The following is a 55,499-nucleotide window of genomic DNA, read 5'->3' as shown; positions in this document are numbered from 1 at the left end:
CCGGCTAATGGTCAGAAAACTGGGGTTCAGCCTGGAAGACGAAGCGGCTGTGGTGTTCTGCGGTTCCAAAAAGAGTCTGGCGTCCGGGCTTCCAATGGCGAAGGTGCTTTTCTCCGGGCATCCGGGCTTTGGCATGATCGTGTTACCGATCATGTGCTACAACCAGATTCAGGTCATCGTCGGGGCCATGCTGGCCCGGAGATACAAGGTGCGTATAGAGGAGGCGTCAGCCACCGCCCATGCCGCCAAAAAAACTGGCCAGGATAACTAGACCGACGATCCAGCCAATGACGGCCGGCCAGAAGTTCACCATCTGGGGCGGCTGGTCCTGCTCTGCATCTGATGAGTGGTACTCGTCGGCCATGTCCTGTTCAGGCAGGTTTCTCGGATCCGGCTCCGGGTTGGCATCCCGGACACTGAGCCACTCAAACCAGTCGCCCAGGAAATGAGCCACCGGTTGCGGGAAACCGCCGTTCTCTGCCATGGGGCGCAACTGGGGTTCCAACTGCCGGGCAATTTCCCGGCGGATTGGCATATGGTCAGCCGGCGGTTCACAGAGAATGGCCTTCCAGATGCCGACATCCTTCTGGCGCTGGCTGTCATTCAACAGGGCCTTCACCTGTATCACCACTTCGCGGACCACCTGGGCGTCCTGAGCGTCCAGCTCCTCCTGGCGGACGGCCTGCCCTTGGGATTCGGGTCCGGAGGCCTGCGTTTCCTGCACCGACGTCGCCGGGACTTCTCCAGTGGCTTCCCGGTACGCCCGTTCAAGATCCCTTGCCTCTTCTTCAGAGGCAAACTTCATCTGGCCTTCATAGGCCTGACGAATCCGATCCCGGTCATTGGTGGGTTCAATGCCCAGAATGTCCCAGCAGGTCATAAAACGGCAACTCCAGCTCAGTAAATATGTATCGTTTGTGGAGACAAATAACTCCGTGTCACTTAGGATGACCGGTAAAGTCAGCAACGCACTGCCGTTAAAGTATAAAACGACAGACACGATCAATACGAATTACATCCATGACAACACAGCCTCGCCCTAAAGACCAACCGGCTTCCCGACTGCTGCCTGTTCTGATTGCCGGGGCTCTAGCATCCGTCACTTCCAGCCCTGCAACGGCCGAAATCGATGCTCCCGAATTTGACGCCAGTATCGTCGGTTTCGATGAACCGGTGCCGGAGGTTCTGACCACCACCCGCCTGAGACAGCCGAAAACCCGCGTGCCCGGCAGCACCACGGTGATTGATGGCAGCATGATCCGGGATCTGGGCATCAAGAACCTGTACGAGGTTTTCCGACTGGTACCGGGCATGACCGTCAATTTCGTCGGCAGCCACCAGCCGGTGGTGACCTATCACGGCACCAGTCATTACGAACAGCGGCGCATGCAGGTTCTGGTGGACGGCCGTACCGCACACCGTGCCACGCTTTCGGACATGGACTGGGAGAGCATGCCGGTCCCTCTGGAGATGATTGAGCGGATTGAAGTCGCCCGCGGCCCCAATTCCGCCGCTTATGGCATCAATGCGTTTCTCGGAACCATCAACATCATTACCCGGGATCCCGCCGATACCGACGGTGGTGAAGTCTATGTCAGCCGGGGATCCCGGGGCTATCAGCGTACCTTTGGCGCCGTGGGCAATTCCGGAGACACGCTGGACTGGCGCGTGACCATGGAAAACCGCCGGTTTGATGGTTTCGACACCAAGCGGGACGGGACGGAGTTCCGTGATGGCCATAACCTGAACTTCTTTACCTGGGACTCAAGAACCGACCTCGGTACCGAGGCCAACCTGGAGCTCCGTGCCGGACTGGTGGACGGCACCAACCGTCAGGACGGGGATAAAAATGGTGAATTGTGGCCTGTTGAGCATCCAGACCTCGAACTGCGGGACTACTATCTCCAAAGCCGACTGAACTACCATTTGTCACCAGACCACTTCTTTCACGTTCAGGTCGCGGTTGAGAACTTCAGGCGCGAGCAGCAGTACCGGATTGCGGCGGGCAATTCGGCTGCCAACTGCCTGAAAGCAGGTGACGCGCTTTTCGATCCGGGCGCCGGGTGTTTTATCAGCGCCGACCCACTGGACGATCAACCTGCGATCTACACGGATCTCAATGGTGACTATGAAGACACTCGCCTGGAACTTGAAGTTCAGGACACGCTGGTGCTCAGCGAAGACCTGAAACTGGTGTCTGGCGCCGGTTTCAGGAAGGATACCCTGCGCTCGGAAACCTATTTCAATGGCCGGGTCGACAACTACCAGTCACGGTATTTCGGCAATCTGGAATACAGCCCGGTTAACTGGCTCACGTTCAACGCCGGAGGCAACTGGGAACGCTCCAGCACCACCGGTGAGAGCTATTTCTCCCCGCGGGTTGCCAGCAATTTCATCATTAACGACCGCCAGGCTGTCCGCTTTGTCTATTCCGAAGCCGTCCGGACACCGGACCCGTTTGAACAGGACCCGGATTACGGCTATACACTGCGTAACGTCACTCCGGATGTTCATTCAACACTGGAGGGATACCGGGTAACCATGGCGGATATTAACCCGGACCTCTCCCAGACCACCCTGGGAGAAGATCTGGACGAGGAAAACATCCGCTCCTATGAGATCAGCTACTTTGGCCAATTCCAGATCTCCGATGCGCTGCTTCATCTGGAGGTCCGGGGTTTCCGGGATGAATTGAGGGACATGATCGGCGGTGTTATCCAGCTTCAGAACTGGACCCTGGATAACAATCTGGCGGCTGATCAACAGGGTTTCGAGCTTGAAGCGGCGCTGGAGTACCCGGCAACGACCTTGCGGGCCAGCTATGCTTATCTTGATCAGGACACATGGTATACCGGTGCGCCAATACTTGATGAAAACGGCAATGTGGACACCGGGGCGCAAAGAGAACGGGCGGACTTGCTGGAGCGAATGTCAGTGACCCACTCCGGCAGCCTGGCGGTGATCCGGCAACTGCCCTGGGATGTCACGGTTTCTTCGGCTTTTTACTGGGCCGACCAGTTCATGAGGCTGGATGAGCAGTTCGAACGGATAGACGCCCGCATCAGCAAGCAGTTTTTCGGGCCCAGTTACAGCGCGGAACTGGCGTTCACCCTGCAGCACTATCTCAACAGGAATCCGGAACTGGGCCGTGATGACAACATTGATCACCACAACCAGTTCTTTATGGAAGCGGCACTGCGGTTTTGACATCCAGGCCAGCCACTGCCTCAAACGGAGCGTAAGACCAGGAAGGTATGACAGCGATCCCACACTTTGCCGCCCAACGGCGCTTTGCACACGGCTATGCCTTGTCGCTGGCCGCACTCTGTGCCCTGCTGTTTCTGATTGGGTTCCCGGCGGCCGGTTACGGACAGCCTGCCGACACCCGGGAGGTGTTTGTCGCCGGTTCCGGAAACGATGCACTGGATCAGTATGTGATTCGCCTGATTGAGGAACGGGTCCGGGAAACGCTGGTGCTTCGGCCCCTGTCTGACTGGCATAGCCCCTCTTCCCACAATGTGCCCGTGATTGCGATAGGCCCCGCTGCAGTCACTCGTGCGCAGAACCTTGATCCCCCTCCACCGGTTCTGGCGTTACTGGTAAAGAAGTCCTCAGTGGAAGACTACCCGGGGCGCCCGGGTAGTCAGCTCAGCGCTGTCTATCAGGAAGTCCCGCTGATCCGTCAGGCGTTAACCGGTAAAGCCATTCTGCCCCAGGCCACGCGGATCGCGCTGCTGGCCAGCACAGAATCCTCCGACCTTTACCAGCCGCTGCTTGGCCAGTTGGAAGCTTTCGGCCTGGAAGCACGGATTTTCGTTGCGGATACCAATGATCAGCTTATTCCGGCATTGAACCGGGCTCTGAGCTATGGCGACTTTCTCCTGGCGGGTCCGGATGATGCAATCTATAACCCCCGCAATATCAAACACATTCTTCTGACCGCCTATCGTCGCAACAAAATTCTGATCGGACCCAATCAGATCTATGTCAAAGCCGGGGCCCTGGCCTCCAGCTATCCTCCGATGGACACGATGGCGGATCAGGCCAGCCGGCATCTTGAACAGTTTCTGGCAACCGGGCACTTCCCGCCCTCTGACTACCCCATCGAATACCGGGTGGAAGTCAATGAGCAGGTTGCCCGATCCCTGAATATTCCGCTTCCAGACCCTGAACAGATTGCCAGCACCATCAACCGGATGCTGGAGGAAAATGCCGGGGAGATGTCCGAATGAATCCCGTCACCCGAAAGACGGACCTGCGTTTGTCGACCTGGCTCCTCATGCTTGGGGCCCTGCCCTCTGTGGTAATGTTCATCACACTGATGGTGTTCTTTACCTCTGCCCGGCTGCAGGATGCCCGGGATAATCTGGAGAGCAGCAGCCAACTGCTCGCCGACAGCCTGGCACCGGTACTTGAATACGCCGTGGTTTCCGGTAATACCGGTGCCCTTGAGCAGATTCTGGAAAAGTCCCTGTATCGCAGCGACGCCACCTGGATACGGGTCACGGATGTCACCGGCGACGAAGTGGGAGCCATCAGTCGGGACTCAACGCCAAGGCAGTCACGGCGGAGCGGTTTCAACATCTATTCAGCTGAAATTCTGCAGGAACCGCTGAAGTTTCCCGCTGACGGAGCGCTTTTCAACAGTCAGTGGACCGCAGGTGACAGTGCACTTCGGGTCGGCACGGTGGAAGTGGGTGTCGACTCAGGAGTGCTAACGAGCCGCCGTGCGGAGATTCTCTGGTCCTCTCTGATCGTGGGCGGTGTGGTGCTGGTGTTCGCCGTTATACTGGTGCAACACTTTCTGGGTAATACCCTGAACCCGGTCAGGCAACTGAGTACGCGGGTTACCAGGCTGATTCAGGGGGATTACCGGGAACAGCCTGCGTATCAGAGCACTGCCCGGGAGATCCGGGAGATCCAGGAGCAACTGAATGAGCTGGCAGGGCATCTGCATCGGACCGAATCAGACCGGGAACGCACCCTCAGACTATCCGAAACAGCCCGGGAGAAGGCCGAAAACGCCAGTGAGGCCAAGTCCGAGTTTCTGACCGTAATCAGCGATGAGCTGCGCACGCCCCTGCAGGGGGTCTATGGCATCCTCGAGCTGGTTTCAAGGGAACCTCTGACTAAGCGACAGCGGGATTATCTGGGGACCGCCCGGCAATCCACAGAAGACCTTCTTACGGTCATTTCCGATATTGTTGAGTATGCGGGCGTCGACGGGATTGCCTCCGGCATCAAGCCCCAGGCTTTTGACCTGCGTAGCCTTCTGGATAACTGTACGGCCTCCTTCCGTCTGGCCGCCGAACACAAGGAAATGGCGCTGGAGATCCTGTTTGCAGGCAACTGGCCGCAACCGGCAATGGTACAGGGGGATCCGGCAAGGTTGCGTCAGGTTTTTGCGGGATTTCTCAACAATGCCCTGAGCTTCAGCAATCAGGGTGTGATCCGGATCAGAGCTCACCTGATTGCAGTCGATGACGAGCAGGTCCACCTGACTTGCAGCATTGATGGAACCAGTATCGGACCGGGCGCCGATGGGCCGGTCCGCTCCAATGCTCTTAGCCTTTCTGTGTTGCAGCATCTGGTGGAGCTGATGGGCGGCTATGTTCAGGTCGGAGGCGACGGTGCACCGGAAGCACACGTCCGCTTTGAACTGACTTTCCTGCGGGCCGATGGAACCAGCAACGCCCCCGATCACGACGAATGACCCGGGGCGCCACCGGACTGGGCCTGGCTACAGGCCGGTTAGCGAGCGGCCTCACGCATGGTGACGAATTCCTCTGCTGAAGTGGGATGAATGCCCAGGGTGGCATCGAACTGGGCTTTGGTGGCGCCAGCTTTGATCGCCACTGCCAGGCCCTGGGTGATTTCACCGGCTTCCGGGCCAACCATGTGGGCCCCCAGTACGCGGTCGGTGTCATCATCCACCACCAATTTCATCAGGGATCGCTCATCCCGCCCCGGCAGGGTGTACTTCATTGGACGGAAATCGGTCCGGTAAATACGCAGGCGATACCCTCTCTCGCTGGCCTCCTGTTCGGTGAGCCCCACCGTGCCGATATCCGGATTGCAGAAAACCGCGGTTGGAATCGCTTCGTAATCCATCTCACCCAGACCATCGCCAAACAGCCGGCGGGAAAGCACCATCCCCTGAGCCAGCGCGACCGGCGTCAACTGCGGTGTGCCGATCACATCGCCCAACGCGTAAATGGAGGGAACTGCCGTCTGGAAGTGGTCGTCAACCTGGACATGACCGGAGGCCGTCAATGCCACCCCCAGCTCAGTCAGACCCAGGCCATCAATGAGTGGTCGCCGCCCGGTGGCCGCCATCACCAGCCCGGTTTCCAGGGCTTCACCATTGCTAAGGGATAACTGGTAACCCGCATCCGTTGCCTCAACGGCATCAATGGTGACATTGAACCGAAGATCCACCCCTTTCTTGCGCATTTCCTCCGCGACAAACTGGCGGACATCATCATCAAACCCCCGCAGAAACAGATCCCCCCGGTACAGCAGCGTTGTTTCAACACCCAGCCCTGACAGAATGCCCGCAAACTCCACGGCAATATAGCCCCCACCCCAGATGACCGCGTGCCGCGGGAGCTGGGGCAGATAGAACATCTCATTGGAGCTCAGCAGGTGCTCCCGTCCGGGAATGTCCGGGATTGACGGCCAACTGCCCGTGACCACAGCAATGCGTTCCGCTGAGTATTGCTTGTCACCCACCACAACCGTATTGGCATCGGCCATGGCAGCGGTTCCCTGGATGATTTCAACACCGGCGTTGCTCAGGAGGCGACCATAGATCCCGTTCAGCCGTTCAATCTCGGCATTTTTGTTGGCAACCAGGGTCGGCCAGTCAAAGCTCGCCTGGTCGACCGGTAACTGCCAGCCATAACCTGCTGCATCCTCTAGCTCATCCCTGATGTGAGAGCCATAGACAAACAGCTTTTTGGGCACGCACCCAACGTTCACGCAGGTTCCACCAAGATGCCGGGACTCCACCACCGCAACACGAGCCCCGCGCTGGGCAGACATCCGGGCCAGGCGCACGCCGCCAGACCCGGCCCCGATGACAATCAGGTCAAAATCATAGCTTTCAGACACAGTTACTCCCCGTTGAAATACAAAACCGTCTGGTTTATCGGTCCGGACTGGGCAATTGGCTCAGAGGGCAAGGGTCAGCCTTGCTGTCACGGTACCAGGAACATCTCCCCGATCCAGCCCGGCCTGATCCACAATCACCCCGTGATCCTTGGCCAGTCGTTCCAGCCACACGGCAAGCTCCGAGAAAGCCGCTGGCTCCAGCCAGAGTCGCACGCCCTGTTCACCGCTGGGCTCAAAACGTTGCAGCTCAAGGCCCTCTTCATCGGCCAACTGGGTCACCAGAGCAATCAAGGCCCGGCGGTCGGTTGGTTTGTCACCTCTACCTGATGCGGCGAGCGTTTGAAGCTGTGGCTGGCTGGCCTGCATCCAGGCGGCCAATTCTCCGGCATTATCATGGCTGGCCCGGGCGGACTGATAGAATCCGGAGGCCGGCTGCCAGACCACAAAATACAATACTGCCAGGAGCAATGCGACCATCAGCAACGATAGCGCCCTTCGATCTCTTGCCGGCAGTTGATCAAACCGGGCAATCAGTTTGCCCAGGCCGGACCGGTCCCTGATTCGAGGCCACATTGGCTCAATCTCCCGACACGGTAAGCCGGCCACGGGTGCCGGCAGGTTCGTTGACCACGGAATCGATATCCGCCTGTAACCCTACTTCCGCCAGGCTATCGCGCAAACGGCTCAGTGGATCGTAACTGTTTGCATGCATATCCACGACCAGTTGCCCCTGGTTACGATTGAAATTGATGGCGTTGACGGTCACCGGTTGCGCCCCGGGCAACTGCTGGTATTGGTCAGCGGTGTAAGACAGCAGCTTCAGAAAATCCATCCCCGAGGCGCCTGCACCAGCCACTCTCAACTGACCCTGTACGACCCGGCGGACGTTCCCGGGATGGGTCCGGGTGTCATTCGGGAAAACCTGGTGGTATATCGCCATGGCACGTTGCTCCAGGCGGTCTGCCTGCTTCTGGTGATAGACTCCCATTCCCAGGTTCAGACCAACCTGAAGGATGAACCAGAGGCCACATACGGCAACCAGAGGGCGCCAGGAGTTCAGGAGCTGGTTGTTGGAGGCCGGGGAAAACACCCCCTGACAGAGGTTAATGGGGTCAGACAGATGCTGATAGTCCGACCAGGCCAGAAAATGCAGAACCGAATGCTCCAGGGTCTGCGTTTCCACCAGAAAACGGTCATCCACTTCCCGGAAGGCGCGGGCAATCTCCTGGCTGGCCCGCGTCGTTTTCATGGGGGTATGGATACGTATCGGAATGCTGGTTTCCACCGTTTCGGTCGAGGTGATCGACATGGTGTGGGCAAAAGCGGGAAGCGTGTCCGCATTCACAGCCACCCATTCTCCCCGTTCGTTCAGCATCAGGGTCACCTCACCATCCAGACACACCGTCCAGCCACCCGTCGTCAGCGGCAACAGGCTCGCATCCGGGTAAACGGCTTCCAGCCGCCCGTGCTGCCAGCCCTCAAACAGGGACAACCAGTAAGCCATCCGTTCACGATCAATGACCGCAACCGGGTACCCCTGTGAGGTTCGGCTCCCAAGGGCGAAATGCAGGCTTTCAACGTCCTGGGAGAGCTGATCCTCAATGGCGTAGGGCACCGCCTGCCGAACCAGTCGATTCTGCCTGGCCGGGATATCAGCGATACAGAACAGAGCCTCTTCAGCCGGAATCAACCCGACCAGAACCATACTGTCCAGCCCTTTTTCGGACAGGGACCGCTCAATCGCTTGCCGGGTCTGTTGCTGGCCACTGTCCTGACTGTGACCGGAGGCGTCCTGAAGTAACCAGTCGTACCGGCAGGATTCAGCATCACTGGCATGATCATCAGTTCCCGGCCGAAGATACAGTCGGTACGGCATGGCATTATCCCTCTGAAAAGGTATACGGTTCCCTGGTCATCCGGCGTCTTTGGGAAATGTCCCGGTGAAGGGTCTGCACTTCCCCCTCCCCATTTCTGAACACCGTGCTGACCATGGTCACCTCCTGGCCAGCGTAGGTAATGCGAGATACAACCTCAAAATAGCTCGAATTGACCGTGAGCCCCTGCCGGGCCAGGCCAATGCCCTCAACCAAGGGCTGCGCCAGGAAATCGCTCACACTGTTATAGACCTGCTGTTCCCGGTGTTCCACCAGCAATAAGGCCTGGCGCTCGGTCAGCTCTTCTGCCAATGACTGCAATACCGGTAACGGCGCCATATTGACGTTAATCCCGGCTCCCCCCCGTGGCAGGGCTGAGACGTTCGGCCGCAGTGAATGGTAGGCCTGCTCTGTCATGCCCGGCATGAGCCGCAGCTCACTGACCGACACAAACGGCTGATTGGCGCTCAGGTAGGGCGGATCCAGTGTCCGATAGCTACTGTCTTCGCCACCCCCGGCCCCGGTCATGTCCCCGTCGGCATCAATCCAGTCAATCAGCGCGTCCACCGATACAGTGGTAATGTCCTGAATACGGAAAAGCCGCTGAAGTTGCTCCCGCACCCGTTCATTGACCTGCCCGGTTGGGCCGACCAGATCGTTCAGATTGATCCGCCCGCCCAGATCCTCTATCTGGATCTCAACCAGGCCATCGATGTCCATCGGCAGTATCAACGCGTATCGGGCCCAGAACTCATCCGGGCTGTCGACCAGGCTGCCTGCCTCCTGGTCATCCTGGTAGTCCCGGTACAGCAGACTGCGGGCAAAGGTCTCGGCTCCGGTGGCAATGGTGTAGCCCTGCTGCTGTGCCAGATAATGACTTGCCCGGAATACCCGCAGGCTCTGCTGACTGATCATGCCCGTGGCCAAAACCACCACAAGGGCCATGGCCAGCAGCACCATGATCAGGGCCACGCCGCGCTGTTTACCATAGCGCCCCGGCATCAGGACTGCCCTCCATCCGCCAGTGCGTCACCAACCGGGCCATCCGGGTTATCTCCAGCACTGTCGGCAGGCTCGTAATCCGGAAGGACAAACAGTCGTTCAAGGGCACCGAACTGTTGATGCTCAAGGACGATTTCAACAGCCCTGGGCAGAGGGACCATCGTGCCCGGGGCGCCCGTCGCCTGGGCCATGTCTGCCACCGGCCATTGGCCGTGCCACTGCCCCTGATGGTCCATGAACCGCAACCGAAAAGCCTTAATATCGCCAAGCAGGCGGACGTCCTGAAGGCTTTCCTGTGATACCCGATCCAGCACTGGCCACGAAAACCGATGAATGTCACCGTCCCGGTACTGCCAGCCCACACGCTGCAGTCGACTGCGCCTGAGGCCCAGCGGGTTGCGCCAGCCCTGTCGGGTCACCTGCAGTGCTGCGCCCGGGCCAGCGAAGACCAGTGCCGGTTCGTAGCCGCCATCCGGTGTTCTGACCGGCCGGTTAATCGCCTGAGTCAGGTCCCGTTCGAGCAACACTATGGCCCGCTGAAGTTGTCCAAAGTCGCTCGCCAGTGCATCAACCCGGTCACGGGCCTGAATCACGCTGCTGGTTACCTGCCATACCGCAAGGCCAATAATGGCGGTAATCGAAATGGCCACCAGCACTTCCAGCAGGGTAAAGCCCTGTTGTGGCTTGTCGGCGGCCCTGACACCGCAAACGGATATCACCGCCCATTCCCCAGGAACGCAGAGACATTCAGCACCGGGTGCGACTGGGCGCGGTCAGCGGAATAGCGCCCGACCGTGACTTCGACCCGCCTCATACCGGCCTCGGACGTTGCCGAGATTTCAGTTTCCAGACGCCAGTCCGCGCCCCCGTATGATAGGTCTCTGGACGTTTCCGAGACCTCGGGAAGGTTGTCCTGAAGCCGAAATCGGTTGATTTCGTTATCGGCGATCCAGCCCGCCAGGGTTTTGTCCCTGATGCGTTCATAGCCGGTAATGTAGTTTCCGGCCACACGGGCCGCCGCCGTTGCCACCAATCCGAACACGAGCACCGCGACCATCACTTCCAGCAGGGTGAATCCATGGCTGCCCTTCATGATCCCTCCCCACCCGGGCGCACCAGAGTCATGGGCTGGAAGCCGTCAGAGGCAATGACATACCGGGCGACATCATCAGCATTGCCCTGCAGCTCGAGGCGGAAGGGCGTGGTTTCACCACTGGAGAAAAATACGATGTCCGGCTGGGGTGTGCCGGCATCATCCGACAGCCGAGGGGGCACGCTATCGGTGGTTTGCCGTATTGTCGTTGCCGGGGGCAGGCTGCGTTCCCGGTAGATCCGATCAGCCGCGACCCGCCACTGGCTCTGGAACTCGTCATAGACCAGAAACCGATAGTGTCGTCCGTCGACCTCAAGCCCCATCTCCTGGTTGTCCAATACCGCCTGTTCCGAAGCAGCCTGCATCAGGCCAAACAGCTCCGACACCGATACCTGCAATGCCTGCCGACGGGAACTGCCAACCTGATTGGCCACCAGAAGGGACGCCACCAGACCCATCAGCAGAACAACAACCAGAATCTCAACCAGTGTGAAGCCTTGAGCCGTTCCCTGTTCAGGCTCCGATATCATGGACACTGATGTCTGCCGCATCGCCCTCGCCGCCTTCCTGTCCGTCAGCGCCGTAGGAGTAGAGATCATAGGGCTGTTCCGCTCCCGGGCTCACATACTGGTACTGGTTGCCCCAGGGATCTTCCGGAACCGCTTTCATATAGCCTTCCGGGTTCCAGTTATTCGCTTCCGGGGAACCGCCGGGCCGGTTGACCAATGCCTCCAGTCCCTGCTGGGTGGAGGGGTAGTGGCTGTTGTCCAGGCGATACAGATCCAGCGCGTTGGCGATATTGCTGAGCTGGGTCTCAGCCACGGTCACTCGGGCCTGATCGCTGCGCCCCATGATATTGGGGGCCACAATGGCCACCAGCAGCCCGAGAATGACCATTACCACCATGATCTCGATAAGGGTGAACCCCCGATGCGCCCTGGCGCCATCATTCACTGTTATTGTCATCATCGCCTCCCTTCTAAGATCGGCGCCAATCCGGCACCATCGCTGTGGTTAACCCACCAAATTGCTGACATTCAGTATGGGCAGCATCACGGCCAGTACGATCACCAGAACCACGCCCCCCATCACCAGCAGCATCAGGGGCTCAAACAGGCTGACCATGGTCGCGATCCGGGCCTGAAGCGTGGCTTCCTGCATTTTTGCGGTGCGTTCCAGCATGGCATCCAGTTCTCCACTTGCCTCACCACTGGCGATCATGTGCAGCATCATCGGCGGAAAATAACCGGTCTGTTCCAGAGAAACGTGGAGCGCTCCCCCCTCGCTGACCGTTTTGGCGGACTCCCTCAGTTGCTGCCGAAGGTGCTCATTACCCAGTACTTCTCCGGCAATGCGCATGGCCTCGACCAGGGGAACCCCGCTGCTTGTCAGGATGCTCAGGGTACTGGCGTAACGCGCGGTATTGACGCCCCGTACCATGCCTTTGAGTAAAGGCAGGTGAAGCAGACGCTGATGCAGCTTGAGTCTCAGCGCGTCCCGGGCCAATGCAAGGCGGACTGCCAGAATCCCGGTCAACACCAGCAACATAAGATACACACCATAACTGGCCAGGAACCCGGATATGCCCAGCAGGATCACTGTCAAGCCAGGCAGGTCCTGGCCCTGACGAATGAAGACCTCCACAATATCGGGAACCACATAGGTCAGCAGGAACACCACAATGGCAACGGCGACCACTGAAAGAATAACCGGATAGATCGCAGCCAACTGTATTTTCTGACGGGCCTCCTGACGGTTCTCGGTAAAATCAGCAAGCCGCTCGAGCACGAGATCCAGGTGCCCTGCCCGCTCACCGGCGGCAACGGTGGCGCGGTAGAGATGTGGAAAGGCCCTGGGGAATTGGCCCAGGCTGTCGGCAAAGGTGTACCCCTCCATAACCTTCGCCCGAATGGCAATCAGCATGGTCCGGATCCGCGGTTTGGCGGACTGGTTGGCCGCGGCGCTCAGGGCCTCTTCGACCGGAATACCGGAATGAATAAGGGTCGACAGCTGGCGTGTAACCAATGCCAGGTCGGCGGGCGCCAGTATCCCTCGCCGCGCCATCCAACCGGCCGGTGCCCTTTGGTCATAGGCGGTATCGACCGCCAGTGGAATCATCCCCCGGTCCCGCAGGCGCTGTCGAACCGCGCGCGGAGCGTCCGCCTCCATGACGCCCTGTTTCTGCCGTCCCCGCGCATCCAGGGCACGGAACTCAAATGCAGGCATGATCAGGGCCCCCGATAGGTAACGCGGAGGACTTCTTCCACGGTCGTTTTGCCATCAAGAATCTTCTGTACACCGTCGGCATGAATACTCGGACTGCGCTTGCGGGCTTCCCGCTCCAGATCGAGTTCGCCCTTGCGTTTGTGGATGAGCGCACTGATGGGTTCGGTCACTTCAACCACCTCGAATATGCCCATCCGACCCCGATACCCCAGTTGGTTACAGTAATCACAGCCCCGGGCCCGGAAGATGGAAGGCGGATTGTCCGGATCCTGTTGCATGAAGTCGCACTGCTCAGGATCCGGAAAATAGGGTTCCCGGCATTCCATGCAGAGCTTGCGGACCAGTCGCTGTGCCACAATTCCGACAAGGCTGGATGAAATCAGAAAGGGCTCAATGCCCATATCCAGCAGGCGGGTAATTGCGCCCACCGCCGAATTGGTGTGCAGGGTTGAGAACACCAGATGACCGGTGAGGCTGGCCTGGACCGCGATTTCCGCGGTTTCCAGATCCCGTATCTCGCCGATCATCACCACATCCGGATCCTGACGGAGAATCGCCCGGAGTCCCCGGGCAAATGTCATGTGAACCTTGGTGTTAACCTGAGTCTGACCGATACCCGGCAGGTTGTATTCAATGGGGTCCTCCACCGTCAGGATATTCCGGGATCGATCGTTGATTTCCTGTAGCGAGGCATAAAGGGTGGTGGATTTGCCCGAGCCAGTCGGGCCGGTGACTAACACGATGCCGTAAGGGCGGCGAATGAGTCTGCGCAGGCTGCTCAGGTCGCCAACGGCCATTCCCATGGAATCCAGCCGGATGGCCCCGGCCTGCTTGTCCAACAGCCTGAGCACTACCCGTTCCCCATTGGACGAAGGCATGGTGGAAACCCGGATATCCACCTCCCGCCCAGCCACTTTCAAGGCGATGCGGCCGTCCTGGGGTACCCGTTTTTCAGCGATATCGAGCCTTGCCATCACCTTGATCCGTGAGACCAGCATGGGGGCCAGAGCCCGCTTCGGCTGCACGACTTCCTGCAGCACCCCGTCAATGCGAAAACGGACCACCAAGCGCCGCTCATAGGTCTCGATGTGGACATCCGAAGCGTTGCTGCGCACGGCTTCAGTCAGAATGGCATTGATCAGTCGAATGATCGGGGCATCGTCCTGCTGTTCAAGCAGGTCCTCACTTTCGGGGACGGACTCGGCAAGGGATAGCAGATCCATTTCATTGCCGATTCCCTCCACCATCTGCATGGTTTCTGCTGAATCGGTCTGATATGCCTCCTGCAGCGCGTCGTCAAACTGGCCATCGGGCACCAGCGAGAACCGGGCATGGCCACCGCTGACCCGGTTCGCTTCTGCCAGGGCCGCACGCTGGGCGTTGGCGCGAAACAGGATGACGGTGTCCTCATTGGCATCCCGGGTCAGAAGCACCCCGTTTCGGCGGGCAAAGTTGTAGGGAAGCCGGTGCATCAGGGCATCCGGTTGGGGCACATTGGTCTCGGCGTTCACGCTCATCCTCGTTGAGTTCCTGGAACTACCTCTTGGTGAAGGGCCGGTACTGTCACCATGGCTCCGACGCTTCCTTCTGAAAAAGTAGCACAGGAAATCAGAACCACAGCCTCAATGGGTGCACTATAATGCTGGTCAGCCATCTGGAGATGTACGCTGAACGGAGGCAAACGATGACCATCGCCAACAGGGCCAGCCATGACTGGAACTGACCGGAACACCCCACTGCTGATTACGCTGGCCGCCGCCCTGGCCATGCTGGCCGGTACCGGCTGGCAGATCTATCGGTTCTGGCAGACCGAGGCCACGAGGGAAACCCCGGAGATCACCGGGGTAAACATGGCCGGGCCGAATCAGGGTATGCCGGAACCCCGCTCTGAACTGTCAGCCATCCCCCTTTTCGGAACGCCTGGAACTGCCAACGCCTCGGGCAAGGCCAGCAACCGGCCGGCCCCTGAAAACACCACCGGACTAACCTTGCGCGGCGCCCTGGCAGCCGCCGGCAAATCGCCGGGCACGGCTCTGATCGAGACCGATGATGGCACCACCAAAGCCTATGCCGAGGGGGATACCCTGCCGGGCGGAGGCATCCTGCGCCGGGTATTTCCTTCCAGGATCATCGTTGAGCACAACGGCACACTGGCCAACATTTACCTGAGCGATAGCCCCGCGCTGGCAGAGACCCCGACCAGTCAGGAGCCTGAGACCGCGACCGACGATGCCGGTATGGGTACAGACCGACCTGTGGCAGCCAGCCAGCCCCGACGCCAGGAGATTCAGCGCAGACTGGAACAGTTGCAGCAGCGGTTACGGGCCAATCAGTAAGTCACCGGGCATGCCTCTTGCCGGAGGCAATAGCAGGGTGCAGATCCGCCAGGGGCATGGGACGGTAGAACAGAAACCCCTGTAGAAAATCGCAACCCCGCTGTTCCAGGTCCTGGGCCTGTTCCGGGGTTTCAACCCCCTCACCCACGACCCGGAGGCCCAGATGGTGGGCCATGGTGATGATGCCCTGAACGATAGCGGCATTGCCCGAATTATCGGTAATATCGGTGATAAAGCTGCGATCAACCTTGACCTTGTTAATAGGCAGCTCGCGCAGGTAGCGCAGGCTGGAATAGCCGGTACCGAAGTCGTCAATGGCCACCCGCACCCCCATGTCGCGAATTTCGCCGAGGGTCTCAATCGCCCGGCCGGTTCCCGACATCAGGACATTCTCGGTGACTTCCAGTTCCAGAAGCTCCGGTGCCAGTTGACTCTCCTCCAATGCGCGCTGTATTTCCTGCAGGAAGCCATACCGCCGGAACTGGAGCGGTGAAATATTCACAAACACCGTGAGTTCCTGGCTATGTTGTCGATTCCATGTGGCGATATCGGCGCAGGCACGCTGTAGCACCCACTGGCCAATCGCTACTATCTGACCGGTCTGCTCGGCGAGCGGTATGAACTGGCCGGGTGCAATCAGACCGCGGCTGGGGTGACGCCAGCGGACCAGGGCTTCCACACCCCGGATTCGCCCGGAGGTAGCGGCAATGATGGGCTGGTAATGAACCTCAAACTGCTGTTGCTCGATCGCCTCCATCAGTTCCCGGCGCATCGTCACATATTCACTGTTGATCGTCGGTGACAGTCCTTCAAACCAGTGCCAGGTATTACGCCCTTCGGCTTTCGCATCCTGTACGGCTGCGTCAGCATAGCACATCAGTTCTTCCGCCCTCATCGGTCGACTATGTTGCGACGCAATACCAACGCTGGCGCTGATGTGTAGCTGGTTACCCTCTATCTCAAAGGGGCGGGACAAGTCGTGGAGTATTTCATCGGCACACCGGGTAATCTGCGGCGGCGATTCGGGGCCTGTGAGCAATACCGCAAATTCATCGGCACCCAGTCGCGCCACCAGACCACGATCACCAATGGTCTTCTGCAGCCGCTCCGCCATGGTTTTCAGCAGACGGTCCCCAATGGCGTACCCCAGGGTGTTGTTGACCGGTTTGAAGTCATCCAGATCAACATGAATCACCGACACCGGGGCACCCTGCCCCTCCTGCTGGCAGGCATAGGAGAGGTGGGCTTCGAACAATGCCCGGTTGGGTAGTCCGGTCAGCAGATCGTGAGTCGAATACTGGTTCAGGAGGCGTTCGTTTTCCTGGTGGGTAATGGCCAACACCACCAAGCCTGCAGCCCGTCGGATCAACTGGATTTCATCGTCCGTGGGACGACGTTTTTCCCGGTAATAGGTCGCAAAGGTTCCGAGTAACTGGCCGTTGTTTTTGACCAGGGGCGTCGACCAGCAGGCGGCAAGTCGTTCTTCCGATGTGATTGTATGGAAACCATTCCAGCGCCGGTCACTGGCGATGTCTTCGCAGACCGTCAGCTCCCGGTTGTGGGCGGCAGCGCCACAGGCCCCCTTGAACGGACCAATGGAAATACCCTGCATTTCAGCCTTATAGGCTTCCGAGAAACTGCTGCCGGCAACCATGTCCAGCTTTCCGGTTTCCGCCGAATAAAGCATGACGGAGACCAGCGCCCCTGGCAGTTCCTCTTCCATCACCGTGGTGATGGCACTGAGCACAACATCCAGCGGCGCGTGCTGGACGATCAGTTCATAGATGGATTGTGATAAGCCAGAAAACTGCTGTTGTTCTGCCACCTGCCCAACCCTCCATCGGGTACCATGTCCCGGGCACGTTAGCCGGAATTTTCCGGCCAGACAAAACCATCGGCCCAGGCCAGCGCATCCTGAAAACACATCGGCCGCGAATAGAAATAGCCCTGTCCCACATCACAGCCTAGTTCAATCAGGTGCTCCTGCACGGCTTGTGTTTCAATGCCTTCGGCCACAATACGGCGACCAAAGCTCCTGGAAAGGGCGATAATTGCCCGAATGACCATTTCATCATCCGGATCTTCCTCCATGTCACCGACGAAGGAACGGTCAACCTTGATTTCATTTACGGGCAGACGGCGGAAATAGTCCAGTGAAGAGTATCCGGTGCCAAAATCATCCAGTGACACCTTCAGGCCAAGGTGACGACACTGATTCAGCCGGTGCACCACCATATCAGCATCGTCCATGGCCGTTGTTTCCAGGATTTCGAGAATCAGTCGCGGACGGATGTCACTATTTAATGGCTCAATGGCTTTCTCCAGATCCGCCATAAAGTCACCGCCCAGGAAATGGGATGGGCTGAGATTGACACTGATGGTGTATGGCAACCCCTTGCGATAGAACTCGAGCAGGCGTTGCACCCCCTCACTGATGACCCAATTGCCCACAGACCGTGCATATTCGGTGTATTCAAGATAATCCAGGAAGCGTCCGGGGCCCACGAGCCCCTCTTGCGGGTGGTTCCAGCGTAACAGCGCCTCGAAGCCCCCAACAGTGCGATGTTTCAGGTCAACTTTCGGCTGATAATACAACTGGAACTGGGCCTCCTTAAGGGCGGCTGAAACCTGTTCGAGTACCCTGACCCGCTCCTTGCGATTGAAATGCAGTTGTAGATCAAAGATCCGATAGGTGTTTTTGCCCCCTTCCTTGGCGGCATACATCGCCTGATCAGCATGGCGCAAGAGCAGATCACTATCCGCATCATCATCAGGATAGAGGGTCACGCCCATGCTCCCGGACAGTTTCAGGACACTGTGTCGGTAACTGATGGGCTGGCGGATGGACTCCAGAATCCGTGAATAGACCCTTATGTCGGATACGTCCCGGAGGATGGCGACAAACTCGTCACCGCCAAGGCGACCGATAATGTCATGGGCTCTGACCGTTGACTTCAACCTCTCTGAAATTGATCGGAGCACCGAATCCCCAACCGAATGGCCGTGCTCATCATTAATTTCCTTGAACCCGTCCAGATCAATATAGCAAACCGAGACGGTTCCCTGACGCTGATCCGCCTCGAACAGTTCCTGTTCAAACAATTCGGTAAGCCGGCGCCGGTTAGGTAACCCGGTGAGCGCATCGTAGTATGCAGCCTGTTCAAGACTTTTCTGGTGCTCCCTTTTTTCCTCATGCAGGCGCTTACGCTCGATCAGGGTTCCCAGTGTCTGGAGCAACGGTGCCAGATCCTCAGCGAGCTGTTCACGGTAACCCTGTTTTCGATTGGCCAGCCCGACGAGGCCGATCAGTGCATCCCCCGAATAAACCGGCAGCCCGATGTAACTCCGGATGGGCGGGTGCCCGGGAGGCAGGCCGCCCCGTCGGGAATCGGTGGCATAGTCGTTGGCAACCACGACCTCGCCGGAAAGCAAAGCGGCCCCCAAAAGATTGTCGGTACGCTCGAACAGCATGCCCCGGCGCTCCACCTGCTGAAACAAACCTTCGGTTTCCGGGCTCCAGGCAATGTTGGTTATTGCCCCCACCTTGAGGTAAGGCGTATTGTCTTCCCGGTACAGAACTTCACCAATCAGGCCAAATTCACTGCCGGTCAACGCCAGAAAGTCCCCGAGCATCAGCTCAAATGCCTGCTGGTCACTACTGGTGGTGAAAAAGACATTCTGGGCCCGGTATATGGCTCGTCCCAGATGGGACACTCGGATATCAGAATCGGTATCCGCAGCACGCAGGGCGTTTTCCAGTTCATCTTCAATCAGGCTGGCCAGCGTGCGCAGGACGTCAAGGTCCGTCTCCCGGATACTGCGGGGTTGGCCGTCTACGATGCACAGAGTGCCAATCTTGAAACCACTGGGTTCACGAACCGGCACCCCCGCATAAAACCGGATAGGCCTATCCCCATGCACCCACGGATTCCGCGAGAACCGGGGATCCTGGGCCGCGTCCTCGACGATAAAGGCCTTGTCCTGCCGAATGGCATAGTCGCAGAACGCGGCTGCCCGGGGCATGTCACCGGAATCATCGCCAACCCGGGATTTCGACCACTGACGTTCTTCATCAAGCACCGTAAACAGCGCGGTCCGGACACCATAAAACTGACGGGCAATCCTGACCAGCCTGTCGAACCGTTCCTCCGGCGGGGTATTGATAATGCCCAGTTTTTGAAGTGCAGCCAGTCGCCGTTTTTCCATGGGATCCGGTATCATGAGCCTGTTCCATCGCTAGATTGCAGACATTTCAAACTGCCGGCCTGCGCGTGTTCCGTTCACGCTGCTCAGTTTCAGCTTAGCGCAAAGTCGCTCTTTCATCCTGTCGCCATTCGGTAGGTACCGGAGGATGGCCGGAAAGGCAGCAGGCAGGCCCTGTCACGACCAGTCTGCTTGGCAAGGTACAGCGCCTGGTCAGCCAGGCGGATCAGCTCAGACGGTTCGCCCGGTCTCGTTGCGGGCGTTGCCACCGCCGCGCCCACACTGACACTCACGATCCCGAGGTGGCTGTACTGATGAGTAATGCAAAGGTTTCGGACAGCAAGCCTCAGAGTCTCCGCCATCGCCAGTGCACCCTGATCATCAGTATCCTGGAGCACAGCGACAAACTCTTCTCCACCATAACGAGCAACCAGATCGGTCCGGCGGCGCATGCAGGCTTCAAGGGTGCCGGCCACCTGACGCAAGCAGTCATCGCCGGCCAGATGGCCATAATGATCGTTGTAGGGTTTGAAGTAATCAATATCCATCATCAGCATCGCGAGCTTCAGGCCGCTGCGCTGGGCAACCGCCCATTCCACGGCCAGGACCTCATCAAACGAGCGACGGTTCGCCAGCCTGGTCAGTTCATCCGTGCGGGAAAGTTTTTCCAACTGCAGGTTGGCCTGTTCCAACTCCCGGGTACGCTCGTTCACGCGGTGTTCCAACTCTTCGCTAAGTTCGCGGTATTGCACAAGCAGGCGACGGGTTTCCTCGTTTTTCTCCCTGAACACCTGGGCCGCATGAGACAGCTCCCGGAACTCATAACCGGCACCCGACAAGTCTGCATCGCCTGCCAGTTCTCCCCTGGCAAGACGGCGGAACCCCTGGGTCAGTTGCTCTATGGGACCAGCAATGCCCTGCCCTAGCCGCCAGGACAGCAAAAGGATCAGGCAGAGAGTCACGAATGTTCCGATCAAGGCACTCCATATCGCCCGGCGAATTGAGCGGGCCATCTCCGTTTCGATCCGCCCCATTTCATTCCTCAGCCCCTCGGCAAGGCGCTCGGCCTGATAGGTGATTTCATGGGTTTCGGCTGCCATAACCACATTGACCAGATACAGGAACCCCCGGGTAAGCTGTACGGCTTCCACAATAGCTGCCTGGTACGACCGAAGCGCCTCATCCATCTGGCCGACAAGCCCGGGATTGCCAATGCCTTCACGGCGGACGGGCAGCTCACGGATCAGTTCCCGGGAATACCGGACTTCGCTATTGATTTCGCGGATCAGCGCATTGTCGAGGCGATCAAAATAGTTGCGCATGTGACGCTCGATCTGCAGGGCCGAATTGCGCAGGCGCTCCAGTCTCGCCACCCAGTCTGTTTGCTCCGAGCCAATCCCGGCTTCGTATTCCGCCAGCAACTGACGATACCGCAACGCTCTTTCGGTTATGGTGTCGGTAACCAGCTCGGACTGACGCTCCCGCTGTTTGCGGACCTCCACAAACGCCTGCTCAAACCCACTAAGGTGCTCGTTCATGATCCTCGCGCGGGAGCCGAAGCGATCACCGGTGGTGGACTCCAGTTCCCCCAGAAGCTGTTTTGCCTGTGACAGAACCAGGGAGGCCTGGTCGGCAGCCAGGGCTTGGCCATCATTCACAAATTCACCGGAAAGCCGCTGCAGTTCAACCATACGCCCGGAGAGATCGAGGCCCAGTTCAACCCGTTGACTGAATGATGTGAAGTTCTGAAATCTGGAATAGACATCGTTGACGGTGAACGCCAGCATCAGCGCAACACCACAACTGACCAGGCCGATCAGCAGAAAGCCCGCAAAAATCCGGTATTTGAGTCGCCATGAAGCAGGCCGGAACCTCGTGGCCATCATGCCAGCAGAAACTCCTTCCACTTGGTGAGCGAGTACTCGTAGGTTTCCATCACGGTATTCCAGACGGCAACATTGGCGAACCGGCGATGGTAGCTGCCGCCCCGTCTCCGTTCGCCCTCAGACACTGAAATCCGGCCATCCGAGCCCTTCAGGGGGTATGCCGCCGGCTCCCCCATATACCAGTAATCCCACTCTTCGGGAGCCAGGTACTTCCTGGACCTCTCGGGGTTCGCGATGTAGTAACCCTGACGGGCGATAAAAGCACCCGGCCACCCTGACAGCCACCAGTTCATGTAGGCATACGCCATGTCTTCGTGTTCCCTGTCGACAGCTGCCGAAAGACACATCACGCCATACCACGCCCGGTACCCTTCTTTCGGTGCTGCGTAGATGCAGGGCACGCCTCTGCCACGCAGACCGGTTGCGGCTGGTGAAAACATACTCTCAATCGAGACATCGCCCCGCGCCATCAGGTCCATTGAGTGAGGCACTGATGACCAGACGCCGCGAAAATGCCCCCGGCGCTTGAAGTCTATGAGGATTTCGAAGAGTTGGTCGACTTCATGACGGGACATCTGGCCGATGTCCCGAAAGCTCATCAAACCCTGGGCCTGGGCAGCCAACGCCAGGTCAAAAAGTCCGATACTCGGTGCGTTGACCACCGCCACACGGCCCTGATGGCGGGAATCCAGGAGCCATCCCCAGCTTTCCGTTTCATAGGGTACGCCTGCCGGCACATCGTCCGAGTTATAACCAAAGGAGTCGGTATTGTGTACATAGGGAAGAAAGCTCACCCGGCCGGATGGTGCGGACGCAAGTGTGCCGTCGTCCTGAACAAAAAGCAGTTTGTTCGGCGCGTCGCCCCGGCCCATTGGTGAGTCTGGCGTGATTCGCCCGGTTTTTGGTAAGTCATTTATTTCCGGCCAGTAACGCAACCGATCAACATCAATGGTGCGTATGGCATTCGCCTGCCAGAGGACCCTAATGCTGTTGGACCACTGCTCATACAGATCAAAGGCGGCGGGATCGGTGGCGGCACGAAACAGGACCTCAGCGCTGCCTCCCGGATAAAACTCAATATTGAACCCCAGATCCTGTTCGGCCTGCCGCCGTATCGATTCCTGGAGAGTGACGTGGGTCCCCATCACCCTCAATGTCGGCTTGCGGTTCACAGCCATGGAGATCACTGGAAACCCGGAGCTACCCAGAAACAGCCCTGCTCCCCCGGTTTTCAGCAAGTCGCGTCGATTCATGAGGGTCTACTCCCCGAGCTTTTTGTTATTATGGAACACCCGATAATTGCTACCTTTTTCAGGGAAGTTACGACTTTATCCTAAGGGTAGAACAAAATTCCGGGGTCGGCTCAAGGGAGTGACGAACAAAAGGGACAAGGGCCTAGGACAACCAGTCCAGCCCCAGGACAAGGCGTGGTTGACCTTGTGACGGAAAAATATCTGTCAGGCATTCAGGCTGCTGGCCCTGACTCGCCACTGGAAGAACAGACTCCGGAAGGTTGCCCGTCATACCACCTCTCCTTCTTTTATTTTGCGTCACCAATGATCTTATATTAAGTGTTATGTTATAACATTATTGTTGTCGAACAAAGCAACCCAAGGAGTCTGTCCATGACCATTACCGATCCCCGCCTTCCCGTGACTGTGTTGTCCGGTTTCCTGGGAGCAGGCAAGACAACGGTCCTCAATCACATACTCAACCACCGCCACGGAAAAAAGGTGGCTGTCATTGTCAATGACATGAGCGAAGTGAATATCGATGCCAGCCAGGTCCAGCAGGAAGTATCACTGAACCGGTCTGAAGAGAAACTGGTTGAGATGAGCAATGGCTGTATCTGCTGCACCCTGCGCGAGGATCTGCTGGTGGAAGTGCGCCAGCTTGCAAATGACGGCAGGTTTGACTGCCTTGTTATTGAATCCACGGGAATTTCCGAACCACTGCCGGTGGCCGAAACCTTCACTTTTGCCGATGAGGATGGAGTCAGTCTTTCGGATATCGCCCGGCTGGACACCATGGTGACCGTCGTGGATGCCGTAAATTTCCTGACCGATTACGACCAGGCACAGATGCTACAGGAAACCGGCGAGAGCCTGGGCGAGGAGGATGAGCGTAGTGTCGCCGATCTATTGGTCGACCAGGTTGAGTTCGCCGACATCATTCTGATCAGTAAAACGGATCTCGCTGAGAAGGAACAGGTCCACCGGCTCAGAGGCATTCTGCGCAGCCTGAACACCCGCGCCGAACTCATTGAAATACAACAGGGCGCCGTACCACTCGACAAAGTACTGGATACCGGCAGATTCAGCTTTGAGCAGGCCCAGTTGGCGCCGGGGTGGCTCAAAGAAATGCGTGGCGAACACGTACCCGAGACGGAAGAATACGGGATTTCCAGCTTTGTTTACCGGGCACGCCGGCCGTTCCATCCGGCGAAATTCTATGACTTTCTGCACCAGCCTTTTCCGGGTGGCAAGCTGATTCGTTCCAAAGGGTATTTCTGGCTGGCCTCCCGCCCGGAATTTGCCGGCCACTGGAGCCAGGCTGGCGGTATCGCCAGGCACGGATTTGCGGGCATGTTCTGGAAAGCAGTCCCGGAGACCAGTTGGCCCCAGGACCCGGACTTTCGCAGCGCCATCATGGAAAGCTGGGTGGAACCTTTTGGTGATATGCGCCAGGAACTGGTTTTCATCGGCCAGAATCTGGACCAGGAGGAGATTACACGTCAACTGGACGACTGCCTGTTGGACGAAGAACAGCTACTGGCCGGAAAAAGCTTCTGGCAGAGTCTCAACGACCCGTTCCCGGCCTGGTCGGAATAACGCCCAACCGTCAGGGTCACCATCTGGTGGCCCTGGACCTGGCCGCACAGCAGCGCAAGTCCTGTCCGCAGCAACGCGGGCATTCAGACTGCCAAGCATGTATTTCAGCGGGAAGCTATCGAATGACAGGAAAAAATGGAGGCGCGGGTCGGAATCGAACCGGCGTACACGGAGTTGCAGGGCTTATGCTCCATTCCGGTTTTTCCCTTTTAATTCAGACACATCAGCCCACAACCTCGAAAATACCAGCGCTCATAACGGCACTTTCCGTTCCTTTATTATCAATAACCTACGTTTACGTTGTCGACATTATCCGCTGTCTTGCCTGCACTCTTAACGGCCGCCACCAGGCCCAGGAGCCAGCACCTGGAGCCCTCGCCTATTTCCCCGCCACCACCAAACCACACCACGGCTGAAAGTGTTCATTTCTGTGTAAAAAGAACGCGAGTTTCCGAGTGGAATATACGCGTGTGTGCGGGCATGCGCGCGGGGCTCGCTCAGAATCCGGGAGGGGTTCGGAAAAGTGTAACAAGTGTAACAAGCGTAACTTTTCACGGTAAGCGGCTGATTTAAAAGGGTTCGTCTTGTTACACTTTTAGAGATATAAACGTAACACTGTTACACTTATATACCGTCACAAAGCCCGATAAAAAATCCTTTAAAATCAACGGTGTCACTTTTTTGTTACTCCGTGTGACGTTTTAGGTGTAACATAGAAAATCCAGCAAAATCATATACCTAACAGCCGTTTTAGGCCCCTGTTACGCCTGTTACAGTTTTCCGAGACCCCCTGCACTTCAACAGCATTTCAGGCGTGAAAATGCCCCTGGCTGGCGTGAAAGCGCTTTATATATCCGGCCGTTGAAAAATCGCAGCACGTAGAGCGCGCAGGCGGGGCGGGGTGACCGCGAGCGAGCAGCAGGCACACCCCACCCCATGGGGGTATGGTCCGGGCACAAAAAAGCCCGCGCAGTGGCGGGCAAAGGCGACGCAATCGGGTGGGAGTCAGGGGGTATTCTGGGAGGTCTCGCCGAGGCTGTACGGGCGGAAGCTGATCACCTCCTTACCCACGATGTCGTTAAGCTCCAGCATCCGTTCTTGCAGGGGCTCCAGTTCGTTGGCGGCGAACACGCGGGCGGCTTTCTCCGAATCACCGAAGCCCCCAGTGTTGGAGGGGATGATGCCCATCAGCTGGGGCGGCACGCGGTGGCCGGCCAGCTGGTCGTCCCGGGTGGCGTTCTTGATGTTCCAGAATTCATCCTTCGCCGCCACTTCGCTGATCGGGATCAGCTGCAGGCCGTCTTTCTTTCCATTGGGCGAGTACATGAACAGGTTCTTGAAGTTTCCGGGGCCTTTGCTGTCCTTCAAGGCCTGGCGCATGGTGTCGATGTCTTCCTGTTGCTGGGCCGCGTCTGTCATGTAGAGGATGAACCCGGCGTGGCTGCCGTTCTGGTAGTACTTCCGGCGGAACAGCGTGGCGCTTTCGTTCAGCCAGGCCGACTGCAGGGATCCCAGGTAGTCCGGAACGCCGTACAGTTCCTGGTCGATATCCGGTTCCATGATGTGGACGATGGAATCGGCCGGGAATTCCTTTTTGTCAAACAGGTCATGCACCCACCAGTACTGCCCCGGCTTCACGCCACGCCGGCAGTATTTCGCCAGCGCCGGACGGATCTCGATCAGCCGGCCCAGGCGGTTTTCGATCTTCTCCCCGTACATGTTGCCAAACACCAGGTAATCCAGAGCCATGCGGCTGAAATTCTGCCGGCTCAGGTAGTCGGTAGGCTCGAATGATTTAACCAGGATATTCCGCTTCACCTGCAGGGCGCTGCCATGGTGTGCGGTTGCCCGGTAGCTTTTGGCCAGCGCCGACAGGTCCACCGGCGGTTCGTAGTATTCCTGTTCGGCCAGCCAGCACCCGGTGTAGAGCATGTCGTACCGGTCCATAACGGGTTCGGGATCGCCGAAGGTAAAGGCTTCTGCGTGCGGTGTGCTCATCCGTAAATCTCCAGCATCGAGCCGCCGTGTTCGGTCGGCCCTTCAAGTGGTTCGTTTGCCAGGGCGTGCATAACCGCCCATGCCAGATCGGCATGGCCGGTGTCTTCACGGCGGCCTGATTTGTAGGTCATTTGGCGTTGGGAATCGGTCATCACGCGGCGAATGGCCATGAACGACTGGGCCATATCGGTCCAGCCGGAATCGAACTCCAGGCGGCCACGGTCGATGATGTTCTGGGTTTTGATCACCAGGCGGGATTTCACATCTGGGCTGTAGCGGTACCGGGTGACGGCCGGGAAGAATTTCTCTACCAGCTCGGCGACGGCCTCACCCAGGCCGGTGGTGTCCATACCGATGAACACCACGTTGTAGCGGTGGGTCAGCTTCCGGATTACTTCCGCCTGCTGTTCGTAGTCCAGCCCGCGAAGGCGCTTTTTCTCTATGATGCGGTGCGGCTTGCTGGCCGATTTCGAGGGCGAAACCACGGCCAGCCCTGCCCCATCGCCGTCTTCGCCGCTGCCGGCCGGGTCGTACCCGATCCACACGGGGCTATCTGCCAGCGGTTTTTCGGCGTAGGGCTTCAGGTCTCGCCACTGTATCCAGCTATCGACCATGCACCGCTGCAGTTTGGCCAGCGGGAACACGGCGTGGGTGTCATCAACGAACTGGCACATCAGCAGGTTGGCGTATTCGTCGTCGGAGTACTCCAGCTTGAGCTGGTCCAGGTCGAACAGGTCACAACCACCGGCCAGTGCGTCTTCCACCGTAACGATCTGGCGCCATTGGCCATCGGCGCAGGCCACGCCATTGGCAAGGGCTGCGTGGCTGGTGTCGATTTCAACCCGCTTATCCTTCGCCCGGCGGCGGTTGAACATTTCGCCGGTCCAGAATGGGTAGGCTTCGTGGGTGATCGCGGACGGCGTGGATATGTAGGTCTGGCTCCACTTCTTGTGCATGGCCATGCCGCTGGCCACCTTCCGGAACTCTTTGAAGCCCTGAATCCAGAAGTACTCATCCATGTAAATGTCACCGTGGTAACTCTGGGCGGTGCGGGCGTTGGTACCGAGGAAGTAGAGCGTTGCCCCGTTGGGCAGAACGATTGGATCACCCCGGAGCTCTACGCCCGTTACATCCTTAACGAACTGGACGATGTACTGCCGGAACACATGGGCCTGGGCTTTCGAGGCCGACATGAAGATCTTGTTCTTGCCGGTGGCGAACGCATCCACGATGGCTTCCCGGGCGAAGTACCAGGTAGCACCAATCTGGCGGGATTTCAGAATGTTCCGGATCCGGTTGGTAAGCCCGGCCACACGCCAGCGGTTCTGGTAATCAAACAGCGATTCTTCGAAGGCACTGGTGATCTGTTCCAGCCCCTCTTCCCCGATATCGTTTTTGGCCTTGCGCGGGGCCTTGTTCCGTTCATGCAGGTTCGGGTTCAGGTCAGATTCGCGCCCGGTTTCCTCGTACTTATGCACGCGCGCAAGGCGTTCAATCTGCCGGCCCAGCAGATCGATTTCCTTGAAGTCCTTCCCTTCCTTCTGGTCCTTGAAGATCAGCTGAACCATGCGGGATTCCAGCGACGCTTCAACGCGCTGGATCGGCTCCGCTTCATCCCACTGAAACCGCTTTTTCCAGTTGCTGAAAAGCTGCGGGCTGATTTCCAGGCGCTCGCAAATACGCTGCGGCCGCCACCCCATCCAATACAGGGAGCGGGCCTCAACCAGGTGTTTTCTGAATTCGTCGCTGACCGTTTCGTTCATGCTGCCAGCGTACTGGCTTCACGCGCGAAGCCGTTGCCGGGCTGTTTGTGCGGCGGGGGCGGGACAACTGCAACCTGTTGGAATTGCAGGGCTATGGCACGAATCTGGGGGCACTTGCACCACAACCGGATAAGCATCGCCCAACAGGCACTGGAGAGGCAACATGAAAAAATGGTTCAGGGTGGCTACCGAAGGCGCCACCACCGATGGCCGGGCAATCACCCGCGCCTGGATCGAACAGATGGCCGCGAACTTTAATCCCGAAAAGTACGGCGCCCGGGTATGGCTTGAGCACATGCGCGGCATGTTGGCTGATGGCCCTTTTAAGGCGCTGGGCGATGTCCACGGGTTGCGCGCCGAAGAAAACAGCGACGGCAAGATGGAGCTGTACGCCCAGATCGAGCCCACTGAAGACCTGGTCGCCATGAACAAAGACCGCCAGAAGATTTACACCTCCATCGAGGTGGACCCGGAATTCTCAGACACCGGCGAAGCCTACCTGGTCGGCCTGGCAGTGACCGACTCACCAGCGTCACTCGGTACCGAAATGTTGCAGTTCAGCGCTAAGGCAAAAAACAACCCTCTGAGCGCCCGGAAGCAGAACGCCAGGAACCTGTTTACTGCCGCAACAGAGACCGAGTTCGACTTCACCGAGGATCCCGAAATCGACCCGGACGAGCCCAGCCTGTTCGACCGCGTTAAATCTCTGTTCACCCAGCACCGCGAAACCGGCGCCGCCAAGTTCGCCGACTTCAAACAGGACTTGGAAAAAACCCTGGGCCTTTTCGTAACCGAAGCCCAGGAACTGCGGGGCCAGATGGCCACCACGCAGGGCGAGTACAGCGAGCTCAAACAAAGCCACGACGCCCTGCAGACCCAGTTCAACGAGCTGAAAGCGGAGCTGGAAAAAACACCCCACAACCACAGCCAGCGCCAACCGGCGACCGGCGGCGAATCTGAAATCCTGACTGACTGCTGAAGGAAACCATCATGCGCAACGAATCCCGAGTAAAGTTTAACCAGCTTCGCAGTCAGATCGCGAAGCTCAACCAGGTGGAATCCGCCGCCGAAATGTTCGCGGTCACTCCGACTGCCCAGCAGACGCTGGAAACCAGAATGCAGGAATCCGCCGGCTTCCTGTCCCAAATCAACGTGATCGGCGTTGATGAAATCAAGGGCGAGAAAGTCGGCCTCGGCGTATCTTCGACCATCGCCGGCCGCACCGACACCACTGCGAAAGAGCGCGAGCCGAATGATGTGGCGGATCTGAACTCGAACACCTACGAGTGCGTTCAGACGAACTTCGACACCACGCTCCGCTACAAGACCATTGATGCATGGGCGAAATTCCCTGACTTCCAGGTGCGTGTTCGCAACGCCATCCTCCGCCGGCAGGCCCTGGACCGCATCATGATCGGCTTCAATGGCACCAGTGTAGCTGCCGAAACTGATCGGCAGGCAAATCCTATGCTGCAGGACGTTAACAAGGGCTGGCTCCAGAAATACCGGGAAAACAAACCGGAAAACGTTCTTTCCGAGGTGGTGGATTCATCCGGCAAAGTGAACGTGGGCTCGACTGGCGACTACAAAAACCTGGACGCGCTGGTATTCGATGTCACGAACAACATGATTGACCCGTGGCATCAGGAAGACCCGTCGCTGGTCGTCCTCGTTGGCCGTGACCTGATGGCCGACAAGTATTTCCCGATTATCGACCAGGACAACGCCCCGACTGAACAGGTGGCGCTGCAGATGATCGTCAGCCAGAAGCGCATGGGCAACCTTCAGGTGGCACAGGTGCCGTTCATGCCTGCCGGCGCAATGATGATCACCACGCTGGACAACCTGTCTATTTACTACCAGATCGGATCGCGCCGCCGTCAGATCATCGACAACCCGAAACGGGACCGCATCGAGAACTTCGAAAGCTCCAATGATGATTACGTGGTCGAGGACTACGGCCTGGGAGCTGTCGTCGAGAACATCACTCTGGTGTAAGGGGTAACCCATGGTAAGCCCAGCAAAGAAAGCGTTTGAGAAAAAGAGGGTCGCCCGCGTGGCGGCCCAGGAGCAGGCCGAAAAGCAGGCCCGCCTGGAGGCTGAAAAGCGCCAGAAGGAACTGGAAGAGCGCCGGCAGAAGCACCAGATCAGCCAGCCGCCCAGCGCCCAGGAATCCGGCCCGGTCTCAGCCCCGGCGAACAGCCCGGCCAAAAAGGTGCGCACGCAGCAGCAGGCCAAGAAGGAAGCCCAGGGGGCAACCGATAGCCAGCCGCACGGCAGCGCTTACGACCTGCACTACGCATCCATGATGGAAGACATGCGAGCCCTGCACGATATCGAAAGCGTTCAAGGCAAAATCGAGCGCAAGCGCGAACTCCTGCCCAAGTACGAAGACTACGTGGCGGGCGTAATGGAAGGCGGCACAGGCCATCAGGATGACGTGATCATGAACATCATGGTCTGGTACCTGGACACCGGCCAGTTGGAAAAAGGCCTGGATATCGCCGAGTACGCGGCAAAGCACGGCCTGGAAACCCCGGACCGGTACCAGCGCAGCACCGCCGCCCTGGTATCCGAAGAGGTGGCCGATTTCGTGCTGAAAGAGCGCGGCGAAGGTGAAGAACCCGCCGAGTACCTGGCCCAGGTAAGCCGCGCCTTGATCAACTTCGGCGAATCCGACATGCACGACCAGATCAAGGCCAAACTCTACAAGGCCCACGGCTATCTGCTGCGCGAAGCGGAACAGCCCGAACGGGCGGTGGAGTCACTGAAAAAGGCCCTGGAACTGGACGAACGCGCCGGCGTGAAAATGGACATCCAGGCACTGGAAAAGCAACTCAAGAATTCCGGCCAATAACCGGACCCGAGTCGGCACCCCGACGCCAGGCGGCACGGGGCCCTGAGCCAAGGCCACGCCGGAAGCTCTACGGCCCCGTCCACCGCCTTCAACCGGAGGCAGTATGAGCCTGATAGCCGCAGGCGGCGAAACCGAAAGCACCGCCACCGTCGACAATGCCGAATTTTTCCCGCCCCTGAAGGTGGCCGAATTCCGGGCAGCCATGCGCGTAGACGGCACCATCACCGATGGCCGCGCCACCCACGCCCTGGAATCCGCCCTGTATGACGTAAACCAACAGCTGGCCACCTGGGCAGCCGAAAAGCAGGAAGCCGGAGCGGCCAGCATCGACGCGGTGCAGCCCCCGCCTTGGCTACCCGCTGGCGCCTACCAACGGCTTTACCTGCGCGCCGTGTACGCCACCGCCAAAGCCAGCCTGATCGAACGCTACCGCGACTACGACAGCTCCGGCGAAGGCGACAACAAAGCCGACAAGCTGGACCCCGTAGCCGACGACTACCGCCGCGACGCCGCCTGGGCAATCGCAGACATCACCGGCCGCCGCCGGGCCACCGTGGAGTTGATCTGATGCAGGAAGTGCGAGCCATCCAGGGCGACACCGTAGACCGCATCTGCCACCGCTACTACGGCCGCACTGCCGGCGTAACCGAAGCCGTACTGGAAGCAAACCCCGGCCTGGCCAAACTGGGCCCCATTCTGCCCATGGGAACCGTCGTGCGTATGCCAGCCGTTGAGGCGAAACCAACGAAACAAACCGTGCAGTTGTGGGAGTGACCGTGCCCCCTGAGCAGAATCAGACACCAGAAGAAAGGCTTTACCGCGTAGTGGCCCAGGACCTCGCAGCCCGCCTGCGTGACCTGGAAAAGCTGCATCCACGGGTTAATTCCCTGGAACAGGCAGTAGCGGAAATCCGGTACGACTTCCGGGAGGCCCGCGCGGAACAACAGGAATCACACCGTGAAACCCATGCTGCACTGAACTCATTCCGGAAACGCATGGACCACGACAACCGGGACACGGTGAATGCCCTGAACGAAACCGCAACAGCAACCACAAACGCCATCACAAGCCTGACCGTGAAAGTGGAAAAGCTCGCCAGGAAAGTCGCCTTTGCGGCAGGCGCTATATGGGCGTTCCTGGGGATCGCCGGCGTCGTTTTCGCATTCAGAAGCGAAGTGGTTCAAGTGATGGCTATCGCATTTGGAGGTAAATGATCATGATCCTGGAACACGGCGACGTAGGCGCCAAAGTCGAAAACCTACAAAAGCTCCTGACAGCCCACGGCCACGACTTGGATCCGGACGGCTGGTTCGGTGACGAAACCGAGAAAGCCGTAATCCGCTTTCAGCGCAAGAACGGACTGTTTGTTGACGGCGTGGCCGGGCCCGCCACATTCCAGGCGCTGTCACATCACCTAGACCTTAAAGCCCTTACCGAAGTTGACATAAAGAATTCCGCCACTCGCCTTAATGTCGACATCGCCGCCATTAAGGCCGTGACGGAAGTCGAAAGCCGGGAATCCGGATTCCTGGAGTCCGGTCTACCGGTGATTCTGTTCGAGCGCCATGTCATGTACCGGCAGTTGCCTGCAGACACTCGCAGCATCCAGGCCGCGTCATTCCCTGCTTTGGTCAACTCAAAACCCGGCGGCTATGTGGGCGGAGAATCCGAGTGGCGCCGCCTGAAACGCGCCTGCAGCATCGACCGCGAAGCCGCCATCCAGTCAGCAAGCTGGGGCTTGTTTCAGATCATGGGCTTTCACTGGGCACACCTGGGCTACGCATCCGTTTCTGATTTCTCGGAAGCCATGCACCGCAGCGAGGGCGACCAGTTGGCCGCGTTCGTGAAGTTCATCCAGAAGGATCACCGCCTGCACCAGGCGCTGCAGCAGAAGGACTGGGCAACCTTCGCCCGTTACTACAACGGCCCGGCCTACCGCCGCAACCAGTACGACACCCGCATGGCCGCAGCCTACCAGCGCCACAACGAGATGGAGCGCATTGTATGAAGCTCACGCCCCAGCAGCTGGACGCCTGGCGCATCGTCCCGCGCCTCCTGGTGGCCATGTATGGCGTCATGGTCTGGCGAATCGTTGAATGGTTCATGACCCTGCCAGACCCAACCGCGCCCCAGTCCGCGTTTGTGTCCACCGTGGTGGGCGCGGGTGCTGCCTGGTTCGGCCTGTACGTGAACAGCGGAGGTAATCGGGAATGAAGGTCTACATCGTGGTCGGCCTGGTGGTGCTCTCACTCGCCGGCGCCCTCTGGTACAGCATTGAGCAGACCACCGAGGCCCGGGCAGAACTGGCCTCTACAAACGTGGCTCTGGATAAGCAGGAACAGGAAGCGAAGGAAACCAGAAACCGCCTGAGGGAAATGCAGGCCGAGCGGGACCGCCTCGCGAATCGCCTTCACCGAATCCAAGCCAACGAAGCCCGCCTGGAATCCGCTCTGCAATCCGAACGTGCCAGCCGCGCCCAACTGGAGAAAGAAAATGAAGCCTATCGTGATTGGTCTCGCACTGAGCTGCCTGATGCTGTTGTCCGCCTGCTCCGGAAAGGTCCGATACGAGCAGAAAACGGAGTACCTGGTGTGCGGGAACGTGAAAGCCCTGGCAGCGGAAGAGCAACACCCAAGTCGGCAGGCGGCCACCCAGAACGGAGACCTGCTGGACCTGATTGACCAGTACGACATCAAACTGACCACCCAGAACGACCGCATGGGCGAAATCCGCGCTGAAATCGACAGCTGCGCCCAGAGGGCCAAGAAACTGAGCGACCAGGAACAGCCATGAAAAAACTGGCAGACCTCCGAGCCCACCTGTTGGCCAACGTGCCAGAGCTGCACAAAAACCCGGAAAAGCTGGTCACCTTCATCGAAGATGGCCAGGTCGAATACTGGCGCGGTGGCAACCTGAGCCACAATTACACCCTGCCCGTTCGCCTGATCATCACCGATTTCAGCGCCAGCATGGATTCCGTTATGGTCCCCCTCCTGGCTTGGATGTCATACCGGGAACCCGGTCTGGACCCGGAAAACTCGATCAGCTTCGAAGCGGAAATCCTGAGCAACAACACCTACGACATAGCCATCACCGTCAACATCACTGAACGCGTGATCGTGCGGGCCACAGAAGCCGGGCTGGAAGTGGAACATGTGTTGCCAGAGCCAGCCATGCAGATGAACGACGACGCCGAATGGCAGATCATCTCAGACCTGCAGGGTTTCAACGAACCGGTAGCCGGCGATGACTGACGACATCGACGCCCTTGCCGACTGGGTAGAACCCATCCTCCGGAAAATGGAACCCGCCGAGCGGCGCAAGCTCATGAAAGACATCTCCCGGGAACTGCGCCGGGAGAACCAGCGCCGCATGAAAGAACAGCAGGGGCCAGACGGCCAGGCCTGGGCCCCGAGAAAACCCCGCCTGCGCGAACGTGGCCGCATCCGCAAGAAAGCCATGTTCAGTAAGCTGCGCACGGCCAAATACCTGAAAATCCGCACCAGCCCAGACAACGCCGGGCTTTCCTTCGTGGGCCCCGCCGGGCGGATCGCGGCCATCCATCACTATGGCCTGCGTGCCAAAGTCGACAAGAACGGCCCGGTATACGCCTACCCATCGCGCAAGCTGCTGGGCTTCGCCAAATCCGACCTGGAAATCATCACCGACAAGGTTTTGGAGCACGTCAGCCTGTAGCGAATTTGTCTGGCTGCCCCGCACAACCCGCCCCGCTTCACTCACGCGCGTAGCACCTCAAACTGGGGGCATGAAATCACTAGCCCGAAAAATCGCCGACCTGTACCGGCTCCTGAATAACCTGATCCGCATCGGCACCATCGTTGAAGTGGACCACCAGGCAGCCCGTGCCCGCGTGAAAACCGGCGGCAACACCACCGGCTGGCAGAAGTGGGTAACCCTGCGCGCCGGAACCACCACCGAGTGGAATCCGCCCACCGTGGGCGAACAGGTCGTGCTGCTGTCACCAGGTGGCGACCTGGCCCAGGCGGTGATTCTGGTCGGGCTGTTCACCAGCAATGCGCCATCCAGCAGCAAAGACGAACACAGGCGCGTGTACCCGGACGGCGCCACCATCAACTACGACCACGTGAAGAAAGAGCTGGTGGCCAACCTGCCCGGCAAAGCCAACGTGAACATCACCGGAGACGCCACCGTGAACGTGGGCGGCAACGCCACCACCGCCGTGGGCGGCATCTGCAAAGTGAACGCCGAAATGATCCACCACAACGACGGCAACCCGGTGGTAACCACCGCCCACATCTGCCACCTCACCGGCAAACCGCACGGTGACGGCTCCAGCACAGTAACAGCAGGCAAATAACCATGGCACTCAGCAAAAGCAGCCTGAAAGGCCGAATCATCAGCGAAATGGAAGGCATAGGCTTCAAAAGCACCGGTCAATACAGCTGGGTAGAAGAACTGGCCGAAGCCCTGGCCAACGCCGTGGTAGATGAAGTGCAGCAGAACGCGCAAGTACCCGTAACCAGCGGCTCCAGCGCCGGAACCTATCAGGTGGAATGATGGCAATGAACGCAGCAACCGGCCGCACCATCTCCCGTGCAGACCACATCAGCCAGAGCATGGGCAAGATCCTGGCCACCCCGATTGGCTCCCGCGTTATGCGCCGGGACTTTGGCTCACTCATCCCGGCCCTGATCGACCAGCCCCTGAACGCCGCCACCATCCTGCGCACCTACAGCGCCGCCGTAGTGGCCATCCAGCAGTGGGAACCCCGAGTAAAAATCACCGAAGTGCGCCGCGCCGTAACGGCGGACGGCAAGTTCGCCCTGGAAATCCACGGTGTAGACCGTAAAAGCGGCGAACCCATCAACACCACCGTACCGGCCGGGGGTGCGCAATGAGCGGCCCGATTGATCTGTCCCGCCTGCCGAAGCCCAATGTGATCGAAGAACTGGACTTCGAAACCATCCTGGAACAGCGCAAACAGAAGCTGCTTTCCCTGGTACCGGAAGACCGGCAGGCCGAAGTACAGGAAACCCTGGCACTGGAAACCGAACCGCTTACCATCCAGCTGCAGGAAAACGCCTACCGGGAAATCGTCTGGCGCCGCCGGGTGAACCAGGCCGCCACCGCCGGCATGCTGGCCTACTCCGAAGACGAAGACCTGGACAACCTGGTAGCCAACTTCGAAACCGAACGCCTGATGGTAGACCCCGGCGACCCGGACGCGGTACCACCGGTTCCGCCCACCTACGAAAGCAACGAAAAACTGCGCCTGCGCTCGCAGCAAAGCTGGGAAGGCCTCAGTGTGGCCGGTCCCACCAAGGCCTACGAATACCACGCCCTGTCAGCTGATGGCCGCGTTGCAGACGCCAAAGCCATAAGCCCTGACCCGTGCTACGTGACCGTGACCCTGCTTTCTACAGAGGGCGACGGCACCGCCAGTGCGGAAGAGATCGATATAGTGGATTCGGCACTGTCAGCAGAAGACATCCGCCCAGTAGGCGACCGCCTGACCGTGCAATCGGCCACCATCATCGATTACCAGGTAGACGCCACGCTTTACGTATACCCCGGCCCGGAGCAAGAACCGATCCTGGCCGCCGCCCAGGCATCACTGGAAAAGTACATCAGCGAACAGCGCCGCATCGGCCGGGACATCCGAATCTCAGCACTGCACGCCGCCCTGCATGTGGAAGGCGTCCAGCGTGTGGAGCTCACCCAGCCAGCGGCAGACCTTGTAATCACCAACACCGAAGCCGGGCACTGCACCGCCATTAACCTGAGAATCGGGGGCTACGATGAGTGACGACCGCACGCCCCTGCTACCCAATAACAGCACCCCGCTGGAACGCGCCGCCGCCGAAGCCCTGGCCGAAATCCAGCGGGTACCGGTACCGCTGCACACACTCTGGAACCCGTGGGAATGCCCCGTCCCGCTACTGCCCTATCTGGCCTGGGCCTTCAGCGTCGACCGCTGGGACCCGGCCTGGACAGAAGCCGCCAAGCGCGAAGTCATCGCCACCAGCTTCTACGTGCATAAAAAGAAAGGGACGATTTCCGCCCTGCGGCGCGTGGTGGAGCCCTTGGGCTACCTCCTGGAGGTCATCGAGTGGTGGGAAGCGACGCCCGAAGGTACCCCGGGAACATTCGCGCTCAAGATCGGCGTGCTGGATAAGGGCATAACCCAGGAAATGTACCTGGAGCTCGAGCGCCTGATAGACGACGCCAAACCCTGCAGCCGCCACATCACTGGCCTGGACCTGGCCGGCGAAACCTTCGGCAAATTCTACGCCGGCATGGCCACCTATGACGGCGATGTAACCGCCGTTATGCCCTATATCCCGGGCGACCTGATATCCACCGGCATCGTCCATTTGGGCATCGCCACAGACAGTAACGACTCGGCAACGGTTTACCCCCTATAGGAGCAGCTATGCCAGCAACTTATTACACCGTGCTAACCGAGGTTGGCCAAAGCAAACTGGCCAACGCCGTGGCCCTGGGCCAGACCATCGACATCGCCGAACTGGCCGTGGGCGATGGCAGTGGCTCCCTGCCAACCCCGGAGACCGACCGCACCGCCCTGATTAACGAAGTCCGCCGCGCGGCCATCAACCGCAGCGAGGTAGACGACCAGAACCCTAACTGGGTGGTGGTTGAACAGGTGCTCCCGCCCGATGTAGGGGGCTGGACCATCCGCGAAGTCGGCATTTATGACGTAGACGGCGACCTGATCGGTTACGGCAACTACCCCGAAACCTACAAGCCGGTACTGGCCGAAGGCAGCAGCCGAACCCAAACCATCCGGTTTGTCATGGAAGTGTCCGACACCGCTGCGGTCACCCTGAAAGTGGACCCATCCGTGGTGCTAGCCACCCGAGACTATGCCGACACGGCAGTGGAAAACCACGCCGCCGAAACCGAAGGCGTACACGGCATCCCAGCCGGCAAAGCCGTGATCCACACAGGCTCAGTGGCAACCACCACCACCGCCGGCATCGTTGAAAAGGCAACGCCCACAGAGGCCAAACAGGGCACCGCCGATAAATTCCCAGACGCAAAAGAGGTCCTGGCCGCCATCCAAGCCAACCCCTACCTGGCCGAAGCCCCGGGCAAACCGTTCCCGGTGTTCGACCATCTCACAGGCGTAAACCCGCCCAGCAACGCCGGCACGGCCAAATTCATCAAACTCACCGCCGGTGAGGACGGTGCGGGAGGCTATAACGAGGGCCTGCTGATTAACGAAACCGTGACCGGCAGCGGGCCAACCGTCGAAATAACCGCCGAAATCGCCACCGGCCCGAGCGAGGGCGCCATCGTGCATCTGATCAACTCCGAAAAACGCTACATCGCACCTGGCGAGAGCAGTGGTACAGCTGCAAATGACCAGATGCAGCAGATTACCGGTACTGCCGGTGGACCCAGCGGCGCATTCTTATACGGTGGGATGTCCCAGACTCAAGGCGCTTTCTCAACACCAGAAATAGGGACGCATAACGCTGACGTTGGGTCTTCAAAGACTAGGTTAATTGAATTTGACTCAGCCAACTCCCCCAACGCACGCACCGGTGACCACACCAACGTCAAGCGCATCGAAGCCACCCACTACATGAGGATCGCATAATGCCCTACGCAGCTGACGACCGAGTAAGCAAAGGCCCAATCGATGGCGGCGTGCCCATCTCGGAGGAAAAGTACAACGAGGCCCGGGCGCACGTACTGGCCGACGAGGACAACATGGTGAAGGTCCACGGCGGCAATATGATCCTCACCACCAAACCGGCAAAAATCGACGGCCACGAGGAACCGGTGTGGCAGAACGGCGGGTGGTACCACGCGCCCATTGAAGAAGAGCCCAAAACCATCCAGGAGCTGGCCGACGACAAGCACCGCGAAATCGACACCGCCCGCGCGGATGCGTTCAAGGCCGGCACCGCGTACACATTCCCGGACGGCACCGCCGACCACATCCAGATCCGTCCGGAAGATAAGTCCAACCTTCTGGCCATCGCCATGGAAGCGCGAGAGCTGAAGGCCGCCGACGAAACCGGCCAGGTAATCGAGTTCCGGTCAGCCGCGAACAAAACCTACTGGCTCACCCCAGACCAGGCCATAACCATGACCAACGCCGCCCTGGACGGCGTAAAAGCCATCTACAAGAAGTCGTGGGACCTGAAGGACGAGGTGAACGCGTCGTTGGATGCCGGGGATCGGGAGGGGATCGAAGCTATTTCCTGGTAACATCCTGCCAAATAACAGGGGCCAGAGTCTGGCCCCTAGTTCTCCTGCAAGCCCTCTAGTTGTCCACGCAAGCCGCACAAACCCCGCCCCTCGCAACCCCGCGCGAGTCGTTCATCATGGCGCTAACTACCCGGCAAAACCACACCAGGAGGCGTCATGCCAGACCAATATCACCACGGCGTGCGAGTGACCGAAGTCAGTGACGGCACCCGCACCATCCGAACCGTTGCCACGGCAGTTATCGGCCTGGTGGCAACCGCCCCAGATGCACTGCCCGGCGTCGCCGCCGAAGCGCTGATTAACTCCATTGCTGCAGATGCAGACATGGTGATCACCGCCGCCGCCACCGGCACCGATGGAAACAAAATCCGCATCAAACTGGTAGACCCCGGCACCACCAGCGAAGCCCTGGCCGTGGCCGTCTCCGGCAACGACATCACCGTAACCCTCGCCACAGACGCCGAAGGCGCCATTGCCAGCACCGCCGCCGAAGTGGTCGACGCCATTAACGCCAGCGCCGAAGCCGGAGCCCTGGTAGTCGCAGATCTGGCAGACGGCAACAGCGGCGAAGGCCTGGCCAATCCCGAAGACTTCACCCAGCTTTCCGGCGGCGAAGACGAGCCCTTCCCGCTGAATACCGCCGTACTGGCAACCGACATCAGCCGCGCCATCGGCAACGCCGGCACCAAAGGCACCCTGGCGGTAGCGTTGGACGCCATCGGCGACCAGGTTAAAACGCCCACTGTCATCATCCGCGTGGAAGAATCCGAGGAAGAAAACCAGCAAACGGCCAACGTCATCGGCACCACCAACGAAGACGGAAAGAAAACCGGCCTGCAGGCGCTGCTGTCCGCTGAACAGAAACTGGGTGTTAAGCCCCGCATTCTGGGCTGCCCCGGCCTGGACACGCAGGCAGTCACTGCAGAAATGGGCAGCATTGCCGCCAAACTGCGAGCCTTCGGGTACTTCTACACCCACGGCTGCCAGACCATCAGCGAAGCAATCGCCTACCGCGACCAGTTCGGCAATCGCGAACTGATGCCCATCTGGCCAGAGTTCGAGGCGTTCAACGTCAACACCGCCACCACCGAAATCGCCTATGCCGTGGCTCGCGCCATGGGCTTGCGCGCCTACATCGACCAGACCATCGGCTGGCACAAAACCATCTCCAACGTAGCCGTACAAGGCGTAACCGGCATCAACAAGGACGTAAGCTGGGATCTGCAAGACCCCAACACAGACGCCGGCCTACTGAACGCTAACGAGGTAACCACCCTCATCCAGCGCGACGGCTTCCGCTTCTGGGGCTCCCGCACCTGCAGCGCAGACCCGCTGTTCGCGTTCGAGAACTACACCCGCACCGCTCAGATTCTGGCCGACAGCATCGCCGAAGCGCACATGTGGGCCGTCGATAAGCCCCTGCACCCGTCCCTGGCCAAAGACATCCTGGAAGGCATCCGCGCCAAGTTCCGGGAGCTCAAGAACCTGGGCCTGCTGATCGATGGCGACGCCTGGCTGGACCCGGAAATCAACACCAAAGACACCCTGAAGGCCGGCAAACTCTACATCGATTACGACTACACCCCGGTACCACCACTGGAGAACCTGCAGTTCCGGCAGCGCATCACAGACCGGTACCTGGCCAACTTCGCAAGCCGCGTGAACGCATAAGGAGCTGAAACATGGCACTCCCTAAGAAGCTGAAGCACTTCAACCTGTTCGGCAACGGCAATAACTGGCAGGGCGAAATTGCCAGCCTCACCATCCCCGAGCTGGCCCGGCAGATGGAAGAGTATCGCGGCGGCGGCATGAACGCCCCGGTGGACATCGACATGGGCATGCAGAAGCTGGAATTCCAGTGGACGCCCGCCGGCCTGATCCCGGAGGTGTTCGAGAACTTCGGCACCTCCCAGGCAGACGCCGAGCTGCTGCGCTTTGCCGGCAGCTACCAGCGCGACGACACCGCCGAAACCGTACCGGTGGAAATCGTGGCCCGAGGCCGGCACTCCACCATCGGCATGGGGGATGCGGAATCCGGCGGCAACAACACCGGCTCTGTAACCACCACCCTCTCCTACTACAAGCTCACCATCGCCGGTGAAGACGTAGTGGAAATCGACGTGCCGGGCATGATCGAAAAAGTGCGCGGCGTAGACCGCCTGGAAGAACACCGCCAGAACATCGGCCTGTAGGGAGCCCAAACCATGAGCAAACAAGCAACAGCAGAAGTAGAGCTGGACAGCCCCATCAAACGTGACGGCGGCGACGTAACCACCCTCACCCTGCGCAAGCCCATGTCTGGCGAGCTGCGAGGACTCAGCCTGGCCGACCTCCTGAACCTGGAAGTAGACGCCATCACCCGCGTACTGCCCCGCATCAGCACCCCCGTGCTGACTGAGCAGGAAGCCCGCAACATGGACCCAGCAGACCTGGTGGCGTGCGGCGGCGAGATCTCCAGTTTTTTGCTACCGAAGCGGCTGAAGGGGTAATCCCTCGCCGCGTTGAAGACGCCATGGCAGACATCGCGGTGATCTTTCACTGGTCACCGCAGGCCATGGCCGACATGAGCATTTCCGAACTGATGGAGTGGCGAGAGCAGGCCCGCAAGCGCCACGAGCCGGAGGAATAATGGCCAAATCCCTGGACCTGAACGTAATCCTGGCCGCCCGCGATAAAATCACCGCGCCGCTGAAGAAAATCAACGCCACATCCACCGGTACCGCACGGGCCATCAAACGCAGCCAGCAGGAAATCAAAGGCCTCAAATCGGCCCAGCGCGACATTTCCGCGTTCCGGAAGATGGACGGGGCATTGAGGGACAACAGCCGCGCCCTGGCCGAAGCCCAGGAGCGCCAGCGCAAGCTGGGTAATGCTCTGCGCAACACCAAAAACCCCACCGAACAGATGCGCAAGCAGTACCAGAAGGCCCGGGGCGATGTTGAGAAATTCACCCGCAAAGGCCAGGACCAGCGCAAAGAGCTGGGGCACGTGCGCAAAAGCCTGAAGAATGCAGGCATTGATTCCCGCAACCTGGGCGAGGCCCAGGCCAAGCTGGAAAAGCGCATGGAGGCTGCCAACGGGCGCATCAAGCGCCAGCAAAAATACCTGGCGCAGCTGGGCAAGGCCGACGTTTCCGGGAAGTTCAGCAACATGACCAGCGCCGTAGGCCGGTTCGGCCGCCGTGCTGCGTTCGTCACCGCCGGTACCGCCGCTGGCATTTTCGGTATTGCCAACTCCACCGCTGTACTGGGTGACCAGGTGGCCAAGAGTTCCGACGCCCTGGGCATCCAGATCGGCAAATACCAGGAGCTGAGCTACGCCGCCAAGCGCTCCGGCATCAACAACTTTGACAGCAACATCCAGGCCTTCACCAAACGTCTCGGCGAAGCCGCACGCGGTACCGGAAGGGCGAAAGACGCCCTGGAATCCCTGGGCCTATCTGCAGACGCCCTCACCCAACTGTCACCCGATGAAGCCCTGGCCGAAGTGGCCGAGCGCATGAAAGATGTGGACGACCCGGCCCGTCGCGCCAGCCTGGCCGCCGACATGTTCAGCCGAAGCGGCATGAACATGGTCAACATGCTCAAGGACGGCCGCGAGGGCCTGAAACAATACGGGATCGAAGCCCAAGCCACAGGCAATGTTCTGTCCACTAAAACCGCGCGGGACGCCGAAGTGTTCCAGGATGCCCTGCTGAACGCCCAGATGGGCATTGCCGGCATGAAGAACACCATCGGCGCAGAGCTCATGCCGGCCATCAGCGGGCTGATGGGTGACGCCTCCGCATGGATGCGAGAAAACCGGGACCAGGTCAAAGCCTGGGCCAAGGAATTCGGCACCGGCCTGCGTGACGCCATCCCCGTACTGAAAAGCATTGCCACCGGTGCAGCCGCAACGGCCCGCACGTTGGGCAGAATTACCAGCGGCTTGGCCGATCTGGTCGGCGGCTTCGACAACCTGGGCATGATTCTGGCCTTCCTGATTGCCATGAAACCCGCCCTGGCCATCGCCGGTTTTGCCAAGTCCATATTTACAGCCACTAGCGCCGTGGTCGGCCTGGCTGGTGGCATGCCAGCCGTAGCCGCCGGTATTAAAGCCATTGGCGTGGCCCTCACATCCAACCCCATCGGCGTCACCGTTATGGCAATAGCCGGTGCGGCGTATCTCATCTACCGGAACTGGGATGGTATCGCCTCCTTTTTTCTGGACCGCTGGAAAGAAGTGAAACAGGCATTCAGCGGCGGCCTGGCCGGCATCGGCAAACTGATACTTAACTGGTCACCAGTGGGCTTGTTTTACAAGGCATTCAAAGGCGTCATGAACTGGTTCGGCGTAGACCTGCCAGACACCTTCACCGGCTTCGGTGGCCAGATCCTGGACGGCCTGGTAAGCGGCCTTACCGGCGGCTTGAAAAAGGTAAAAGACACCGTGGTGAACGCCGGCAAGAAAACCATCGGCTGGTTCAAAGACGTTCTGGGCATCAAATCACCCAGCCGCGTATTCATGGCCGCAGGCAACGACACCCTGGAAGGCTACCGCCGGGGCCTGGCACAGAAAGAGCCGGACGCGCTGAAGCAAGTCAACAGCTTCGGCAAGCGCATGCGCAACGCCGGGGCCGGAATTGCCATGGGCGCAGCCGCCATGCCCGTGGCCGCCGGTACCGTGCAGGTAGACAGTCGCCCGCCTGTGGCTGCGCCAGCAACCCAGGCAGCGCCAGCAGGTGGCGACAACATCACCATCCACGTGCATGCCGCGCCAGAGCAAAACGCCCAAGACATCGCCGCCGAAGTCCGCCGAGCACTGGCAGAGCGGGACCGCCAAAAGGCCCGCCGCGCCGGCAGCGCACTGTACGACAGGGACTAAACCGCAATGATGATGACCCTTGGCATGTTCGTGTTCGAAACCCAATCCCTGCCCTATCAGCAACTGCAGCGGGCCACGCAATGGCGCCACCCCAGCCAGGCCCGCGTAGGCCAGCGCCCCGCGTACCAGTTCACCGGCCCCGGGGAAGACACCATCCAGCTCTCTGGCACCCTGTACCCGGAGCTCACCGGCGGCCGCATGACACTGGACGACGTGCGAATCATGGCCGACGAGGGCAAAGCATGGCCGCTGATCGAAGGCAGCGGGCGGGTGTACGGATTCTGGAGCATCACCAGCGTGACCGAAACCAGCACCGTGTTTTTCAGCGACGGCACCCCACGGAAAATCGAATTCAGCATCAGCCTGATTCGGGTAGACGACAGCAACTTCCAGGACTTCCGAGACCAGGCCGCAAACAACCAGGACGCCGCCATCGGCCTGGGCCTCTACCAGCCACGCCGTAATGGTGGCGGAGGCTCGCTGGCATGAACCACAAAGCCCCGGACTACCGCCTGGTGGTGAACGGCCAGGACATCACGCCCAAAGTAAACGGCCGCCTGATCGACCTCACAGTCAGCACCAAACGTGGAGACGAGGCCGACACCCTCAGCATCACACTCAGCGACCACGACGGCGCCCTGGAGATCCCGCCCAAGGGCGCAGAAATCCAGGTGGCGTTCGGCTGGCGCGGCCAGCCCCTGGAAGAAAAAGGCCTTTTCACGGTAGACGACGCCAGCTTCAGCGGCCCGCCGGATGTCATCAGCATCAGCGCGCGCGCTGCAGACATGCGCGGCGATCTGCCCACCCGCAAAACCCGCAGCTGGCACCAAACCAACGTGGGCGACCTGGTGGCCACCATCGCCGACAACCACAGCCTGGAGCCAGTGATCGGCAGCGCCCTGGCGGGCCGCACCATCGAACACCTGGACCAGACCGACGAAAGCGACCTGAACCTGGTCACCCGCCTGGCCGAACAGCACGACGCCATCGCAACCGTGAAATCCGGCCGCCTGCTGTTCCTGCCAAAAGGCCAGGCCGAAACCGTCTCCGGGCAGGCCATGCCGCTGATCACCATCACCCCGGGCGATGGCGACGGGTACAACTACAGCGAGAAAGACCGCGACAACTACACCGGCGTGGTGGCCTACTACAATGACCTGGACGCGGGGGAGCAAAAGCCCGTGCAGGCCGGCACCGACGAACGGACCAAACGCCTGCGCGGCACCTACGCCAACCAACAGGAGGCCAACGCCGCAGCCGTGGCAGAGCTCAACCGGATAAAACGCGGGGAGGCGGAGTTCAGCATCACCCTGGCCACCGGCCGGCCAGACATCGGCCCGGAATTCCGGATGCGGGTACAGGGGCTGAAACGGCAGATTAACGAACGGGAATGGGTGGTGGTTTCTGTCGCCCACAGCGTGAGCGACAGCGGTTTAGTGTCCAGCCTGGAGGCTGAAACCGGGAATGGGTAACGGTCAGATCCGCCCCGGCTCCATTTCCAGATTGATCACCGTTTTGGTGAACGGATCATAGTCACAGCGGTAAATGTAGTTCTGGAAAGCACCATAGGCGTTGGAGAACTGAACCCGGTCACCGTAGTAAGTCAGCGTGCCCTCTTCCTGGTCCAGCCAGGCCCTGCGGGTTAGCTTGGTATCGGGGTATGAGTCGGTCCACTTCACTTCATACTGCGCCTGGCGCTCGATCTGCTTCTGGCAGCGGTTAGTGGCCGCCGCCCAGTTTTCCTTGCCCCAGCACTGAAGATCCTGCCGGCAGGCTTCTGCATCCATCTGGGCTTCCGCTTTCACTGCATCGGCTTCTGATACCGCCGCCTCCGATTCATCATCAGACACCAGCCACGCCCCAAAACCAAACAAAACAACGACCACCACAGCAGTGCCGATGGCCATTTCCTTGGCGGTCACCCCGGGGTTTGAAACGCCGCAATGCGGGCACTTCTTGGCGGTGGTGGATACTTCCTGTTTGCACTCTTTGCATTTGGTCATTGCCATGGTACTGCTCCATTTTCGCTTTTATGACTATCCATTTTCCGGAATATGACGGGCTATTCATACTCCCAGGATTCCGGGATTTCCCCGGTATCCAGCATCATCTTCAACCCCGGCTCATCAATAATTAAGCAGCCCCGCTCCCTTGCCTTGGCAACTTTTGCCGGCCCGGCATTCGGACCACAACAGAGGAAAGCCAGGTCTTTGGTCACATCCTTTTTAACGGCCATTTCGTGGCTACGAGCCATATCCTCAAGGGCGCCTCTTTGAACCTTTGGGAATCCAGTGAAGCAGATCTCCGGACGGGTATCGATTGTCGGTGGCGGCGGTGAATAAGGCTCCGTTAAGACGTCTGCGCCAGCATCCAGGTAAGAGTTCACCCGATCCTTCCGGAAGGTCCGGAACCGGCCATCGACAGAACACACTCCTTGTAGGTAGCGGCCCGATTCTTTCCACTCCGAAAGCCGCCAGTCCGTGGTATGGCCTCGCGAATCAGTGTAGTTAAAACAGATGATTTCCATGCCATTACTCCCTGAGTCAGCCAACACCCAATTCTCATTTCTTCTTCTAGAAAACGCGCCCGCCGCGCCAATGGCACAGGCCGATAATCTCGATCTGGTCCAGGTTTTCCGGATGGACCACCTCTTCCCGGTACATCTCGTTGTCGCTGGACACCCTCAGCGAACCATCCGTCATCCGCTGTAGTCGCTTGATCCGAAGCGCATCACCAAAACGAAGAGCGAAAACGCCGTCAGGCTTTCTCTTTGATAGATCGACCAGGACGGTATCCCCATCATGCAGTGTGCTATCCATGGAATCGCCGGCAACACGAATAAGCGCCAGCGTGGCCTTGTTCAGCCCCTCCCGGGTGAGCCAGTCGTTGGAGAATTTCCGGTAACCAACAATGTTTTCGTCTTCAAAGAAAGAGCCGTCGCCGGCGCTGGCTTCAACGTCATATAGAGGAACTTCTGTGTATTCCTGGTCTACGTAGTAGCCTGCCGATGGCTCTCTAACCGGTTCTGATATACCCACGCCCAAAAGCAACCAGTCCAGGCTAAGGCCCTTTTCTTCCCGCAGTTGAATGCACTGGTCCAGAGGGATCGTGCCCCGAGCCTTCCAGTTGTAAACCATCTGTGGGTTAACCCCGAAATGCGCCGCCAGATCTTTATCTCGGTCAAGCCCCAGGCACTCTTTCATTCTGGTTACTATTGATAACCCATTATATTTTTCGTCACTCATTTATATTTCCGATAGATAAATAAAATCGCATGTTTGTTTACCGGCAACCATTTATGCGTCTATCATTCTGTGTAACACGACATAACACAGAGGATACACCATGGCTGCCGCCAATAAACCCGTCTTCTCCCGCGCCCCATCCGGCGTTGTTGTCGGCAAACCGGTTGCGCTCCGCCTGATGGAACAGGAACGCGACGAGCTGCACGACATCGCCAAAAAGGAAAGCCGCTCCATGGCTGCCCAGGCCCGCATCTTCTTTTTGCAGGGACTGGAGCAGTACAAAAGCGGCCAGCAAGCCTGAGACCTAAGGAAAACGCCATGTATCAGGACCCCAAACGAATCCGGAAAAACCGCGTCAGCATCAATCTGGACGACTACGAAGCCGCTTTGATCAACGCCCTGGTGGATTACACCGGCACCGACCGGGCCGGGCTGATTCGCCAGATGCTGATAGCCCAGGCTGAGTCCGCCTTGCTGCCCACGGGAGAAAGCATGACCGCTGGCGCCGGGAATACCGAGGCGCACATTCGCACCTTTTGAGGTCCTGAAAATGCCGGAAATCTCCTTAGAGCTGACACCGGAGGAACAACGCCTCCTCGAAACCATACGGCAGCAGCAGGGGCTGGAGACTCAGGACCAGGCCGCCGAGTGGCTGGTCAAGCAACGGTTAAAAGGCTCGAGCCTGAAACTCACCGGGCGAAACCGCGCCCTTCACGCAGTAGGAGGCCCCCGCAAGTGACCGAGGCCAGAGTAAAGAAACCCATCAAGCGCAATTACTTGCGCATCTTCTGCCCGGACTGCGGGGAAGTCTGCCGGGTGCGAACCAGCCAGAAGCTGGATTCGCTCCTGCGCCGGGCCTACGTGATGTGCCAGGACATCGAGTGCGGCTACCGGGGCTCGATCCACATCGAGCACGTGGCCCGCCTGTCGGCCACCGGCAAAGAGAAAGATAAGCGCATCCCATACACCGAATCCCTGAAGCGCCACCTGCAAATAGCCCTGATCGGTGACGAAAGCGACGCAAGCAAGGAAGGAAACGACCAATGACAGCCACTGCCCAAAACGCCATCCACAACGCCGCCTACAGCCAACTGATCGCCCTGCGCGATTCCGGCACCAGGGCGGAAAGCGCCATCACCATGGTGGCCGAAACCCTGGTGGAGGAATTCAGTTGCAGCCTGCGCCGGGCCACGTTCATCGCAGTCACCGCATGGACTGACCTCGACAGGGCCGCCACCGCCGGGGCCTACGTCGATACCACCTGCACCAGCGGCAACATGGTGGTCATACAAGACCCCAGCACCGGCCGCACCAGCATCTTTTCCGTTCGAGAACTGCTGGCCCTGCGCGAACAGGCCACCAAGCACTACCTGAACGCCTGAACCGGAGCCATCCCCAATGCAGGACCAACTACGGGCAGACATTCTCACCCGTCTGCGCACAGACTTTGACGGCAAGGAAAGCAGCGACGGCAAATACATGCGCCGCCTCCGCTGCCCGAGCTGCGGCAAAAAGGAAGCGTTCATCGCACTGGACGCACCCTGGATGCTGGCCTGCGGCCGTCAGTCCCGGTGTGGTGAACAGCACCACGTGAAGGAGCTGTTCCCGGATCTGTTCAATAGTTGGACAGAGCGAGTCGCCAACCGGGACAGAAAGCCCGGCGAAAAGCCCACCGGTACCGAAGTGGCTGATGCCTACATGGCCGACGGTCGTGGTTTTGATCTGGCCAAGATCTGCGGCTGGTACACCCAGGAAACCTACTGGGATTACGACCGCAACATTTCCAGCGCCACCGTGCGTTTCCAGATCAACGATCGGGACTTCTGGGAACGGCTGATCGACAAGCCGGAGCGCTTCGGAAAGATGAAGGCCCACTTTAACCGGGGTGCCGCCTTCCGTGGCGATGCCTGGGTTCCGCCGGCGCTGGACCTTTCCCAGTTGTCCGAGCTTTGGGTGGTGGAAGGCATCTTCGATGCCATCGCCCTATACCACGCAGGCATTCCGGCCGTGGCCGCTTTCAGTTGCAACAACTACCCGGAAAAGTTGCTGGCCAGAATCGCCGCCGCGTGCGAGGAAGCGGGCACCAAACCCCCGAAGATTATCTGGGCGCTGGACGGCGACAAGGCCGGCACCGCCTATATGCGCAAATTTGCCAACATGGCCAGCGCGGAAGGCTGGAAAGTCGGCGCTGCCACCATCCCCCAGGAAGGCAAAACAAAGCGCGACTGGAACGACGCCTGGCAACGTAAGGAACTTGTCAGCGAAGACGGCGAGGTAAACACCCGCGAATACCTGTACCAGGGTGATTTGGTGATTGCCCGCAGTGCTGGCGAAAAAGCCTCGCTAATCTTCAGCCACACCGGCCGCCGCGAATTCCCTTTCGGGTTCGGCAACCGCCTGTTCTGGTTCAGGCTCAAGATGGACGAATACCAGCAGGCCATTAACGAACTCGAGGAAAGCAGCGAGGCCCTGACGGATCGAGAAATCAAGGACAAGGCCCTGGAGCAATGCAACGCGGTATCAGAAATCGCCAACTGCTACCCCACGTTCCTGTACTACCTGGCCAACAAGGTAACGGACGAGTCCTGGTACTACAGCCGGGTGGATTTCCCGCACGACGGCACCCCCGTAAAAAACACCTTCTCCGGTGGCCAGTTGGCCAGCGCCAGCGAGTTTAAAAAACGCCTGCTGGGCATCGCCCCGGGCGCAGTCTGGACCGGCTCCAGCCAGCAACTGGACCGCCTGCTGAAGCAGCAAATCAGCGGCATTAAAACCGTAGAGACCATCGATTTCATCGGTTACAGCAAAGAGCACCAAACGTGGGTGTTCCCCGAGCTGGCCGTACACGCCGGCCAGGTGTTCGAGCTCAACAACGAGGACTACTACGACATCGGCCGCATGAGCGTGAAAACGCTATCCGAATCCGTGGGCCTGAACATCAACCGCAAAACCGCCGATTACGAGCATGGCTGGGCGCGGGATCTGGCCGACTGTTTCGGCCCCAAAGGCGTGGTGGCGCTGGCGTTCTGGCTGGGCACCCTGTTTGCCGAACAGATCCGAAGGGAACACAAGTCTTTCCCGTTCCTGGAGATCGTCGGTGAAGCCGGGTCCGGCAAGTCCACGCTGATCGAATTCCTCTGGAAGCTGGTCGGCCGGCAGGACTACGAAGGGTTTGACCCCAGCAAAGCCACGCTGGCCGCCCGGGCGAGGAACTTCGCCCAGGTGAGCAATCTGCCGGTTGTACTGATCGAATCAGACCGGGACCAGGACGCCGGCGCCAAGCAGAAGCAGTTCGACTGGGACGAACTCAAAACCGCCTACAACGGCCGCAGCGTGCGCAGCCGTGGCCAGAAGAATGGCGGCAACGACACCTACGAACCACCCTTCCGGGGCGCCATTCTGATCAGCCAGAACGCCCAGGTAAGCGCCAGCCCGGCGGTCATGCAGCGCATCTGCCACCTGACCTTCACTCGTGAAAGCCACAACGACACCACCAAGGCCCTGGCCGAAAAGCTGGAACGCACAGCCATGGACTCTGTGAGCGGCTTTGCCCTGCAGGCCACCACCAGCGAGGCCGGCGTCATGCGCCTGCTGAAAGAGCGCGCGCCGCTGTACGAAAAGGCCCTGGCCGAACTGCCGGAAATCCGCATTCTCCGGATCGCCAAGAACCACGGCCAGCTGCAGGCCCTGGTGGATTGCTTGGGCCGCGAATGCCTGAACCTGCTGCCGGAAAGCTACCTGGAACCTGCCCGGGAAATGGTCCAGTCCATGGCCCTGGAGCGCCAGACCAGCGTGAACGCAGACCACCCGATGGTGCAGGAATTCTGGGAAGCGTTCGACTACATCGAGGGCCTGAACGGCTACCCAATGTTGGACCACCACGGCGATGAAAAGCTGATTGCCGTGAATCTGAAGCACTTCGAACAGGTGTGCGCCGACATGAAGATCCGCACCCCGCCACTGACAGAGCTCAAGCGGCACCTCAAAACCAGCCGCAGCCGGAAGTTTGTCGACAGCAGCCGCACTGTGCGCAGCGTGATACGCCAGGGCCTCAACAACGGGGCCAAAGACACCGTGCGCTGCTGGATTTTTGAGAAAGAAGCATAGGCCCAAGGCCGGAACCAAAAGGAGAAACCCATGGAAGCAGTAAACACCCCAGCCGCCCGCCTGCACGACGTCGGCGAACTGACCGTGATCAACGACGACCACGGCCGCACCCACCACAAGGTGGCCATGGTGCTGGTTTTCGACAGCCAGGAACAGGCAGCCGCCTGCATGGAAGCCGGCCAGGTAAAGCTGGTACCGGCCCTGGACCTGCAAGCCGACGCCACGGAGCACCTGAACCATGGATAAAGCAGACATCGCCGGCGAGCTGATCGACGAAACCACGGCCGCCAACATCGCCAAACAAACCCGCGCCCTGCAGCCGGCCAACAACACCCCGGACTGCCTGGAATGCGGCGAAGAAATCCCCGCCGCCCGGCGGGAAGCCCTACCGGGCTGCGCCCACTGCATTGAATGCCAGCAGCTGCTGGACACAGCAAACAGAAACTACCGGTAACGGAGAAAAAGAAAATGACAGAAGCGACGCAAGAAAAACTGACCCCAGAAGACATGCTGGAAAACCTGCGGATCATGGCGGAGGAAATATTCCTGCTGGCCGTGACCATTAACGCCCGAAAGCTCGCCGTGGTGAACATTAAATATGCGGGCCACATTGACGTTCTGGACGCGGATGTTTTCGAGGCTGGTGCCAACTTCACAAATAAGGACCAGTTCCCCGATAGGCTCGCCAGCCTCTGGATGCCCTGCTACCTGATGGATGGTCTGAAAGACACCAGCTTTGCCAGGGATATGTACCAGGAAGAAATTCAGAAGGGCCGCGCTTTCAGCGAGTACCTAGACCAAATCCTGGAAACCAACCGCCCGCTGGTAGCGCGATAAGGAGCCTGGCCCATGAGCGAATGCAAATGCTTTGACGAAGTACTGGCGAAAGTCGCCAATAAACTGAGAGGCCGAATTCCGGAGTCGGAATCGGCGAGCTTCAAAGCTGACTGGCAGAACAAAACCATAGTCTTTGGTGAGGAAGAGCTAACCACCAAAATCGGGCTCCCTATCTCCTATGAGTTTCAGAAGATCAAGAAGTCAGGCGAGCCGCACAAGAACCTCACCAAAGACAGTATCAATGTGTTCATGAACTACTGCCCTTTCTGCGGCACAAGCTTGAAGGAGGAGCCTTCTCAGTGAAAGCGACGGTTTCCAACATCCGGTCCCGCGAATTTAAGACCCAGTACGGCCTCAGCTTTGAAGGCGAGATCAACGGCGACCTTTTCGCGGGCGGCGGTGGCGCCAGCACTGGCGTTGAGCTAGGAACCGGGCAGCCGGTTCACTTTGCCATCAACCACAACGAGGACGCCATCAGCCAGCACCAAGCAAACCATCCAGGGTGTCGTCATTACGTGAGCGATGTCTTTGAGGTGGATCCGCACCTGGTTGTTGCTGAGTTTGGTGGTCGCCTTGTCGGCCACCTCCATGCCTCCCCAGATTGCACTGACCATAGCCAAGCTGCCGGTGGTCAGCCCAGGAAAAAGGCCATTCGCTCACTGGCCTGGGTAGTCCACAAGTGGGCCGGCCGGGCCAAGCCCCGGATCATCACCATGGAAAACGTTGAACAAATGCTGAACTGGGCGCCGCTGGTAGCAAAGCGCTGCCCGAGTACCGGCCGCGTTGTTACGCTCGAGACCATTATTCACCCGAAAACCGGCCGCAAAACCTACCGTGTGGCCGAGCCAGGCGAGCGCGTGCCGGTTACCAATCAGTACCTGGTTCCCTGCAAAAAGCGCAAAGGCCAAAACTGGAAGCATTTTGTGGAAGGCCTCCGTGCCATGGGGTACCAGGTTCAGTGGCGAACTCTCCGCGCCTGTGATTACGGCGCCGGCACCACCCGGGAACGCCTGTTCCTCATCGCTCGCCGCGATGGCCTGCCAATTACCTGGCCCAAGCCCACGCATGCCAAGCACCCAAAGACTGGCCAGAAAAAGTGGGTCACCGCTGCCGACAGCATTGATTGGTCCATTCCGGTGCCGAGCATTTTCACCCGCAAACGGCCGCTGGCAGACAACACCCTGCGCCGGATCGCCAAGGGCATCCGGAGGTTTGTTTTGGACAACGCCGAGCCTTTCATAGTGCCCATCGCGAACTACGGCGCTGGTGAATCTGTGCAGCCGATTAATGAGCCGCTGCGCACTATCACCGCATGGCCCCGTGGCGGGTCATTCTCACTGGTGACAGCCTACATGGCCCAGATGAACGGCGGCTACAACGAAACACCAGGCCACGACCTGCGCAAACCCATGACAGCCATCACCAGCACCGGCAGCCAGCAGCAGTTGGTGACCGCGTTCCTGTCTCGCCAGTTTGGCGCCAGCATCGGCAGCGATGTGACGACGCCAGCACCGACCATCACCGCAGGCGGCGGGGGTAAGAGTGCCCTGGTGCAATGCACCCTGTCCCCCGAACAGGAAGCCGGCGCCCTGCAGGTGGCCGCATTCCTGATGCACTACTACAGCACCGGCGGTCAGTGGGGCGACCTGAACAAGCCACTGGGCACCATCACCACCAAAGACCGCCTGGCTCTGGTCACCGTGACGATCAAGGGCCAGTCCTATGTGATCGTGGACATCGGCCTGCGCATGCTCACGCCCCGGGAGCTGTACAACGCCCAGGGCTTCCCCCCCTCCTATGTGATCGACCACGGGCACGACGGCCGCAAGCTCACCAAAACAAAGCAGGTGCTATTCGTCGGCAACTCAGTGAGCCCCCACCCCATGGCAGCCATATGCCGTGAGGCCCACAGGGCAACAGCGCAGGCACCCCGAATTTCCGAAGGAGCCACAGCATGAGCAAAAAACGCCAAACCCGAAAGAAACGGAACAGCAACCAGGCGCGCGACCAGCGCCTGTTTGCCAACTCCCGCGTGTGGACATGGGAAGGCATGCCCAGCCCGGAAACCGGCCTTCAGGTAGTCACCTCCCAGCGCTACACCCCGTTCGGCTGGATCGACATGGGGCAAGACCTGGCCCAGCACATGCTGGACTACCCCCGCAACTGGTCCATCGGCGTCCGCGCCCTGTGCCGCAACATCGACGGAAAGGAATGGATGGAAAGCTGCGTGTTCGACCTGCCCAGCTACAACATCCAGCGCATCCAGGACGCCTACCACAACCTGCGCGCCGAAGTACTCAACGCCCAGCGCACAGACCAGGTATACGACATCGGCTGGATCTGCCGCACCTGGATAGGCGAAAAGCCAGAAGACCCCCTGGAACTCTGGCACTACCACGACGCCCCGGCCGGCATCATTCGCCAGGCCCTGGACAACGAACGCCAAGTCCAACGCCTCGCCGGCCCGGACTACTCACAAGAGCGCCAGCAACGCTGGCAGGAATTCAACACCCGTTACCTGGAAGAGCGGAAGCGGGAATTGGAAGAGGAACAAGCGGCATGAATAACAGCGACAACAGTTTTAAGGCAAGCCACTGCAATACATCTGGGCAATCTAAAAGCCCGGAAAGGTTAAAGCACCTGCTACCCAAACAAGCGGAAGAAAAGAAAGGATTAATATCCGATCAGGCGGGCAATGAAATGATTACAGAGAACATAATCGAAACCGCAATTTTTGAGGGGTTTAAGGACCAGTCTCAGCTTAGGGACCGCGGATTACCATTGCCTGGTAATGCGGGAGTTTTCAGGCAGGTCCGATTTGGCGACTACGGGATAGCCGATCTGGTCGCACTAGGTGAAGAAAAGGGTGAAAGGCGTGTTTATGTGTATGAGCTTAAAAGGGGCTCCATCGGCTTCAGGAATATAAAACAAATAACCAGATACATGGCTGCCGCCCGCCTTTGGCTAATACAGATGGGCATTTTAAAAGAAGGTGATGAAAGGCTTAACAGTGCCATAGTTGGAGTTCTAATAGGCACTAAA

At 59.2% G+C, this 55,499-nt stretch carries 64 protein-coding genes (2 of these 64 only partly in view); 44 read left to right on the top strand and 20 right to left on the bottom strand.

What is annotated here, in order from left to right; genetic code table 11:
- Window positions 1–271 carry the end of a bile acid:sodium symporter family protein gene (locus HNR38_RS04890; RefSeq protein ID WP_183700358.1) on the top strand. Its footprint begins 749 nt before the window's first position, so 271 of the gene's 1,020 nt are visible here — the last part of the coding sequence; its start codon lies off the left edge, out of view; its stop codon occupies window positions 269–271.
- Here HNR38_RS04890 and HNR38_RS04885 read toward each other — a convergent pair.
- Window positions 227–880, bottom strand: coding sequence for a J domain-containing protein (locus HNR38_RS04885; RefSeq protein ID WP_183700356.1), 654 nt, complete (start codon window positions 878–880; stop codon window positions 227–229). The genes HNR38_RS04890 and HNR38_RS04885 overlap by 45 nt on opposite strands.
- Before the next feature lie 140 nt (window positions 881–1,020).
- Between HNR38_RS04885 and HNR38_RS04880 the strand changes: the two genes are divergently transcribed.
- From HNR38_RS04880 to HNR38_RS04870, 3 genes are read left to right on the top strand one after another with little or no spacing between them, the layout of a single operon-like run.
- Complete coding sequence (locus HNR38_RS04880) at window positions 1,021–3,207, top strand: TonB-dependent receptor plug domain-containing protein (protein ID WP_183700354.1); 2,187 nt, start codon at window positions 1,021–1,023, stop codon at window positions 3,205–3,207.
- A gap of 47 nt (window positions 3,208–3,254) precedes the next feature.
- A complete protein-coding gene (locus HNR38_RS04875; protein ID WP_246362380.1) occupies window positions 3,255–4,232 on the top strand; it encodes an ABC transporter substrate-binding protein in 978 nt (325 codons plus the stop codon).
- The gene (locus tag HNR38_RS04870; protein WP_183700352.1) at window positions 4,229–5,713 is read left to right on the top strand and encodes a sensor histidine kinase; all 1,485 of its coding nucleotides are present in this window, start codon (window positions 4,229–4,231) and stop codon (window positions 5,711–5,713) included. Before HNR38_RS04875 ends, HNR38_RS04870 begins: the two co-directional genes overlap by 4 nt.
- A gap of 38 nt (window positions 5,714–5,751) precedes the next feature.
- On the opposite strand, the gene gorA is transcribed toward HNR38_RS04870, so the two are convergent.
- The 10 genes from gorA to gspE are packed head-to-tail and all read right to left on the bottom strand — an operon-like array spanning window position 5,752 to window position 14,825.
- Entirely contained in the window at window positions 5,752–7,113 is a 1,362-nt protein-coding gene (gene gorA / locus HNR38_RS04865; RefSeq protein WP_183700350.1) for a glutathione-disulfide reductase, read from the bottom strand.
- Window positions 7,114–7,173: 60 nt separating this feature from the next.
- Window positions 7,174–7,686, bottom strand: a complete 513-nt coding sequence (gene gspM, locus HNR38_RS04860) for a type II secretion system protein GspM (RefSeq protein ID WP_183700348.1) — start codon at window positions 7,684–7,686, stop codon at window positions 7,174–7,176.
- 4 nt (window positions 7,687–7,690) lie between these two features.
- Window positions 7,691–8,989 (bottom strand): type II secretion system protein GspL, encoded by a 1,299-nt coding sequence (gene gspL / locus HNR38_RS04855; protein WP_183700346.1) that lies wholly within the window; start codon window positions 8,987–8,989, stop codon window positions 7,691–7,693.
- Between the two features lie 4 nt (window positions 8,990–8,993).
- The gene (gene gspK, locus HNR38_RS04850) at window positions 8,994–9,989 is read right to left on the bottom strand and encodes a type II secretion system minor pseudopilin GspK (protein ID WP_183700344.1); all 996 of its coding nucleotides are present in this window, start codon (window positions 9,987–9,989) and stop codon (window positions 8,994–8,996) included.
- Window positions 9,989–10,708 (bottom strand): type II secretion system minor pseudopilin GspJ, encoded by a 720-nt coding sequence (gspJ, locus tag HNR38_RS04845; RefSeq protein ID WP_183700342.1) that lies wholly within the window; start codon window positions 10,706–10,708, stop codon window positions 9,989–9,991. The genes gspK and gspJ overlap by 1 nt, the downstream gene beginning before the upstream one ends.
- Entirely contained in the window at window positions 10,705–11,082 is a 378-nt protein-coding gene (gene gspI, locus HNR38_RS04840) for a type II secretion system minor pseudopilin GspI (protein ID WP_183700340.1), read from the bottom strand. Before gspI ends, gspJ begins: the two co-directional genes overlap by 4 nt.
- Window positions 11,079–11,612, bottom strand: a complete 534-nt coding sequence (gene gspH, locus HNR38_RS04835) for a type II secretion system minor pseudopilin GspH (protein WP_183700338.1) — start codon at window positions 11,610–11,612, stop codon at window positions 11,079–11,081. The genes gspI and gspH overlap by 4 nt, the downstream gene beginning before the upstream one ends.
- Window positions 11,596–12,048: a type II secretion system major pseudopilin GspG gene (gene gspG, locus HNR38_RS04830; protein WP_183700881.1), complete on the bottom strand. Its 453-nt coding sequence runs from the start codon at window positions 12,046–12,048 to the stop codon at window positions 11,596–11,598. Before gspG ends, gspH begins: the two co-directional genes overlap by 17 nt.
- Window positions 12,049–12,096: 48 nt before the next feature.
- On the bottom strand, window positions 12,097–13,308 hold the full coding sequence (gene gspF, locus HNR38_RS04825) for a type II secretion system inner membrane protein GspF (protein WP_183700336.1): 1,212 nt from the start codon (window positions 13,306–13,308) through the stop codon (window positions 12,097–12,099).
- 2 nt (window positions 13,309–13,310) lie between these two features.
- A complete protein-coding gene (gspE, locus tag HNR38_RS04820) occupies window positions 13,311–14,825 on the bottom strand; it encodes a type II secretion system ATPase GspE (protein WP_183700334.1) in 1,515 nt (504 codons plus the stop codon).
- Between the two features lie 192 nt (window positions 14,826–15,017).
- On the opposite strand from gspE, the gene HNR38_RS04815 reads away from it, so the two are divergent.
- A complete protein-coding gene (locus tag HNR38_RS04815; RefSeq protein WP_183700332.1) occupies window positions 15,018–15,644 on the top strand; it encodes a type II secretion system protein N in 627 nt (208 codons plus the stop codon).
- Between the two features lies 1 nt (window position 15,645).
- On the opposite strand, the gene HNR38_RS04810 is transcribed toward HNR38_RS04815, so the two are convergent.
- From HNR38_RS04810 to HNR38_RS04795, 4 genes are all read right to left on the bottom strand, one after another.
- On the bottom strand, window positions 15,646–17,469 hold the full coding sequence (locus HNR38_RS04810; protein ID WP_343068234.1) for a putative bifunctional diguanylate cyclase/phosphodiesterase: 1,824 nt from the start codon (window positions 17,467–17,469) through the stop codon (window positions 15,646–15,648).
- Window positions 17,470–17,507: 38 nt separating this feature from the next.
- The gene (locus tag HNR38_RS04805) at window positions 17,508–19,865 is read right to left on the bottom strand and encodes a sensor domain-containing phosphodiesterase (protein ID WP_183700330.1); all 2,358 of its coding nucleotides are present in this window, start codon (window positions 19,863–19,865) and stop codon (window positions 17,508–17,510) included.
- A gap of 98 nt (window positions 19,866–19,963) precedes the next feature.
- The gene (locus tag HNR38_RS04800) at window positions 19,964–21,733 is read right to left on the bottom strand and encodes a GGDEF domain-containing protein (protein WP_183700328.1); all 1,770 of its coding nucleotides are present in this window, start codon (window positions 21,731–21,733) and stop codon (window positions 19,964–19,966) included.
- Entirely contained in the window at window positions 21,730–22,986 is a 1,257-nt protein-coding gene (locus HNR38_RS04795; RefSeq protein ID WP_183700326.1) for an ABC transporter substrate-binding protein, read from the bottom strand. The genes HNR38_RS04800 and HNR38_RS04795 overlap by 4 nt, the downstream gene beginning before the upstream one ends.
- Window positions 22,987–23,358: 372 nt before the next feature.
- On the opposite strand from HNR38_RS04795, the gene zigA reads away from it, so the two are divergent.
- Window positions 23,359–24,564, top strand: coding sequence for a zinc metallochaperone GTPase ZigA (gene zigA / locus HNR38_RS04790; protein WP_183700324.1), 1,206 nt, complete (start codon window positions 23,359–23,361; stop codon window positions 24,562–24,564).
- 1,005 nt (window positions 24,565–25,569) lie between these two features.
- On the opposite strand, the gene HNR38_RS04785 is transcribed toward zigA, so the two are convergent.
- Both HNR38_RS04785 and HNR38_RS04780 read right to left on the bottom strand, forming a co-directional pair.
- The gene (locus tag HNR38_RS04785) at window positions 25,570–26,562 is read right to left on the bottom strand and encodes a phage portal protein (protein ID WP_183700322.1); all 993 of its coding nucleotides are present in this window, start codon (window positions 26,560–26,562) and stop codon (window positions 25,570–25,572) included.
- Window positions 26,559–28,325 carry a terminase large subunit domain-containing protein gene (locus tag HNR38_RS04780; RefSeq protein WP_183700320.1) on the bottom strand — a complete coding sequence of 589 codons (1,767 nt, stop codon included), beginning with the start codon at window positions 28,323–28,325 and terminating at the stop codon, window positions 26,559–26,561. Before HNR38_RS04780 ends, HNR38_RS04785 begins: the two co-directional genes overlap by 4 nt.
- 163 nt (window positions 28,326–28,488) lie before the next feature.
- Here HNR38_RS04780 and HNR38_RS04775 point away from each other — a divergent pair, with 163 nt between their 5' ends.
- The 25 genes from HNR38_RS04775 to HNR38_RS04655 all read left to right on the top strand — a co-directional run bounded on the left by HNR38_RS04775 (window position 28,489) and on the right by HNR38_RS04655 (window position 45,740).
- A complete protein-coding gene (locus HNR38_RS04775; protein WP_183700318.1) occupies window positions 28,489–29,304 on the top strand; it encodes a GPO family capsid scaffolding protein in 816 nt (271 codons plus the stop codon).
- An 11-nt stretch (window positions 29,305–29,315) separates the two neighbouring features.
- The gene (locus tag HNR38_RS04770) at window positions 29,316–30,323 is read left to right on the top strand and encodes a phage major capsid protein, P2 family (RefSeq protein WP_183700316.1); all 1,008 of its coding nucleotides are present in this window, start codon (window positions 29,316–29,318) and stop codon (window positions 30,321–30,323) included.
- Window positions 30,324–30,333: 10 nt separating this feature from the next.
- The gene (gene gpM, locus HNR38_RS04765) at window positions 30,334–31,182 is read left to right on the top strand and encodes a phage terminase small subunit (protein ID WP_183700314.1); all 849 of its coding nucleotides are present in this window, start codon (window positions 30,334–30,336) and stop codon (window positions 31,180–31,182) included.
- 103 nt (window positions 31,183–31,285) lie between these two features.
- Window positions 31,286–31,750 carry a head completion/stabilization protein gene (locus HNR38_RS04760; RefSeq protein ID WP_183700312.1) on the top strand — a complete coding sequence of 155 codons (465 nt, stop codon included), beginning with the start codon at window positions 31,286–31,288 and terminating at the stop codon, window positions 31,748–31,750.
- Window positions 31,750–31,956 (top strand): tail protein X, encoded by a 207-nt coding sequence (locus HNR38_RS04755; RefSeq protein WP_183700310.1) that lies wholly within the window; start codon window positions 31,750–31,752, stop codon window positions 31,954–31,956. Before HNR38_RS04760 ends, HNR38_RS04755 begins: the two co-directional genes overlap by 1 nt.
- A 2-nt stretch (window positions 31,957–31,958) precedes the next feature.
- Window positions 31,959–32,396, top strand: coding sequence for a hypothetical protein (locus tag HNR38_RS04750; RefSeq protein WP_183700308.1), 438 nt, complete (start codon window positions 31,959–31,961; stop codon window positions 32,394–32,396).
- Between the two features lie 2 nt (window positions 32,397–32,398).
- Complete coding sequence (locus HNR38_RS04745; RefSeq protein WP_183700306.1) at window positions 32,399–33,190, top strand: N-acetylmuramidase domain-containing protein; 792 nt, start codon at window positions 32,399–32,401, stop codon at window positions 33,188–33,190.
- On the top strand, window positions 33,187–33,396 hold the full coding sequence (locus HNR38_RS04740; protein WP_183700304.1) for a hypothetical protein: 210 nt from the start codon (window positions 33,187–33,189) through the stop codon (window positions 33,394–33,396). The genes HNR38_RS04745 and HNR38_RS04740 overlap by 4 nt, the downstream gene beginning before the upstream one ends.
- Window positions 33,397–33,675: 279 nt before the next feature.
- Window positions 33,676–33,975, top strand: a complete 300-nt coding sequence (lysC, locus tag HNR38_RS04735) for an Rz1-like lysis system protein LysC (RefSeq protein WP_183700302.1) — start codon at window positions 33,676–33,678, stop codon at window positions 33,973–33,975.
- Window positions 33,972–34,436: a phage tail protein gene (locus tag HNR38_RS04730; RefSeq protein ID WP_183700299.1), complete on the top strand. Its 465-nt coding sequence runs from the start codon at window positions 33,972–33,974 to the stop codon at window positions 34,434–34,436. The genes lysC and HNR38_RS04730 overlap by 4 nt, the downstream gene beginning before the upstream one ends.
- Window positions 34,429–34,878, top strand: coding sequence for a phage virion morphogenesis protein (locus HNR38_RS04725; protein WP_183700297.1), 450 nt, complete (start codon window positions 34,429–34,431; stop codon window positions 34,876–34,878). The genes HNR38_RS04730 and HNR38_RS04725 overlap by 8 nt, the downstream gene beginning before the upstream one ends.
- Window positions 34,879–34,948: 70 nt before the next feature.
- Complete coding sequence (locus tag HNR38_RS04720; RefSeq protein ID WP_183700295.1) at window positions 34,949–35,521, top strand: phage baseplate assembly protein V; 573 nt, start codon at window positions 34,949–34,951, stop codon at window positions 35,519–35,521.
- 2 nt (window positions 35,522–35,523) lie between these two features.
- Complete coding sequence (locus HNR38_RS04715) at window positions 35,524–35,721, top strand: hypothetical protein (RefSeq protein ID WP_183700292.1); 198 nt, start codon at window positions 35,524–35,526, stop codon at window positions 35,719–35,721.
- Between the two features lie 5 nt (window positions 35,722–35,726).
- Window positions 35,727–36,062 carry a GPW/gp25 family protein gene (locus tag HNR38_RS04710; RefSeq protein ID WP_221275668.1) on the top strand — a complete coding sequence of 112 codons (336 nt, stop codon included), beginning with the start codon at window positions 35,727–35,729 and terminating at the stop codon, window positions 36,060–36,062.
- On the top strand, window positions 36,059–36,970 hold the full coding sequence (locus HNR38_RS04705) for a baseplate J/gp47 family protein (protein WP_183700287.1): 912 nt from the start codon (window positions 36,059–36,061) through the stop codon (window positions 36,968–36,970). Before HNR38_RS04710 ends, HNR38_RS04705 begins: the two co-directional genes overlap by 4 nt.
- Entirely contained in the window at window positions 36,963–37,589 is a 627-nt protein-coding gene (locus HNR38_RS04700; protein WP_183700285.1) for a phage tail protein I, read from the top strand. The genes HNR38_RS04705 and HNR38_RS04700 overlap by 8 nt, the downstream gene beginning before the upstream one ends.
- An 8-nt stretch (window positions 37,590–37,597) precedes the next feature.
- Complete coding sequence (locus HNR38_RS04695) at window positions 37,598–38,788, top strand: phage tail protein (protein ID WP_183700283.1); 1,191 nt, start codon at window positions 37,598–37,600, stop codon at window positions 38,786–38,788.
- Window positions 38,788–39,405, top strand: a complete 618-nt coding sequence (locus HNR38_RS04690) for a DUF4376 domain-containing protein (RefSeq protein WP_183700281.1) — start codon at window positions 38,788–38,790, stop codon at window positions 39,403–39,405. The genes HNR38_RS04695 and HNR38_RS04690 overlap by 1 nt, the downstream gene beginning before the upstream one ends.
- A 156-nt stretch (window positions 39,406–39,561) precedes the next feature.
- Window positions 39,562–41,076 (top strand): phage tail sheath protein, encoded by a 1,515-nt coding sequence (locus HNR38_RS04685; protein WP_425488692.1) that lies wholly within the window; start codon window positions 39,562–39,564, stop codon window positions 41,074–41,076.
- A gap of 11 nt (window positions 41,077–41,087) precedes the next feature.
- A complete protein-coding gene (locus tag HNR38_RS04680) occupies window positions 41,088–41,597 on the top strand; it encodes a phage major tail tube protein (protein ID WP_183700279.1) in 510 nt (169 codons plus the stop codon).
- Between the two features lie 12 nt (window positions 41,598–41,609).
- The gene (locus tag HNR38_RS04675; protein WP_183700277.1) at window positions 41,610–41,894 is read left to right on the top strand and encodes a phage tail assembly protein; all 285 of its coding nucleotides are present in this window, start codon (window positions 41,610–41,612) and stop codon (window positions 41,892–41,894) included.
- A 23-nt stretch (window positions 41,895–41,917) separates the two neighbouring features.
- On the top strand, window positions 41,918–42,034 hold the full coding sequence (locus HNR38_RS04670; RefSeq protein ID WP_183700275.1) for a GpE family phage tail protein: 117 nt from the start codon (window positions 41,918–41,920) through the stop codon (window positions 42,032–42,034).
- Entirely contained in the window at window positions 42,034–44,268 is a 2,235-nt protein-coding gene (locus HNR38_RS04665) for a phage tail tape measure protein (protein WP_183700273.1), read from the top strand. Before HNR38_RS04670 ends, HNR38_RS04665 begins: the two co-directional genes overlap by 1 nt.
- A gap of 6 nt (window positions 44,269–44,274) precedes the next feature.
- Window positions 44,275–44,757: a phage tail protein gene (locus tag HNR38_RS04660; protein WP_183700271.1), complete on the top strand. Its 483-nt coding sequence runs from the start codon at window positions 44,275–44,277 to the stop codon at window positions 44,755–44,757.
- A complete protein-coding gene (locus HNR38_RS04655) occupies window positions 44,754–45,740 on the top strand; it encodes a contractile injection system protein, VgrG/Pvc8 family (protein WP_183700269.1) in 987 nt (328 codons plus the stop codon). The genes HNR38_RS04660 and HNR38_RS04655 overlap by 4 nt, the downstream gene beginning before the upstream one ends.
- Window positions 45,741–45,743: 3 nt before the next feature.
- Here HNR38_RS04655 and HNR38_RS04650 read toward each other — a convergent pair whose 3' ends face one another.
- The 3 genes from HNR38_RS04650 to HNR38_RS04640 are packed head-to-tail and all read right to left on the bottom strand — an operon-like array spanning window position 45,744 to window position 47,513.
- Window positions 45,744–46,277 (bottom strand): hypothetical protein, encoded by a 534-nt coding sequence (locus HNR38_RS04650; protein ID WP_183700267.1) that lies wholly within the window; start codon window positions 46,275–46,277, stop codon window positions 45,744–45,746.
- Window positions 46,278–46,330: 53 nt separating this feature from the next.
- On the bottom strand, window positions 46,331–46,795 hold the full coding sequence (locus tag HNR38_RS04645; protein WP_183700265.1) for a BRCT domain-containing protein: 465 nt from the start codon (window positions 46,793–46,795) through the stop codon (window positions 46,331–46,333).
- Between the two features lie 46 nt (window positions 46,796–46,841).
- Window positions 46,842–47,513, bottom strand: a complete 672-nt coding sequence (locus HNR38_RS04640) for a LexA family transcriptional regulator (protein ID WP_183700263.1) — start codon at window positions 47,511–47,513, stop codon at window positions 46,842–46,844.
- A gap of 100 nt (window positions 47,514–47,613) precedes the next feature.
- On the opposite strand from HNR38_RS04640, the gene HNR38_RS04635 reads away from it, so the two are divergent.
- The 13 genes in view from HNR38_RS04635 to HNR38_RS04575 are tightly spaced (at most 30 nt apart) and all read left to right on the top strand, a layout consistent with a single transcriptional unit that may run on beyond the window.
- Complete coding sequence (locus HNR38_RS04635) at window positions 47,614–47,814, top strand: hypothetical protein (protein WP_183700262.1); 201 nt, start codon at window positions 47,614–47,616, stop codon at window positions 47,812–47,814.
- Between the two features lie 17 nt (window positions 47,815–47,831).
- Window positions 47,832–48,053 carry a ribbon-helix-helix protein, CopG family gene (locus HNR38_RS04630; protein ID WP_183700260.1) on the top strand — a complete coding sequence of 74 codons (222 nt, stop codon included), beginning with the start codon at window positions 47,832–47,834 and terminating at the stop codon, window positions 48,051–48,053.
- Between the two features lie 10 nt (window positions 48,054–48,063).
- Window positions 48,064–48,252 (top strand): hypothetical protein, encoded by a 189-nt coding sequence (locus tag HNR38_RS04625; RefSeq protein ID WP_183700258.1) that lies wholly within the window; start codon window positions 48,064–48,066, stop codon window positions 48,250–48,252.
- Window positions 48,249–48,560: an ogr/Delta-like zinc finger family protein gene (locus tag HNR38_RS04620; protein WP_183700256.1), complete on the top strand. Its 312-nt coding sequence runs from the start codon at window positions 48,249–48,251 to the stop codon at window positions 48,558–48,560. The genes HNR38_RS04625 and HNR38_RS04620 overlap by 4 nt, the downstream gene beginning before the upstream one ends.
- Window positions 48,557–48,895, top strand: a complete 339-nt coding sequence (locus tag HNR38_RS04615; RefSeq protein ID WP_183700254.1) for a hypothetical protein — start codon at window positions 48,557–48,559, stop codon at window positions 48,893–48,895. Before HNR38_RS04620 ends, HNR38_RS04615 begins: the two co-directional genes overlap by 4 nt.
- 16 nt (window positions 48,896–48,911) lie before the next feature.
- On the top strand, window positions 48,912–51,620 hold the full coding sequence (locus HNR38_RS04610) for a toprim domain-containing protein (RefSeq protein WP_183700252.1): 2,709 nt from the start codon (window positions 48,912–48,914) through the stop codon (window positions 51,618–51,620).
- A 30-nt stretch (window positions 51,621–51,650) separates the two neighbouring features.
- Window positions 51,651–51,866 carry a hypothetical protein gene (locus HNR38_RS04605; protein WP_183700250.1) on the top strand — a complete coding sequence of 72 codons (216 nt, stop codon included), beginning with the start codon at window positions 51,651–51,653 and terminating at the stop codon, window positions 51,864–51,866.
- On the top strand, window positions 51,859–52,074 hold the full coding sequence (locus HNR38_RS04600) for a TraR/DksA C4-type zinc finger protein (RefSeq protein ID WP_183700248.1): 216 nt from the start codon (window positions 51,859–51,861) through the stop codon (window positions 52,072–52,074). The genes HNR38_RS04605 and HNR38_RS04600 overlap by 8 nt, the downstream gene beginning before the upstream one ends.
- A 14-nt stretch (window positions 52,075–52,088) precedes the next feature.
- A complete protein-coding gene (locus HNR38_RS04595; RefSeq protein WP_183700246.1) occupies window positions 52,089–52,457 on the top strand; it encodes a hypothetical protein in 369 nt (122 codons plus the stop codon).
- Window positions 52,458–52,469: 12 nt separating this feature from the next.
- The gene (locus HNR38_RS04590; protein WP_183700244.1) at window positions 52,470–52,760 is read left to right on the top strand and encodes a hypothetical protein; all 291 of its coding nucleotides are present in this window, start codon (window positions 52,470–52,472) and stop codon (window positions 52,758–52,760) included.
- Window positions 52,757–54,415: a DNA cytosine methyltransferase gene (locus HNR38_RS04585; RefSeq protein ID WP_343068233.1), complete on the top strand. Its 1,659-nt coding sequence runs from the start codon at window positions 52,757–52,759 to the stop codon at window positions 54,413–54,415. The genes HNR38_RS04590 and HNR38_RS04585 overlap by 4 nt, the downstream gene beginning before the upstream one ends.
- Window positions 54,412–55,020: a hypothetical protein gene (locus tag HNR38_RS04580; protein ID WP_183700242.1), complete on the top strand. Its 609-nt coding sequence runs from the start codon at window positions 54,412–54,414 to the stop codon at window positions 55,018–55,020. Before HNR38_RS04585 ends, HNR38_RS04580 begins: the two co-directional genes overlap by 4 nt.
- On the top strand, window positions 55,017–55,499 hold the 5' portion of the coding sequence (locus HNR38_RS04575; protein ID WP_183700240.1) for a hypothetical protein. 264 nt of this gene lie beyond the right edge of the window; the window shows 483 of its 747 coding nt (coding positions 1–483); the start codon lies at window positions 55,017–55,019; its stop codon lies beyond the right edge, outside the window. Before HNR38_RS04580 ends, HNR38_RS04575 begins: the two co-directional genes overlap by 4 nt.

The organism is Marinobacter oulmenensis (assembly GCF_014201735.1).
Lineage (GTDB): Bacteria > Pseudomonadota > Gammaproteobacteria > Pseudomonadales > Oleiphilaceae > Marinobacter > Marinobacter oulmenensis.
The sequence above is the reverse complement of the archived record's forward strand: the minus strand, read 5'-3'. Positions and strand labels throughout refer to the sequence as shown.

Bases quoted from the DNA above. Each gene is read 5' to 3' on its own strand.
- HNR38_RS04885 (WP_183700356.1), bottom strand. From the start codon at position 880: ATGACCTGCTGGGACATTCTGGGCATTGAACCCACCAATGACCGGGAT.
- HNR38_RS04880 (WP_183700354.1), top strand. From the start codon at position 1,021: ATGACAACACAGCCTCGCCCTAAAGACCAACCGGCTTCCCGACTGCTG.
- HNR38_RS04875 (WP_246362380.1), top strand. From the start codon at position 3,255: ATGACAGCGATCCCACACTTTGCCGCCCAACGGCGCTTTGCACACGGC.
- HNR38_RS04870 (WP_183700352.1), top strand. From the start codon at position 4,229: ATGAATCCCGTCACCCGAAAGACGGACCTGCGTTTGTCGACCTGGCTC.
- gspM (WP_183700348.1), bottom strand. From the start codon at position 7,686: ATGTGGCCTCGAATCAGGGACCGGTCCGGCCTGGGCAAACTGATTGCC.
- gspL (WP_183700346.1), bottom strand. From the start codon at position 8,989: ATGCCGTACCGACTGTATCTTCGGCCGGGAACTGATGATCATGCCAGT.
- gspK (WP_183700344.1), bottom strand. From the start codon at position 9,989: ATGCCGGGGCGCTATGGTAAACAGCGCGGCGTGGCCCTGATCATGGTG.
- gspI (WP_183700340.1), bottom strand. From the start codon at position 11,082: ATGAAGGGCAGCCATGGATTCACCCTGCTGGAAGTGATGGTCGCGGTG.
- gspH (WP_183700338.1), bottom strand. From the start codon at position 11,612: ATGATATCGGAGCCTGAACAGGGAACGGCTCAAGGCTTCACACTGGTT.
- gspG (WP_183700881.1), bottom strand. From the start codon at position 12,048: ATGACAATAACAGTGAATGATGGCGCCAGGGCGCATCGGGGGTTCACC.
- gspF (WP_183700336.1), bottom strand. From the start codon at position 13,308: ATGCCTGCATTTGAGTTCCGTGCCCTGGATGCGCGGGGACGGCAGAAA.
- gspE (WP_183700334.1), bottom strand. From the start codon at position 14,825: ATGAGCGTGAACGCCGAGACCAATGTGCCCCAACCGGATGCCCTGATG.
- HNR38_RS04815 (WP_183700332.1), top strand. From the start codon at position 15,018: ATGACTGGAACTGACCGGAACACCCCACTGCTGATTACGCTGGCCGCC.
- HNR38_RS04805 (WP_183700330.1), bottom strand. From the start codon at position 19,865: ATGATACCGGATCCCATGGAAAAACGGCGACTGGCTGCACTTCAAAAA.
- HNR38_RS04800 (WP_183700328.1), bottom strand. From the start codon at position 21,733: ATGATGGCCACGAGGTTCCGGCCTGCTTCATGGCGACTCAAATACCGG.
- HNR38_RS04795 (WP_183700326.1), bottom strand. From the start codon at position 22,986: ATGAATCGACGCGACTTGCTGAAAACCGGGGGAGCAGGGCTGTTTCTG.
- zigA (WP_183700324.1), top strand. From the start codon at position 23,359: ATGACCATTACCGATCCCCGCCTTCCCGTGACTGTGTTGTCCGGTTTC.
- HNR38_RS04785 (WP_183700322.1), bottom strand. From the start codon at position 26,562: ATGAGCACACCGCACGCAGAAGCCTTTACCTTCGGCGATCCCGAACCC.
- HNR38_RS04780 (WP_183700320.1), bottom strand. From the start codon at position 28,325: ATGAACGAAACGGTCAGCGACGAATTCAGAAAACACCTGGTTGAGGCC.
- HNR38_RS04775 (WP_183700318.1), top strand. From the start codon at position 28,489: ATGAAAAAATGGTTCAGGGTGGCTACCGAAGGCGCCACCACCGATGGC.
- HNR38_RS04770 (WP_183700316.1), top strand. From the start codon at position 29,316: ATGCGCAACGAATCCCGAGTAAAGTTTAACCAGCTTCGCAGTCAGATC.
- gpM (WP_183700314.1), top strand. From the start codon at position 30,334: ATGGTAAGCCCAGCAAAGAAAGCGTTTGAGAAAAAGAGGGTCGCCCGC.
- HNR38_RS04760 (WP_183700312.1), top strand. From the start codon at position 31,286: ATGAGCCTGATAGCCGCAGGCGGCGAAACCGAAAGCACCGCCACCGTC.
- HNR38_RS04755 (WP_183700310.1), top strand. From the start codon at position 31,750: ATGCAGGAAGTGCGAGCCATCCAGGGCGACACCGTAGACCGCATCTGC.
- HNR38_RS04745 (WP_183700306.1), top strand. From the start codon at position 32,399: ATGATCCTGGAACACGGCGACGTAGGCGCCAAAGTCGAAAACCTACAA.
- HNR38_RS04740 (WP_183700304.1), top strand. From the start codon at position 33,187: ATGAAGCTCACGCCCCAGCAGCTGGACGCCTGGCGCATCGTCCCGCGC.
- lysC (WP_183700302.1), top strand. From the start codon at position 33,676: ATGAAGCCTATCGTGATTGGTCTCGCACTGAGCTGCCTGATGCTGTTG.
- HNR38_RS04730 (WP_183700299.1), top strand. From the start codon at position 33,972: ATGAAAAAACTGGCAGACCTCCGAGCCCACCTGTTGGCCAACGTGCCA.
- HNR38_RS04725 (WP_183700297.1), top strand. From the start codon at position 34,429: ATGACTGACGACATCGACGCCCTTGCCGACTGGGTAGAACCCATCCTC.
- HNR38_RS04720 (WP_183700295.1), top strand. From the start codon at position 34,949: ATGAAATCACTAGCCCGAAAAATCGCCGACCTGTACCGGCTCCTGAAT.
- HNR38_RS04715 (WP_183700292.1), top strand. From the start codon at position 35,524: ATGGCACTCAGCAAAAGCAGCCTGAAAGGCCGAATCATCAGCGAAATG.
- HNR38_RS04710 (WP_221275668.1), top strand. From the start codon at position 35,727: ATGAACGCAGCAACCGGCCGCACCATCTCCCGTGCAGACCACATCAGC.
- HNR38_RS04705 (WP_183700287.1), top strand. From the start codon at position 36,059: ATGAGCGGCCCGATTGATCTGTCCCGCCTGCCGAAGCCCAATGTGATC.
- HNR38_RS04700 (WP_183700285.1), top strand. From the start codon at position 36,963: ATGAGTGACGACCGCACGCCCCTGCTACCCAATAACAGCACCCCGCTG.
- HNR38_RS04695 (WP_183700283.1), top strand. From the start codon at position 37,598: ATGCCAGCAACTTATTACACCGTGCTAACCGAGGTTGGCCAAAGCAAA.
- HNR38_RS04690 (WP_183700281.1), top strand. From the start codon at position 38,788: ATGCCCTACGCAGCTGACGACCGAGTAAGCAAAGGCCCAATCGATGGC.
- HNR38_RS04685 (WP_425488692.1), top strand. From the start codon at position 39,562: ATGCCAGACCAATATCACCACGGCGTGCGAGTGACCGAAGTCAGTGAC.
- HNR38_RS04680 (WP_183700279.1), top strand. From the start codon at position 41,088: ATGGCACTCCCTAAGAAGCTGAAGCACTTCAACCTGTTCGGCAACGGC.
- HNR38_RS04675 (WP_183700277.1), top strand. From the start codon at position 41,610: ATGAGCAAACAAGCAACAGCAGAAGTAGAGCTGGACAGCCCCATCAAA.
- HNR38_RS04670 (WP_183700275.1), top strand. From the start codon at position 41,918: ATGGCAGACATCGCGGTGATCTTTCACTGGTCACCGCAGGCCATGGCC.
- HNR38_RS04665 (WP_183700273.1), top strand. From the start codon at position 42,034: ATGGCCAAATCCCTGGACCTGAACGTAATCCTGGCCGCCCGCGATAAA.
- HNR38_RS04660 (WP_183700271.1), top strand. From the start codon at position 44,275: ATGATGATGACCCTTGGCATGTTCGTGTTCGAAACCCAATCCCTGCCC.
- HNR38_RS04655 (WP_183700269.1), top strand. From the start codon at position 44,754: ATGAACCACAAAGCCCCGGACTACCGCCTGGTGGTGAACGGCCAGGAC.
- HNR38_RS04650 (WP_183700267.1), bottom strand. From the start codon at position 46,277: ATGGCAATGACCAAATGCAAAGAGTGCAAACAGGAAGTATCCACCACC.
- HNR38_RS04645 (WP_183700265.1), bottom strand. From the start codon at position 46,795: ATGGAAATCATCTGTTTTAACTACACTGATTCGCGAGGCCATACCACG.
- HNR38_RS04640 (WP_183700263.1), bottom strand. From the start codon at position 47,513: ATGAGTGACGAAAAATATAATGGGTTATCAATAGTAACCAGAATGAAA.
- HNR38_RS04635 (WP_183700262.1), top strand. From the start codon at position 47,614: ATGGCTGCCGCCAATAAACCCGTCTTCTCCCGCGCCCCATCCGGCGTT.
- HNR38_RS04630 (WP_183700260.1), top strand. From the start codon at position 47,832: ATGTATCAGGACCCCAAACGAATCCGGAAAAACCGCGTCAGCATCAAT.
- HNR38_RS04625 (WP_183700258.1), top strand. From the start codon at position 48,064: ATGCCGGAAATCTCCTTAGAGCTGACACCGGAGGAACAACGCCTCCTC.
- HNR38_RS04615 (WP_183700254.1), top strand. From the start codon at position 48,557: ATGACAGCCACTGCCCAAAACGCCATCCACAACGCCGCCTACAGCCAA.
- HNR38_RS04610 (WP_183700252.1), top strand. From the start codon at position 48,912: ATGCAGGACCAACTACGGGCAGACATTCTCACCCGTCTGCGCACAGAC.
- HNR38_RS04605 (WP_183700250.1), top strand. From the start codon at position 51,651: ATGGAAGCAGTAAACACCCCAGCCGCCCGCCTGCACGACGTCGGCGAA.
- HNR38_RS04600 (WP_183700248.1), top strand. From the start codon at position 51,859: ATGGATAAAGCAGACATCGCCGGCGAGCTGATCGACGAAACCACGGCC.
- HNR38_RS04595 (WP_183700246.1), top strand. From the start codon at position 52,089: ATGACAGAAGCGACGCAAGAAAAACTGACCCCAGAAGACATGCTGGAA.
- HNR38_RS04590 (WP_183700244.1), top strand. From the start codon at position 52,470: ATGAGCGAATGCAAATGCTTTGACGAAGTACTGGCGAAAGTCGCCAAT.
- HNR38_RS04580 (WP_183700242.1), top strand. From the start codon at position 54,412: ATGAGCAAAAAACGCCAAACCCGAAAGAAACGGAACAGCAACCAGGCG.